Below are 57,671 nucleotides of genomic sequence, written 5' to 3'. Positions count from 1 at the left end.
GTTATACGGACGGCGAAGCCGCCGAGCTGGTCGGCCGCGATCGCGAAAGCGCGCAGCGCGACCTGTTCCAGAACATCGAGCAGGGCCAGTTCCCGCGCTGGACGCTCAAGGTGCAGGTAATGCCCGAAGCCGAGGCCGCCACCTATCACATCAACCCGTTCGACCTGACCAAGGTGTGGCCGCATGCCGACTACCCCTTGATCGAAGTGGGCGTGCTGGAACTGAACAAGAACCCCGAGAACTATTTCGCCGAAGTCGAACAGGCCGCGTTCACGCCGGCCAATGTGGTGCCGGGCATCGGCTTTTCGCCCGACAAGATGCTGCAGGGTCGCCTGTTCTCGTACGGCGACACCCATCGCTACCGCCTGGGCATCAACCACCATCAGATTCCCGTCAATGCGCCGCGCTGCCCGTTCCACAGCTTCCATCGCGACGGGATGGGCCGGGTCGACGGCAATGGCGGCGCCACGCTGAACTACGAACCCAACAGTTTCGGCGAATGGCGCGAAGCCAAGCACGCAGCCGAACCGCCGCTGGCGCTGGACGGACAGGCCGCCGACCGCTGGAACCATCGGGTCGACGAGGACTACTACTCGCAGCCGGGCGCGCTGTTCCGTCTCATGAACGACGACCAGAAACAGCAGCTGTTCGGCAACATCGGCCGCCACATGGCCGGCGTGCCCGAGGAAATCCAGCGCCGCCAGCTCGAGCACTTCCGCCGTGCCGACCCGGCCTATGCCGCGGGCGTGGCCAAGGCCCTGGGCCTGAAGTAAACGCGTAGACGCCGCGACACAAGGCGGCCGCGCCCGCAACGGGCCGGCCGCCGGCGGCACTCAGCGCTGCATGCCCCAGCGGCGCACCGTCACGCGCTCCAGCGTGTCGAACACCAGGTTTTCCACAGCCAGGCCGATCAGCACCACGGCGGCCAGGCCGGCGAAAACGCGATCTGTGTATAACTCGTTGCGATTCTGGAAGATGTACCAGCCCAGCCCGCCTTTGCCGCTGGACGCGCCGAACACCAGCTCGGCGGCGATCAACGTGCGCCAGGCAAAGGCCCAGGCAATGCGCAGGCCCGACAGGATCGAAGGCAGCGCGGCCGGCACCAGGATCCCCAGCACATAGCGCAAACCCGTCAGTCCGTAGTTGCGCCCCGCCATGCGCAGGGTTTCCGACACCGTCAGGAAGCCCGAGTACATATTCACAGCCATTGCCCACAGCACGGAATGAATCAATACGAAAACCAGGCTGCCCTGGCCCAGGCCGAACCACAGCATGGCCAGCGGCAGCAAGGCAATGGCCGGCAGCGGATTGAACATCGCCGTCAGCGTGGAGAGCAGATCGCGGCCAAAGCGCGTCGATACCGCCAGCGTGGTCAATACGAAGGCCAGCGCCACGCCGGCCGCATAGCCCTTGAACAGCACGGAAAACGAGAGCGCGGCGCGCGCCGGCAATTGTCCGGAGCCCAGCTCCTGGAAGAATGCCCGGGCAGTCTGCCATGCGCCTGGCAACAGCAGATCGTTGTCGGTATAGCGCGCCATGGCTTCCCATGCCAGGGCCAGCAAGAGCAGGATCAGCACTTTGCGCAGCCACGCATGGCCCAGCAGGCGTTCGTGCCATGGCAACGGCGCCTGTATCGCGATATCGGCCGGCAAGGGCGCCAACGATTGTTCGTATTCGGGCCGCGCAATGGCCAAGGGCAGGGTAGCGTTCGTCATGCGGCGGCCCGTTGCGGCACGGCTTGCGGCTCGACGTCGAACAGCAGGCCGTGGATGCGGGCGGCAGCCGCCTGGAAGGCGGCCGAACCCATGCTGTGCAGTCCGAACTGCTGCGCGTTCAATTCCGCCCGCACGCGCCCTGGATGCGGCGACAGCAACAGGATGCGGTTGCCCAGCACCAGCGCTTCTTCGATCGAATGGGTGACGAACAGCAGCGTGAACGATGCGTCCTCCCACAAGCCCAGCAGCTCTTCCTGCATGCGCCGGCGCGTCAAGGCGTCGAGCGCGGCGAATGGCTCGTCCATCAGCAGAATGCGCGGCTGCATCGCCAGGGCCCGCGCGATCGCCACCCGCTGCTTCATGCCGCCCGACAAGGTATGCGGATAGGCATCGGCGAACGCGCCCAGGCCGACCTTCTCCAGATAGTGCGTGGCGCGCTCCAGCGCCTGCGCACGCGGCAGGCGGCGCGCCGCCACCAGGCCGAACGCCACGTTTTCCCGCACCGTCTTCCAGGGCGGCAGCTGGTCGAACTCCTGGAACACCACCACCCGGTCCGGTCCCGGCGCGTCTATCGGCCGTCCGTCGAGCAGGAACTGTCCCTCGCTTGGCGCCAGAAAACCGGCCGCGGCCTTGAGCAGGGTGGATTTTCCGCAGCCCGACGGCCCCAACAGGATGAAGCGATCGGCCGGCAGCACGTCGAAGCTGACGCGATGCGTGGCGCGCACGCGGCGCCGTGGCGTCTTGTACTCCAGCGTCACGCCGTCGGCGCGCAGCAGCGGTTCGGCCGAGGAATCGAAACGATGCGCGCCCATCTTAGCTTCCCTGCGCGGTGGCCGCGTCGTCGAAGAAGTAATCGCGCCAGCTTTGCGGCTTGTTCTTGATCGCGCCCACCTTGTGCATGAATGCCGCCAGCGCATACGTGTTCTGTGGCGCCACCTTGAACTGCACCTCGGGATTGCTGATGATGCGGATCAGGAAGTCGCGGTCGATCTTGGCGCCGGCCAGCCTGATGTAGATGTCGGCCGCCTGTTCGGGGTGTGCGCTTGCGAACTGCGCGGCCTCCTGCAATGCGGCCTGGAACGCCGCATAGGTCTTGGGATTTTCGCGGCGGAATTTCTCGGTGGCGAACAACACCGTCGATGAGCCCGGCCCGCCCAGCACGTCATAGGATTTCAGCACGATGCGCGCATTGGCATTGCCGGCCAGCTCTTGCTCCTGGAACGGCGGATTGCCGAAATGGCCGGTGATCTCGGTGCCGCCGGAGATGATCGCCGCGGCGGCATCCGGATGCGGCAAGGCCACCGAAATGGCATCCAGCCTGTTGTAGTGTTCGTCGCCCCACAGCTTGGCCGACGCAAGCTGCAACACGCGCGCCTGCACCGAAACGCCAACGGCGGGCAGCGCAATGCGGTCCTTGTCGGTGAAGTCGGCAATCGTCTTCACACGCGGGTTGTTGCTGACCAGGTAATAGGGAAAGTTGCCCAGCGACGCCACGCCTCGCACGTTCTGGCGTCCCAGGGTACGGTCCCAGATCGTCAACAGCGGCCCCACGCCGGCGCCGGCGATATCGATGGCGCCCGAAAGCAGGGCGTCGTTGACGGCAGCGCCGCCCGACAGGCGCGTCCATTGCACATCGATGTCCACGCCGGCCTGCCTGCCGTGCTTTTCTATCAGTTGCTGGTCGCGCGCCACATTGAGCAGCAGATAAACGATGCCGTATTGTTCGGCGATGCGGATGCGGCCCTCGGCCAGCGCAGGCGTGGGCGAGGCCAGCGCCAGGACGGCGATGAAGGCTCCAAGCAAGGACGCGGATACATAGCGGGCAAGGCGTTGGCGAACGGTTTCGTGGGATCGCATGAGGAATTCCTGGCTGATGTCGGGGGGTGCGGCAGACGCGCGTCAGAACGGCGCGTCGCCTTCGATCGTGGTGCGGTACAGCTTGCGACGCAGCTCGGGCGGACAACCGGCGGCCAGGTGGATCAGCGAACGGTTATCCCAGAACACCAGATCGTGGTCGCGCCACTGATGGCGATAGATGTGCTCGGAGCGGGTGCTGTGCGCGAACAGCTCGTCCAGGATCTGCCGGCTCTCGTCCGCAGCCACGCCTTCGATGCGCGTCGTGAAGCCCTCGCTGACGAACAGCGCGCGCCGGCCGGTTTCCGGATGCGTGCGCACGACCGGGTGCGCCACCTCCTGCACCTGCGCCAGCTGGGCCGCGCTCAACGTCGGGCGCCAGTTTCCTTCCTTCTGCAGCTGGCCGTACTTGGCCAGATAGGAATGCACCGCGCGCCGGCCATCGACCGCCTCGCGCAATGCGCGCGGCAGCGTTTCGTAGGCGCGATGCATATTGGCAAACAGCGTATCGCCGCCGATGGCGGGCAGTTCCTGCGCATGCAGCAGCGAACCCAGGCTGGGCAGCGGCTTATACGAGATATCCGAATGCCAGTATTTGCCGGCGTCGCCCAGGCCGACCGGCGCGCCGTTCTCGACGATGTTGGACACCACCAGGATTTCCGGGTTATGCGCAAGGTGGAACTGATGCAGCACATGGATCATCAGGCGGCCGAAGCGGCGGCTGAAATCGATGTGCTGCCGGGGCGTGATGCGCTGGTCGCGAAACACCACCAGGTGATGATCCAGGTGCGCACGGCGCACGCGGGCAAAATCGGCGGCACTCAGCGCACGCGCCAGGTCGATGCCGACGATCTCCGCGCCCAGCGCGTCGTTCAACGGCCGGACCGTGAAGTCCTGGGACGGGCCGTGCGCGAGCACGTCGGGAGGGAAAGCGATGGAAGGCTGGCGCAGTGCGTTGGCATGGGACATGGAACCGCTCCTTGTTCAGGAGCGATCCATTATGAAAACGCGCAAGCCCTATACCAACGATTTAATCGGCCTTTGCACAAAGCCTGGTGTCATATGCCATTGCCGGCCATATGCATATAACCCGCCGCATCAGGCGCTCGGCAGATAGGCCTGCACCAGCTTGACCCAGTAGCTGGCGCCCACCGGCAACAGTGCATCGTTGAAGTCGTAGTTGGAGTTATGCAGCTGGCACGGCCCCATGCCGTGGTAGGTTTCCAGCCGATGATCGCCATCGCCGTTGCCCAGGAACAGATAGCAGCCCGGCACCTTTTCCAGGAAGAAGGAAAAATCCTCGGCGCCCATGAACGGCGGAATATCGCGGTCCACCTGGCCGCTGCCGAAGGACTGCTCGGCCACCTGCGCGGCGAAAGCGGTCTCCGCCTCCCAGTTCACCAGCGGCGGATAGGCGCGCACGAAATCCAGGTCGCCGGTTGCGCCATACACCTGCGGCAGCGTCGTGGCGATGCGCCGCATGTCTTCCTCGATGCGGTCGAGCGCCGCCACCGTATAGGTACGCACCGTACCGCGCAACACCGCGCTGCCGGGAATCACGTTGTAGGCGTCGCCGGCATGGATCTGCGTGATCGACAGTACCGCGGAATCCAGCGGATCCTTGCTGCGCGAAATGACGGTCTGCAGGGACTGCACCATTTCGGCCGCGATCACGATAGGATCGATGGAGCGATGCGGCTGCGCGGCATGGCCTCCCACGCCGTTGATGACGATGTCCCAGCGATTGCTCGACGCCATGGCCGGCCCGGCGCGGAAGCCGAATGTGTTGGCCGGCATGCCGGGCATGTTGTGCATGCCGAACACGGCGTCGCACGGAAAGCGATCGAACAGGCCGTCCTCCATCATGGCGCGGGCCCCGGCGTTGCCGCCTTCCTCGGCCGGCTGGAAGATGAAATGCACCGTGCCGTCGAAATCGCGATGCGCGGCCAGGTACTGCGCCGCGCCCAGCAGCATGGCCGTGTGGCCGTCATGGCCGCAACCGTGCATGCGGCCCTCGATGGTGGAGCGATGCGCGAAGCGGTTGTGCTCGGGCATCGGCAAGGCGTCCATGTCCGCGCGCAGCCCGATGCGCTTGCCGCCCGAACCCGCGCGCAGCACGCCGACCACGCCGGTCTTGCCCAGCCCCGTATGCACCTCCAGCCCCCATTCGCGCAATTTTTCCGCCACCAGGGCAGACGTGCGCGTCTCGTTGAACGCCAACTCGGGGTGGGCATGGATATCGCGGCGCAACGCGGTGAGGTCGGCGTGCGCGCGTTCGATGGCTTCGATGGTCTTCATGGCAAGGATCCGGACAGTTGGACGTTTCCGTTTCTTTTAGCACAGCGCGCGGCGCGCTCAGGCCTGCTGCGCCGCGGCAATGTCATTGAGGTGGCAGGCGCTGGTATGGCCCGGCGCGATCTCGCGCAGCAAGGGCCGTTCCACGCTGCAGCGCGGCATGGCATGCGGGCAGCGCGGATGGAACGCACAGCCAGGCGGCGGCGCCAGCGGCGACGGCAGTTCACCCTTGATGGGCCGGTACTGGCGCCGTTGCACCCGCAGCGTGGGCAACTCGGCCAGCAAGGCCTGCGTGTACGGATGGTTGGCATGCTCGAACACCTGGATGGTCGGCGCCAGCTCGACGACACGCCCCAGGTACATGATGGCCACCCGGTCCGATATATGGCTGACCACGCTCAGGTTGTGGCTGATGAACAGATACGTCAGCCCCAGATCTTGGCGCAGTTGCGCGAACAGGTTGATCACCTGTGCCTGGATGGAAACATCCAGCGCCGCCACGGCCTCGTCGCAGACGATGACCGCGGGCTTGAGCGCCAATGCGCGGGCGATACCGATGCGCTGGCGCTGTCCGCCCGAGAACTGGTGCGGATAGCGCTGCGCATAGGCCGGGTCCAGGCCCACCTGGCGCATCAGGCCGGCCACGTATTCGGCCTTGTCGCGGGAAAGCACCATGCCATGGGCCACGGGCGCCTCCCCGATGATGTCCCTCACGCGCATGCGCGGATTGAGCGACGCATACGGATCCTGGAAGATCATCTGCACACCCAGCTCGTAGGCGCGGCGCTGCGAGGCCCCCATCTGCGCCACCGGCGCGCCGCGCCATGCGATCGTGCCGCCGGAAGGCCGCAGGATGCCGGCGGCCATGCGGCCCAGCGTGGATTTTCCGCAGCCGGACTCGCCGACAATGCCCAGGACCTCGCCGGGGGCCACATCCAGATCGACGTCCGCCACCGCGTGCACCACCTGCGTGCGCAACCCGGCGCCAAACAGGTTGGCGATGCGTCCGGCAAGATCGACCGATTGCACGAAGCGCATCTCCAGGTTCCGCAAGGCAAGCACCGGCGCGTTCATCATGCCTCTCCCGCGTGCCAGCAACGTACCCAGTGCGCCGGACGCACCTCGACCGGTTCCGGCGCCTGCAGGCAGGCCTGCGAAGCACGCGGACAGCGCGTGCGAAACGCACAGCCGGCGGGCAGGTTCAACAGCGATGGGGTCATTCCCGGTATCTGGTCCAGCGGCTTGCCGCGCGTATCCGGCGTGGGAATCGACGCGATCAGGCCGTGCGTGTACGGATGCATCGCGTGCTCGATCACATCGGCGGCGCTGCCCGTCTCGACAATGCGCCCGGCATACATCACCGCCACGCGATCGGCCAGTCCGGCCACCACGGCCAGGTCATGCGTGATCCATATCAAGGCCGTGCCGGTTTCCTCGCACAGCTTGCGCATCTCGTAGAGGATCTGGCCCTGTATGGTCACATCCAGGGCGGTGGTCGGTTCGTCGGCGATGATCAGGCGCGGCGAATTGAGCAAGGCAATGGCGATCGCCACCCGCTGGCGCATGCCGCCCGACAGCTGGTGCGGATAGGCGCGCAGGCGCTCGCGCGGCGCGGGTATGCCGACCATGGTCAACACTTGCAGGGCGCGCTGGTAGGCTTCGCCACGGCTGACGCGCCGGTGCGCCAGCACCGTCTCGACCATCTGCGTATCCACCCGCAGTACCGGATTGAGCGTCATCATCGGGTCCTGGAAGATCATGGCCATGGCATCGCCACGCAGCGCGCGCCAGCGTGCCGGCGCCGCCTGGCGCAGGTCCTCTCCGTCGAACCTGATCTCACCTTCCACCACCCGTCCTGGCTCGTCCAGCAAGCCGATCAGCGAGAATCCGGTGATGCTCTTGCCCGAACCCGACTCGCCCACCAGGCCCAGTATCTCGCCGTGGCGCAAATACATGTCCACTCCGTCCACAGCCTTGACCACGCCGGCGCGCGTGGCGAACTGCGTTTTCAGGCCCTTGACCTCCAATACCGGCCGGGTGGCCGATTCGGGCGGGCTGGACAGGCTTGCTTGCATGCGTGGGCTCTTGTTCGTGGCGGGCCTCAGCCCGCATTGCGAGGATTCAGGACATCGCGCAGATGGTCGCCCACCAGGTTGATGGCGATGATGGCAATCGCCAGCGCGATACCCGGAAAGAACGAGATCCAGTAATGGCCGGACAGCAGGTATTCGAAACCGTTGGCGATCAGCATGCCCAGCGACGGCTCGGTCACCGGCACGCCGACGCCCAGGAACGACAGCGTGGCCTCCAGCGCGATCGCATGCGCCAGGTCGATCGTGGCGATGACGATGAGAGGCGGCATGCAATTGGGCAGCACATGGCGCAGCAACACGCGCCCCCAGCCCAGCGACAGGCAGCGCGCCGCCTCGACGTATTCCTTGCCGCGTTCGACCAGCGCGGCGCCGCGCGCGGCGCGCGCGAAATAGGCCCATTGCACCACCACCAGCGCAATGATCACCTTGTCCACGCCCTTGCCCAGGATGGCCAGCAGGATCAGCGCCACCAGAATGGCCGGGAACGAAAGCTGGATATCCACGATGCGCATCAGCAGCGCGTCGATGCGGCCGCCGAAGTACGCCGCGATCAGGCCCACGGTGGCGCCGATGGCGAACGCCGCCAGCACCGACACCGTGCCAACGATCAGGCTGGTGCGCATGCCATAGATGATGGCCGACAGCACATCGCGCGCCAGGCCATCGGTACCCAGCCAGTAGCGCATGCTGCCGTCGCCGGCCTCGCTGCCTGGCGGCAGTTTCGAATCGAGGATATCCAGCCCGCCGATATCGTAGGGATTCTGCGGCGCGATCCACGGCGCGAACACCGCCGCCCCCACTACGACCAGCAACAGCGCCAGGCCCAGCAGTGCCAGCTTGCTGGCGCAGAAATCGCTCAGGAAGCGCCGCAGCGGCGCCTCTTCGCCAACTGGCGCCGGGACGGGGGAAAGTTGGACAGGCGCGGTCATTGGCGGCTATCCAGGCGTACGCGCGGATCCAGCACCGTATAGATGATGTCCACGACGAGATTGAGCATGACCAGGAAGAACACGATCAGCAGCAGGTAAGCCACCACCACGGGGCGATCCAGGTTGATGATGGAATCGATCAGCAGCTTGCCCATGCCCGGCCACGAGAAAACGGTTTCCGTCACCACCGCGAACGCCACCACCTGGCCGAACTCCAGGCCGGCGACCGTCACGATGGGAATCAGGATGTTCTTCAGCAAATGCACGCCCAGCACACGCTTTTCCGGCAGGCCCTTGGCGCGCGCGAACTTGATGTAATCCTGCGGCAGGCTCTCGCGCGTGGCCGCGCGCGTCACGCGGATGATCATGGCGCATTTCGCCAGCGCAATGGTGGCCGCCGGCAGGATCAGGCTGGCCCAGCCATCCAGCGTCAGGACGCTGAGCGACAGGCCTGCCACGCTGACGGTCTGGCCTCGTCCGCTGGCCGGCAACCAGCCCAGCGTCACCGCGAATATCATGATCAGCATCAGGCCGACCCAGAAATTCGGCAGCGAAAACCCCAGCACCGAACCCGTCATGATGACGCGCGAGGCCGGCGCCTTGGGCTTGAGGCCCGCGCGTATGCCCAGCGGCACGCCGATCAGCACCGACAGCAGCATGGCCACGCAAGCCAGCTCCAGCGTGGCCGGCATGCGTTCCAGGATGAGCCGCATGGCCGGTTCGCCGGTCAGGAAGCTGTTGCCGAAGTCGCCGCGCACCGCCTGGCCCATGAAGATCAGGTACTGCTTCCACAGGGGCTGGTCCAGCCCCAGCGACACGCGGATGGCCGTGCGCTGCGCTTCGGTGGCTTCCGGGCTGGCCAGCATCGACACGGGGTCGCCCACCATGTAGATGCCGGCAAACACCAGCGCCGACATCACCAGCATGACCACGACTGTCTGCAGCAGCCTGCGTATGATGGTTGCCAGCACGCGCGGCTCCGCGTCTCGCCTATTTCTTCACCGTGGCGTACTGCACCAGCGTGGTCTGGTCGGGACGCCCGGTATAGCGGATGTCGTTCTTCATGGCCCACACCGACAGCTCGAAATGCACCGGCAGCATGGCGTAGTCGTCCATGGCCAGATTGCTGGCCTTTTGCAGCAACTCGGCGCGCTTAGCGTCATCCATGGTCGATGAAGCCTGCTTGACCAGCTCGTCCATCGCCGGGTTCGAATAGCGGCTGCGGTTCGTGGTACCCAGGCCAGCCTCGGGGTTGCGCGTAACCAGCAGCGAGGTCAGGGCGTTGGACATCTCGCCGCTGGTCACCGACCAGCCCGCCAGATAGGCGCTGAACGCATAGCTGTCGCGGTTCTTGAAGAACACCGGCGGCGCCATCGAATCCACGCTGGTCTTCACGCCGATACGCGTCCACATCGACGCGATGGCCTGCGCCACCTTGGCGTCGTTGACATAGCGGCCGGACGGCGAACCCAGCGTGATGGAAAAGCCATTGGGATAGCCTGCTTCCTTCAACAAGGCCTTGGCCTTTTCCACATCGGCCTTGGGCGCCTGCGAATGCTCCTTGGAAGAACCGAACATCGGATAAGGCAGCAGATTGCCGGCCGGTTTGGCCACGCCGCCCATCACGCGATCGACGATCGCGTCGCGGTTCAAGGCCAGCGACAACGCTTCGCGCACCCGCTTGTCCTTCATCGGATTCTTGTCCGTGCCCTGTACGCCCGGACTGGGCTCGGCATACTGGTCCAGCGCCAGATACACCACGCGCACCGACGGCGTTTCCTCGACGTACAGTTTCTTGTCGGCCTTCAACTTGGGCAGGTCATCGGTGGGCGGATCCTCGATCATGTCGACGTCCCCGGCCAGCAAGGCCGCCACGCGCGCCGCCGCATTGGTCATGGGCCGGTAGGTCACCTTGTCCCAGGCGGGCGGCTTGCCCCAATAGTTTTCGTTGCGCGCCAGCACGAATTCGGCGCCGCGCTTCCACGACACGAACTTGTACGGTCCGGTGCCGATCAGTCCATTGCCGCTGTTGAGCTCCGTCGTTGTCTTGCCTTCCGGCGCCGGGCCCGAAGCGGCCTTCTTCGACATGATGGGCAATTGCGCCAGGTTCACCAGCAGCAGGGGCGTCACATCCTTGGTGGTGATACGCACCGTCAGCGGATCGACCGCCTCGGTCTTGGCCACCGCCCCCAGGTACAGCGTGAACGGCGACGGACTGTTGGGAACCTTGGGAATGCGGTCATAGGTGAAGACCACGTCCTCCGCCGTGAACGGCGTGCCATCGGAGAACTTCACATCCGGGCGCAGCTTGAACGTCCACACCTTGCCATCGACGGTCCACGACTCGGCCAGCGCGGGCTGCGGCTTGAGCTGCTCGTCCACGCGCACGATGGGATCGAAGATGGTCTGGGAAATCTGGGTATTGGGAGTCAGCGCGTGGTACTGCGGATCCATCGAACTGGGCTCCGTCTTCAACGCCACCACCAGATCGCGGGCCAGCGCGGCGCTTGCCCCGCCCAACGCCAACGCCACGATTACCGAGCCGCAGGTCACTACACGTGAAAGCCGAGAAATCATCTTGCTCTCCCATGGATGTTCGGGTTCAGGACCAACGGCCCACGTTAACCAGCAAACATCGGGCGGCGCAACAGTTATATTCCCTTATTGTCCTTACCTTTACGCAGATGCTTGCCATGTCCCTGTACGCCCCCATTGCTGCAATCGCTACGGCCCCCGGCCGCGGGGGCATCGGCGTGGTGCGCATATCCGGGCCCGATCTCGCCGAACTTGCACAACGGCTGTTCGGGCGTCCGCTGACGCCGCGCCACGCGCACTACCTGCCGTTTCGCGCCGCCGACGGCGAGGTGATCGACGAAGGGCTCGCCATCTACTTCCGTGCTCCGCACTCCTATACCGGCGAAGACGTACTGGAGCTGCAGGGACATGGCGGCCCCGCCGTGCTGCGCCGCATCCTGGCGCGCTGCCTGCAGGCGGGCCACGACCTCGGACTGCGTCCGGCCGAACCCGGCGAGTTCACCCGCCGCGCCTTTCTCAACGAGCGCCTCGACCTGGCTCAGGCCGAGGCCGTGGCCGACCTCATCGACGCCTCCTCGGAAGCCGCCGCGCGCGGCGCCATGGCGTCGCTGTCGGGCGAGTTCTCGCAGCGCGTCAACGACCTGTCCGACCGCATCATCCACCTGCGCATGCTGGTGGAAGCCACCCTGGACTTTCCCGAAGAAGAAATCGACTTCCTCGAGAAATACCAGGCGCGGCCCACGCTGCAGGCGCTCACGCACGACCTCGACACGCTCATTGCCCAGGCGCGCCAGGGCGTGATCCTGCGCGAAGGCCTGCACGTCGTGCTGGCCGGCAAACCCAATGTGGGCAAGTCCAGCCTGCTCAACGCCCTGGCCGGCGACGACATCGCCATCGTCACGCCCATCGCGGGCACCACGCGCGACAAGGTCGTGCAGGAGATCCACATCGATGGCGTACCGCTGCACATCGTCGACACCGCCGGCTTGCGCGACACCGACGACGCCGTCGAAAGCATAGGCATCGAACGCACCTGGAAAGAGATCGAGCGCGCCGACCTCATCCTGCACCTGCAGGACGTCACCCAGCCGCCCGATCACCTCGACGCGCAAATCGTCAGGCGCCTGCCCGCGCGCACGCCGGTGCTAAACGTCTTCAACAAAGTCGATCTGCTCGACGCGGCGTTCCAGGGCCGGCCCGACAGCCTGGCCATCTCCGCGCGCGGCGGCATCGGCCTGGACGCATTGCGCCAGCGCCTGCTGCAACTGGCCGGCTGGAACCCCGGCGCCGAATCGCCATGGCTGGCGCGCGAACGCCATCTGCATGCGCTGCAACAGGCCGCGCAGCATCTCGAGATCGCCACCGAACACGCCCGCGAGGACGACCGCGTGCTGGACCTGTTCGCCGAAGAGCTGCGCCTGGCGCACGAAGCCCTGACCGGCATCACCGGCAAATTCACCAGCGACGACTTGCTGGGCGAGATCTTTTCGAGTTTCTGCATCGGCAAGTAGCCCGCCCGGCCAACAGGCAGGCGATGGCCGCGGCCTGCAGCGCCGCCGCGGCCACGAACAGCCATGGCGCCGACGCCGCGTCCGAGACGCCGCGCAACATCCCGAAGACCGCCGGTGCGAACGCGTAGGCGGCTTGCGACAAGGCGACGATGAGCGGCACCACGCGCCGCACACTGGCCGGATCGAACTCGTTTTGCGCGATCAGCGGCGGCAGCGAGGTGGCGTTGCCGATACCCGAGCCGAACAGCAGCAGGCCCAGCCAGACCAGGGCCGGCGTGTCGCCGGCCGCCAGCAGAAGCAAGGCCCCTAGCGCCTGGATGGCATAGGCATGCGACGCCAGCAGGCGGCGATCGGACCCCGCGCCGGCGATGCGGCCCACGATCGTGCGGCCTGCTATCGCGCAGCCGGTTGCCGCGCCCATTGCCAGCCCGGCCGTGCCCGGACCCAAGGTAGGAACGAGCAGCGAGTACAGGTGCGCGACCAGGCCCATCTGGGCGAACAGACCCAGCGACATGGCCGCGGCCAGGGTGACGAAGCGCCGATCCTCGCGCAGGCGGCCCGCAGGCCTGGCGGGCGGCGCCGGGTTTGCGGCCGGGCGAGGCGCGACCGCCTCGCCGTCCGGCGCCTGCCCCGTATTGGCCGGCGTGCGCGTAAAGACCAGGCTGGCCAGCACGGCGATCACCAGCACCATGGACGCGCCCACCACGCCCGCGGCCCAGGCGAACCCCCGGGCCTGGATCAGCAGCGCCCACAATGGGGAGAAGACAATGCCGCCTACGCTCGCACCGTTGTACGCCATGCCCAGCGCGGCGGGCCGCCGGACCACGAACCACGGTTCGATCAGGGCGTTGATCGCCGCGGCCCCCAGCGCCGCCCAGCTGGCGCCGCTCACCAACGCGGCAATGGCCAATTGCCACGGCGTGGCCGCCACGGCCCAGCCGAATGTGCCCAGCGCGCTTCCCAGCGCCCCGCAGAACGTGACCATGGGAATGCCGGCAAGGCGGTACAGCCGCCGCAGGTTGGCCACGGCCAGCGCCCCTGCCACGAAGTGCAGCGTGACCATGCCCGCCACCCATTGCAGCGGCCAGCCGGTGCGTTCGACGACGGCATGCAGGAATACTGGCGGCCCATAGAAGCCCATTCCCCAGCCGTAGATGGCCATGACGAAACTTGCCGCCAGCACCTGGCGTCCGGCGAAGGGGGTCGAGTGTCGGGTCATGCTGCCTCGGGTTGATGTCGCGCGAACCGCAGTATGGGTTGGCCAGCTCCCGCTTGCTTCATGCCTGGCCGAAGCATGGAAGGCGCCGTCCGAGACCGGATTTCCTGCTCAATTTTTGATCACGGCGTCCAGGAGACGCCATCATCGGGCGAGGCCCGCGCGCGCTTGCCGCGCCGCTGATTTACGCTGTATGGGCCTGCCAGCAGGCTGGAAAACGGGGTTGGGAAACCGTATTTCGGGCCGGACATCCCCCGGATCCAGGCCATGGCGCCCTGTGGATAACCACTGGGAGGCAAGCTTGTGCACAGTATGTGGACCCGGGTTGAACAAGCTTGCTTTTCGGCCATGGTCCGAAATGTTGTCCAACTTCGGCTCTCCAGCCAAACAGACCTAGTGCACAGCCTAAAAGCTTCGCAAGCGTATGAAATAAAATCCCTTTTCAGGGTTAAGGTAGTTATCCACAGCCCTTATTAATCATTAGTCTTTATATAAAGAACACTATAAGGAAAAACATCAAACATGCCAGCCGCCAGCCGTTCACGCTGCAAAATCCAGCCATGCGCATTCTGTTGATCGAAGACGAAGCCGAACTCGCCCGCTGGCTATCGCGCAGCCTTGCCCGCCATGCCGGGTTCGTGGTCGAATGGGCCGATGACGGCCTGCTGGCCGAACGCCGCCTGGCCGTGGAAGAGTTCGATGCCATCATCCTGGACCTCGGCCTGCCCGGCATGGACGGCCATACCCTGTTGACCCGCATCCGCGCCCGCGACGACCGTACGCCAGTCCTGGTCCTGACCGCGCGCGATTCGCTGGCCGAAAGAGTGGGTACCCTGCACCAGGGCGCCGACGACTTCCTGCCCAAGCCTTTCGTGCTGGAGGAGCTCGAAGCCCGCCTGACCGCACTGATCCGCCGCAGCCGCGGACGGGAACATCCCCGCCTGACGCTGGGCGACCTGGCACTGGATACCGCGTCACAGCGATTCACCGTCAAAGGGCAGCCGCTGGCGCTTTCGCCCCGGGAACATGCGGTGCTGCGCGCCCTGATCCAGCGCAGCGGCGAACCGTTGAACAAGCAACAGATCCTCGATCGCATCCAGTCCAGCGACAGCGATGTCAACCTGGAGGCCATCGAGGTCCTGGTCCATCGGCTGCGCAAGAAGCTGGCCGACACCGGCGTACAGATCGTCACCATGCGCGGCATGGGCTATTGCCTGGAGAACGCTGTTGACAACCCGTAGGCAGGAAAAAACCCGCCATCGCACGCTGAAGACGGTGTTGCTGTGGTGGCTGATTCCCGCGCTGGTTTTCGTCATGACCGGAGCCTTGTGGCTGTCCAACCAGCAACTGCGCAACCAGGTCGACATCGCCTACGACCGCTCGCTTTCCGGAGCGCTGCGATCCATCGACCACAACATATCCACAGCCAGCGGGGGACTGTCGCTCGAACAGCCCTACCTGATGCTGGAGTTCTTCGAACTGACCGCCAACGGCAACGTCTACTACCGGGTGGCGACCGAAGACGGCCTGGCCGAGATCGGCAACCCCCAGTTGCCGCTGCCGCCGCAGCCGCTGGTCTCCGGCCAGCCGCAGTTTTTCTACGCTGAGTACCTGGGCCAGCCGGTACGGGTGGCGGCGCTGGCGCGGCCGATGGATCCGCCGCTTTACAACGATAAAGGGGGACGTATAATCGTCCAGGTCGCCGAAAGCCTGGAGACCCGGCAGGACTTCCTGCATCGGGCGCTGGTGCGCTCGGTGGAACGCGACCTCGCGGTGGTGATGATCAGCGTGTTGGTGGTCATCTGGAGCGTTTTCATGGCGCTGCGGCCGCTCGAACGGTTGCGCGAGGAAGTTGCAAGCCGTTCTGCGGACGATCTAAGCCCCGTGAGCGCGTCGGAGATGCCAGGGGAGGTCCAGCCCCTCATCCACGCCGTAAACCTCCACATGGCCCGATTTACGGCCTTGGCGAGGGTGCAGCGGCAGTTCCTCGACGACGCGTCGCATCAATTGCGCACGCCGCTGTCGGTATTGCGGACCCAGACGGCCTATGCCTTGCGTGAAACAGACCCCCAGGAGGTCCGTACAGCCCTCCTGGCGATGCAGGACGGCCTGGACAGGGCGGTACGCACCACCAACCAGATGCTCGCGCTGGCGCGCGCCAAGGACGCCTCGCTGGCCGAGGGCGGCCTGCCGCTGGAAACGGTCGACCTGGCCGAGCTGGCCGACGGCGTCATCCGGGCCTTGTTGCCGGCTGCCCGGGCCAGGCAACTGGACCTGGGGCTGGATGTGCAGGCCGCGCCGGTCCGGGTACAGGCTGTCGAGTGGCTGTTGCGCGAGGCGCTGAGCAACCTGGTCGACAACGCCATCCGGTATACGGCGCGCGGCAGCGAAGTCACGGTCAAGGTCCATGCCGAGGGTGGCCATGCCTGGCTGGTGGTGGAAGACAACGGGCCCGGCATGTCGGCCGAGGACATTGCGCGCGCCAGCGTACGGTTCCGCCGGGGCGCAGCCGGCAAGAACAAGTCGGGGGCGGGCCTGGGGCTGGCCATTGTGCGGACCATCATCGAAATCCACGGCGGCCAGCTGGTGCTGGAAAACCGCCAGCCGCAGCCGGGTTTGCGCGCGGCACTGGTGTTTTCCCTAGGTTTCAAGGGAAATGCTGCGCTGCCGCACGAAATTGTGGTGATCTGAAAGGTTCCGGAAAGGCAGGGTTGGGTACGGTGCTCATCCGTTGGCCTGCGATCTGCGCGATCGTTCCATGGCCATCCATGTCCGCACGACATGCCAACAACGATCTCGGAGACCGCATCGATGCATACCCTGGCGAAATTCCGCGCGACTGCTGCCGCCCTGGCTGGCCTGTGCGCCCTGTTCATTGGCAACGCCGCCCATGCGGCCAGCGACGAGCCGCGTCGGCCCGAGTGCATTGCCCCGGCCCAGCCCGGCGGCGGCTTCGACCTGACCTGCCGGCTGGCTACCGAAGGCCTGAAGCAATCGGGCGCGCTCAAGGCGCCCATGCGCATCGTCTACATGCCTGGCGGCATTGGCGCCGTGGCCTACAACAACATCGTGGCCCAGCACCCGGGCGAGGCCGGCACCATCGTTGCCTTTTCCGGTGGTTCGCTGCTCAATCTGGCGCAAGGCAAGTTCGGCAAGTATTCGGTCGACGACGTGCGTTGGCTGGCCGGTATCGGCGCCGATTATGGCGTGGCCGTGGTCCGCAACGATTCGCCCTATACCGACCTCAAGGGCCTGATGGAGGCCTTCAAGCAGGATCCCACCAAGATCGTGCTGGGCGCCGGCGGCACCGTGGGCAGCCAGGACTGGATGAAAGCGGCGCTGACGGCCAAGGCGGCCGGCGTTGATTTCAAGAAAATGCGTTTCGTCGCGTTCGAAGGTGGCGGCGAGGCGGTGACCGCGCTGCGCGGCGGCCACATCCAGGCCTACATGGGCGACGCCGCCGAGGCTTTCACCATGCTCGAAGGCGGCGCGCCGATCCGTGTGCTGGCGGTCTTCAACAGCGAGCGCCTGCCGGGCAAGCTGAACAACGTGCCGACGGCCAAGGAGCAGGGCTACGACATCGTATGGCCGATCATCCGCGGTTTCTACGTCGGTCCCAAGGTCTCCGACAAGGACTACCAGTTCTGGGTCGACGCGTTCGACAAGACGATGACTTCGCCCGAATACGCCAAGCTGCGTGAACAGCAGGGGCTGTTCCCGTTCAGCAAGACCGGCAAGGACCTGGACGACTACGTCAAGCAGCAGGTCAAGAACTACGCCGAGCTGGCCGACAGCTTCGGCCTCATCAAGAAGTAAACCGATCGCGCGGCCGGCGGCATGCGCCGCCGCCGCGCATCTTCCCAACGGTGCGCACGCAATCGGGGCGGTCCGCGCCGTGTTCTCGAATTGGATACGGGATCATGAATGATCGAATGTTGGGCGTATTCGCCCTGATCCTGGCCGCCTTCATGACATGGGCGGGCTGGGACATCGAAGCGCCGTTTGCCTACGAACCTGTAGGGCCGCGCGCATTTCCGATGCTTGTCGCACTCATCATCGGCCTGTGCGGCCTGCGCCTGGTCTACAAGGGCGGCCACCAGGTCGAGACCAACTCCGCCGGCGCCAACGCGCGCATCGCCCTGATGGTCGCGTATGCGGCCGCCTATGCGTTCCTGTTCCAGTGGCTGGGGTTTGTCATCGCCACGGCGCTGATGACCGTCGCGGTCGGCCGCCTGTTCGGCGGCAACTGGATCAAGTGCGCCATCGGCGGCCTGATCATGGGCGTGCTGTTCTTCCTGTTGTTCGACAAAGTCCTGGACGTGGTGTTGCCGGCCGGGTTGCTGGAGGGTCTGCTATGAGCGGCATTCTCGATCATCTTGCCATCGGTTTCGGCGTTGCCTTCTCGCTGACCAACGTACTGGTCGCGGCCATCGGTTCGTTCTTCGGAACCATGGTGGGCGTGTTGCCCGGGCTTGGCCCGATCAACGGCGTGGCCATGCTGATCCCGATCGCATTCGCGATGAACCTGCCGCCCGAAACGGCGCTCATCCTGCTTGCGGCGGTGTACGTGGGCGCCGAATATGGCGGCCGCATCACCTCGATCCTGCTCAACGTGCCGGGCGAGGCCAGCGCCATCATGACCACGCTGGATGGTTATCCGCTGGCGCGCCAGGGCCTGGCCAACGTGGCGTTGTCGCTGTCGGCGTGGTCCGCCTTTTTCGGCGCCATCGTGTCGGTGACCGGCATCATCCTGCTGGCGCCGCTGCTGGCCAAATGGGCGCTTGCCTTCGGGCCGGCCGAATACTTCGTGCTGATGGTGTTCGCCTTTTGCTGCCTGACCAGCCTGCTCGGCAAGCAACCCGTCAAGGGCGTGCTGGCGGCGATGATAGGGTTGGGCATTTCGGTGGTCGGGGTCGATTCGAACTCGGGCGTATACCGCTATACCTTTGATTCGGTGCACCTGTCCGACGGCATCGATTTCGTTGTCGTGGTGATCGCGCTGTTCGCCGTCAGCGAGATGCTGGAGATGCTGGAGAAGGTCGTGGCCGGACACAGTATCGAGGTCAAGCCGAGCGGCCGGAAACTGTTCAACCTTAAAGAATTGTCGTTCACGTGGTGGAGCGTGGTGCGCAGTTCGCTGGTGGGCTTCGGCGTGGGCGTGCTGCCCGGAGCCGGCGCCAGCGTGGCGGCGGCCGTTGCCTATTCGCAGGAAAAGCGCATCATCGAGAGCAAGGATCCCGACGCCAAGTTCGGCAAGGGCGATATGCGCGGCCTGGTGGCGCCCGAATCGGCCGCCACCGCGTCGGCAATCGGGTCTTTCGTGCCCATGCTGACGCTGGGCGTGCCAGGCTCGGGCACCACCGCCGTGATGATGGGCGCGTTGACGCTCTACAACATCACGCCCGGTCCGGTGCTGTTCGACAGCAAGCCCGAACTGGTGTGGGGCCTGATTGCCTCGCTGTTCATCGCCAACGTCCTGCTGTTCATCATGAACGTGCCGATGGTGCGAGTGTTCTCGAAGGTGCTGGCCGTGCCGGCGTGGATGATGGTGCCCGGCATCCTGTGCATCAGCTACATCGGCGTCTATGCGATCAATGCCGGCACGTTCGACCTGCTGATGGTGGTGGCCATTGGCGCGCTGGGCTACTTCCTGCGCAAGTTCGGCGTACCGATGGCGCCGCTGGTGCTGGGCGTGGTGCTGGGCGACATGATGGAGCAGAACCTGCGCCGGGCGCTGTCCATCACCAATGGCGATCCCGTGGTGCTGTATTCCAGCCCGGTATCGATAGGCCTGTGGATCGCGGCTGCCGCGGTGGTGATCGTTCCGCAATTGATGCGCCGCCTGAGCGCGCGCCGCAGGCAAGCCGCTCAGTCGTAGTCGATCGGCCGATTGAAAAATGCCGCGGTTCGCACCGCGGCATTTTTCTTGGGCGCACGCGGCGTCCTGGCGCGTTCAGACGTGGGCCAGACGCTCGATGGCGGCGTCCAGCGTAGCGTCCTGCTTGGCGAAACAAAAGCGCACCAGATGGTGGTTGGATTCGGGCGCGGCGGGATTCTGGTAGAACGCCGATACCGGGATCACGGTTACGCCATGGTCGATGGTGAGATGGCGCGCGAAATCGGCTTCGGCGTGCTTGGTGATCTCGCTGTAGTCGGCCAGCATGAAGAATGTGCCGGGGCTGGGCAGGGGGCGAAAACGCGTGTTGGCCAGGCCGGCCGCGAGGCGATCCCGCTTGGCCTGGTAGAACGCAGGCAGGTCCAGGTAGGGCTTGGGGTTGGCCATGTACTCGGCCAACGCGAATTGCATCGGCGAGGACACGGTGAACACCATGAACTGGTGGACCTTGCGCAGCTCGGCGCTGAGCTGGCGCGGCGCGCAGCAATAGCCGACTTTCCAGCCAGTGGTGTGATACGTCTTGCCAAATGACGAGATGACAAACGCATGTTCGGCCAGCAAAGGGCGGCGCGACAGGCTGGCGTGCGGCTTGCCGTCGAACACGATGTGTTCGTACACCTCATCGGACAACAACAGCACGCCCGTTTCGCGCACGATGGATTCCAGGGCGTCCAGGTCGCTTTCGTCGAGCACTGCGCCGGTCGGGTTGTGCGGGAAATTCAGCATGAGCAGCCGCGTGCGCGCGCCGATGGCGTCGCGTACGCGCTGCCAGTCGATGCGGTAGTACGGATCGTCGCGGGTGGGGGCGCGCAAGGGCACGGGCACGGCGGTGCCGCCGGCCAGGCGTATCGCCGGCAGGTACGAGTCGTAGCAGGGTTCGATCACCACGACTTCGTCGCCAGGGCCTACGGCCGCCAATACGGTGGCCATCAACGCTTCCGTGGCGCCGCTGGTTACGGTGATTTCGGTTTCCGGGTCGTAGGCATGGCCGTAGAGGGTCTTGACCTTGGCGGCGATAGCCTCGCGCAATGGCGCCACGCCAGGCATGTAGGGATACTGGTTGTGCCCGGCAGCCATGGCCTTGCCGACCAGGGCGCACAGTTCGGGGTCGGGATCGAAATCCGGGAAGCCCTGGCCCAGGTTGATGGCCTTGTGCTCGATGGCGAGCCGGCTCATGACAGTGAAAATCGTGGTGCCGACATCGGGCAGCTTGGATCGGATCATGGCAATGGTAGGAATGTGGACAAGCAATGGGAATGCGTTTCTCGTAAGTATCCCACTAACTCATCGCGTTCTTCGGCGCCCCGCCGGCGCCCGCGTGCGGGGCTTGCCGATGGACCGGTGGCCGCGGTCTTTTACGCGGTCGCCATGGCGGCCTCGGTTACTTGTGAGACAAGTGAAAAAAAAGCCACATAGGGGTAAACAACTATTTGTTCGCCTCGGAGGCGATGAGTATGCTGATCCTGCAGTTGATTCAAGCAGTGCGCAAACCCGGTTACTGTTGTAGATGGCAAGCCACAAACGCAACGTTGAAGCGGGTGCGTGTGCCCGCCGGTTGGTCAGTTGGTCAGCGTCCTTGATTCACTTGCATTTCTTTTTTTCGATATCAGGACGCTATAAAAAATGGCTCAAAAGGGCAAGGTCAAGTGGTTCAACGCCGACAAGGGTTATGGATTCATCACTCCGGACAGCGGCGGTACTGACGTATTCGCACATTTCTCTGCGATTCAAGGCCGCGGTTATCGCAGCCTGAACGAAGGTCAGGAAGTCGAGTTCGAAGTGAAGGATGGTCCGAAAGGACCTCAAGCGGCCGAAATTCGCCCGCTCTGAATCGGGAAATCCCGTTTTTCCCGCATACCAGGCCCAAGTGCCTGGTTACAACGCCCCAGGAACATAGCTTCTGGGGCGTTGTTGCTTTTGCCATCGCCGCACGGCATACAGTTAGTGCTTACTAACATCACTACGGGCTTGGATAACTTTGTGGATAAGCCTCCACCCGGCACCTGGGTCGGACAGGTTTGCGCGCGCCGACGCCGGACATGGTGCTGGAGTTTTACACAGCGGATGACATCGTTATTTCGCGCCACGGGTGGGACGATGGTGCGAGTCGCCCCGGGCAGCTTCTTTCGTTGATCTATGCTTGCCAGGGAAAATCTCCTGTAAATCCACGGTGTTACGCGATCAGATATGCATGCTGGGGTTTCCGGCGCAGATCCGGACGTCACGGTTTGGCGACCTCGGGCCCACCTCCATTACGGGTCGGGCCCGATTTGTTCACAAAGATATCCCCAATTTTCTTGCCCGTATCGAGACATATTCCAGGAGGATTCCTGATCGAAAAATCTGTGGATACTTCTGGGGATTGATCCCCAATTCAGCACGGTTGTGTACAGGCGCCATGGTTGTTCTTCGCCAGTGCCGGCATCGACGCCAGTCTCGAGTCGGTCATCAACCAACACGGGCGGATTCGACGGAGGGCATTGATGCGGCAACGGCACGCGTATCCCGATGCCCCGCCGGGCGATCGGGTTGTCCACAGGGGGCGGTGGATAAGATGGTGATGCTGGCCGCACAAATTTCCGCGTCCACGTATGAATGTTGCCTTGGTGTTGCCAGTCTCAGGCGGGTCCTAGCCGAAAGTATTAAGCCGTTGGATGGTAGCGTTTTCCCTGCGTGATCGATGCGGCTCGACGGACCTGAACGAGACACCGGTCTTATATTTCTGCTCCTCGGTGTTGGCAGTATTGAGTCGCGATGTTTCACGTGAAACGAAAATTGCCATTCGATGCCATGGCCCGTGGCCACCTGCTTTGATTACATGCTTCGTGGTGGGCATGCCGCTTGCGCGTATATCGGATTTGCCCGGCCCCCCGCTCAACGAGTCCAGGACATTCCGCAAGTCGGAGAAATCCTTGAGCCCAGCAACGGGCATGCGGCGTGTTGACGACGCCCGCGAGATTTCCTGGACGAGCCATCCCATTGGCCCTGCGTTTCGAGATCTTGTCCCGTGCGCGGGGGCCCGCGCAGCCCGGACATTCTGCCGGCACACGAAACGGGATGCGGATCGAGCCTGGAGATCGAATGTTGGGCGTAGCCGGCCGTGCGCGTGTAGCGGAGAAGGTACAGGCGTGGCGAGCGCAGTGTACGGAGGAGTGCGGTACTTGCCTGATCGGGATCATCCAAATCGCGGCAGCCGGGAAAGCCGGCTTGCTTCTGGTCATTCCGTCATGGTCGTTTGACGACAAAACTGCGCTTGTTTTGGCCTAGGGGTAGGGTAGGGGTAAAAACATCGTTGTTTTTGGCTGCCCGGAACCGCGTGGAAGACAGCTCATGCTGCCGTTGTTTCACGTGGAACATCATGCTGACGGCTTGAGTGAGTCTGCCTCAATGCCGAATCAAGGAGTGTTGTTTCACGTGGAACATGTAATCGCATTATTGAGGGTCGGAACAGGCGCCGCATGTTTCACGTGAAACATTGCTAGGCCAGGCGTTTTGGGCAGAGGCCGTGGCGCATAAGCCGCATAGATCGTACGGATTACAGGGCTTACGATGTTTCACGTGAAACGCCGAACGAGGTGCCACTATAATGGCCTCGGAACGCTCTTTCATCTCTCCCCATCATGGATTTTCCCCGCGAATTTGATGTGATCGTCGTTGGTGGCGGTCACGCCGGTACGGAGGCAGCCCTGGCTGCAGCCCGCGCCGGCGCACAGACATTGCTGCTTACCCACAATATCGAGACCCTGGGCCAAATGTCCTGCAATCCCTCCATCGGGGGGATAGGCAAGGGTCATTTGGTCAAGGAAGTCGATGCGTTGGGCGGCGCGATGGCTATCGCCACCGACGAGGCAGGTATCCAATTCCGTATTCTCAACAGCTCCAAGGGGCCAGCGGTACGTGCCACGCGTGCCCAAGCCGACCGGGTGCTGTACCGAAACGCCATACGTGCACGGCTCGAGAACCAGCCCAACCTCTGGCTGTTCCAGCAGGCGGTGGACGATCTGATGGTGCAGGGCGACCAGGTGGTGGGCGCCGTTACGCAGATCGGGTTGCGCTTTCGTGCCCGTACCGTGGTGCTGACGGCTGGGACCTTCCTCAACGGTTTGATTCACGTGGGGCTGCAGAACTATTCCGGAGGGCGGGCAGGGGATCCCCCCGCGAATTCCCTGGGACAGCGGCTCAAGGAGCTGCAACTTCCGCAAGGCCGCCTGAAAACTGGCACGCCGCCGCGCATCGACGGACGCAGCATCAACTACAGTGTGTTGGAAGAGCAGCCCGGCGATCTTGATCCCGTGCCGGTGTTCTCGTTCCTCGGCAAGGCCTCCATGCACCCGCGCCAGCTGCCTTGCTGGATCACGCATACCAATGCCCGCACGCACGAAATCATCCGTGGCGGTCTGGACCGTTCGCCCATGTACAGTGGGGTCATCGAAGGAGTGGGGCCTCGTTACTGCCCATCCATCGAGGACAAGATCCATCGTTTTGCGGACAAGGCATCGCACCAGGTATTCCTGGAACCGGAAGGCCTGAATACCCATGAGATCTATCCGAACGGTGTTTCCACCAGCCTGCCTTTCGATGTGCAGTACGAGTTGATCCACTCCCTGCCCGGACTGGAGAACGCGCACATCCTGCGCCCGGGCTATGCCATCGAGTACGATTACTTCGACCCGCGTGCCCTGAAGTCCACGCTGGAGACCAAGGCGATTTCCGGGCTGTTCTTCGCCGGCCAGATCAACGGTACGACCGGCTATGAAGAGGCGGCGGCCCAAGGCCTGCTGGCCGGCGCCAATGCCGCCTTGCAGGCCCAGGGGAAAGAACCTTGGGTGCCGCGTCGCGATGAAGCCTATCTCGGCGTCCTGGTCGATGACCTGGTTACGCGCGGCGTGACCGAGCCTTATCGGATGTTCACGTCCCGTGCCGAATATCGGCTCAGCCTGCGCGAAGACAACGCCGATCTGCGTCTGACCGAAATCGGCCGCCGGCTCGGGCTGGTGGACGACGTGCGCTGGGATGCTTTCAGCCGCAAACGCGATGCCGTGGCCCAGGAAGTCGAACGGCTCAAATCCACGTGGGTGAACCCGCGCGTCCTGCCGGCGCATGCCGCCGAAGCCCTGCTGGGCAAGGCAATTGAGCGTGAGTACTCACTATCAGATCTGTTGAAACGTCCCAATGTTTCCTACGAGGCGTTGATGCAGGCCCGTACCGACGAGGGCGAGTTGCTGGCTGGTCCTGGCGTGCTCGAGGATGACGTGCTGGCCGAGCAGGTCGAAACCCAGGTCAAGTACGCCGGCTATATCGCGCGCCAGCAAGACGAAGTGCAGAAACACCTCTCGCACGAGCAGCAGCCCATCCCTGCGGATATCGATTACGACGCCGTTACCAGCCTGTCGTTCGAGGTACGCCAGAAGCTGAAGACGCATCGGCCCGAGACCATAGGGCAGGCCGCGCGCGTCTCCGGGGTGACGCCGGCTGCCATTTCCCTGTTGCTGATCCATCTCAAGCGCCTGCATTACGGCTCGCGCAAGCAAGCGGCATGAGCGCCGTTCCCGATATCCCCGGCGGCCCCGCGCAGCGGCTGGCCCAGGCCTGCGATGCGCTGCGATTGCCGGCCGACGCCGGCCAGCAGCAGAAGCTGCTGCGCTATATCGAGCAAATGCAGCGCTGGAACCGCACGTACAACCTGACTGCCATCCGGGACCCGGGGCAGATGCTCGTGCAGCACCTGTTCGACAGTCTGTCGGTCGTGGCGCCGCTGGAGCGCGGCCTGCCCGCCGCCGGGTCCGGCGCGCGCGTCAAGCTGTTCGACGTCGGCTCCGGCGGCGGCCTGCCCGGCGTGGTGCTGGCCATCATGCGCGCCCATTGGGACGTCACATGCGTGGACGCAGTCGAGAAGAAAACCGCATTCGTGCGGCAGATGGCCGGCGCGCTCGGACTGCCCAATCTGCAGGCCGCGCATACCCGTATCGAACAGCTCGAACCGGCGCAATGCGACGTGGTGATATCGCGTGCGTTCGCTTCGTTACAGGACTTCGCGAAGCTGGCCGGCCGCCACGTGCGCGAGGGTGGTACCCTCGTCGCCATGAAGGGCAAGGTGCCCGATGACGAAATCCAGGCGTTACAGCAACACGGCCACTGGACGGTCGAACGGATCGAACCGTTGGTGGTGCCGGCACTCGACGCGCAACGCTGCCTGATATGGATGCGACGCAGTCAAGGAAACATATGAAAAACATACCGCCCAGCAAGTCCGCCCGCGTGTTCTGCATTGCCAACCAGAAGGGCGGCGTCGGCAAGACCACCACCGCCATCAACCTTGCGGCTGGCCTGGCTACGCACAAGCAGCGGGTGCTGCTGGTCGATCTCGATCCGCAGGGCAACGCCACCATGGGCAGCGGCATCGACAAGAGTACGCTCGAATCCAACCTGTACCAGGTGCTCATCGGCGAGGCCGGTATCGAACAGACGCGCGTGCGTTCGGAGTCCGGCGGCTACGACGTATTGCCGGCCAACCGCGAACTGTCCGGCGCCGAGATCGACCTGGTGCAGATGGACGAGCGCGAGCGCCAGCTCAAGGCCGCCATCGACAAGATCGCCGGCGAATACGATTTCGTGCTGATCGATTGCCCGCCCACGCTGTCGCTGCTTACCCTTAACGGGCTGGCTGCCGCGCACGGCGTCATCATTCCGATGCAGTGCGAGTACTTTGCGCTCGAAGGCCTGTCCGACCTGGTAAACACCATCAAGCGCGTGCATCGCAATATCAACAACGAACTCCGTGTCATCGGTTTGTTGCGCGTGATGTTCGACCCGCGCATGACCTTGCAGCAGCAGGTGTCGGCCCAGCTCGAATCCCACTTCGGCGACAAGGTCTTCACCACGGTGGTGCCACGCAATGTGCGGTTGGCCGAGGCGCCCAGCTATGGCATGCCGGGCGTGGTGTATGACCGCGCGTCGCGCGGCGCGCAGGCCTATATTGCATTTGGCGCGGAAATGATAGAACGCGTCAAAGAGCTGGATTGAACCTCGATGCCAGCTGTGCTTGCTGTTCCGGCCGCCCACCCCGCTCCCGCAGCGGGAGGGGAGCTGGCGCGCCTGGAAGAGGCGGCGCTCAATGCCACCACGGTTCGCGAGCAGATGCTCTACGAAGGATGGCTGGTGCGTTGGGCGCCTTCGCGGGCCAAGCGCGCGCGCTGCGTCAATGTACTCGGGTTATCCACACGTCCGCTCGATGAGCGGCTGGCGTACTGTACCCGATGGTATGCGGGCCACGGGGTGCCGCTGATCGTGCGGTTGACCTCCATCGGCCCCGATTTTTCCCTGGATGCACAGCTGCATGAGCGCGGGTTCGTCGCGTTCGACCGTACCTGCGTCATGGCGGCGCCCGTCGTGCCGTTCACGGCGCAAGCGCCGTCCGGGCTGGTGTTCGAACGGACAACCCCCGGGCGGTTCGCACAGGAAGCAGGGCGCCTGCGTGGCCACGACGATGCGGCCACGGCCGAACACGCGGCGCGCCTGCAGGCGGCGCCGCTGGAAAACTTGCCGCTGCTGGTGCGCGACGCCAGCGGCGAATGTATCGCGGCAGGGCTGGCGGCATTCGATGCCGAGCTGGTCGGGCTGTTCGATATCGTTACCGCGCCGCAGCGGCGCCGCCAGGGTTGCGGCGCGGCGGTGCTGAAGTATTTGCTGGAGCAGGCCAGCCACGCCGGCGCGCGCCAGGCGTACCTGCAGGTCGAGCCGCAGAACACGGCCGCCCGAGCCTTGTATGCGCGTTTCGGCTTCGTGGATCGCTACACGTATTGGTATCGTTCAATGTCCGAAGCAACGCCCGTTTGAGCGGTCAACGGTCAACTGCTGAAGGGAAGAGGATTTATTCGCTATGGCTACCAAGAAACCCAAGGGCTTGGGTCGAGGACTGGATGCCTTGCTGGGCGCGGACGTGCCCGCCATCGACAACATCGGCAAGGCCCCCGCGGCCGCGCCGGAGGGACCGCCGGCGACCCTGCCTGTGTCCAAGATGCGCGCCGGCAAATATCAGCCGCGCACGCGCATGGACGAAGGCGCGCTCAACGAACTGGCCGAGTCCATCCGCACCCAGGGCATCATGCAGCCCATCCTGGTGCGTGCGCTGGGCGCCGACGCGCCCGGCCAGTACGAAATCATCGCCGGCGAACGGCGCTTTCGCGCGGCGCAACTGGCCGGCCTGAAAGAAGTGCCGGTGCTGGTGCGCGAAGTCGCCGACGAGAACGCCGCGGTCATGGCGCTGATCGAGAACATCCAGCGCGAAGACCTCAATCCGCTCGAAGAGGCGCACGGTGTTCGCCGCCTGCTCGACGAGTTCGGCCTGACGCACGAACAGGCCGCCCAGGCCATCGGCCGCTCGCGTTCGGCCACCAGCAACCTGCTGCGCCTGCTCAACCTGGCCGCGCCGGTGCAGACCATGCTGCTGGCGGGCGATGTCGACATGGGCCATGCCCGCGCCTTGCTGGCGGTCGATGCCGCCACGCAGATCCAGTTGGCCAACCAGGTCATCGCCAAGCGCCTGTCGGTACGCGAGGCCGAGAAGCTGGTCGCGCGGGCGCAAAAGGATGTCGACGCCGCGCCGCGCAAGAAGGGCAATGGCGCTTCGCGCGATGTCACGCGGCTCGAGGAAGCGCTGTCGGATCATCTCGGCACGCGCGTTGCGCTGAAGGTCGGGGCGCGTGAAAAAGGCCAGATCGTGATCGATTTCCATGGCTGGGAACATCTGAACTCGCTGCTGGAGCGCCAGGGCCTGTCCGGGGTAGTGGATGCCTGAGGCCCGGCTGCCGCGGATTGCCGTCCTGGCGACCGGCGGCACCATTGCCGGCGCGCAAACCGACGCGGCCAGCGGCGCTTACCGCGCCGGCTCGTACGGCGTCGGGCAGTTGCTGGCGGCCGTGCCTCAACTGGCCGGCCTGGCGCGCATCGGCGCCGAGCAGATCGCCAACGTCGGCAGCCAGAACATGAGCCATGCCGTCTGGCGGCAGCTCGCGCTGCGCGCCGCCGCGCTGTGCGACGATCCGGCGACCGACGGCATCGTCATTACCCATGGCACCGATACGCTGGAAGAGACCGCTTATTTCCTCAGCCTGGTATTGCCTGTGGATAAACCGGTGGTGCTGCTGGGCGCCATGCGCCCGGCCACCGCGTTGAGCGCCGACGGGCCGGTCAATCTATACAACGCGGTGGCGTTGGCCTGCCATCCGGCCGCACGCGGCCGCGGGCCGCTGGTCGTGATGAACGAGGATATCCATCTGGCCCGTCATGTGCAGAAAACGGCCGCCTCTGGCATCGCCGCGTTCGCTTCGCCCAATGCAGGCCGGGCCGGCGTCATGCAGGGCGGCCGGCCGGTGTTTCACGCCCGCGCCGAGCGCCAGGCCGCCGACGCGCTGCTCAGGCCGGACGAACTGCCGCAGCAGGCCTGGCCGCGGGTCGACATCGTGCATGCCTGTGTCGATCTCGACGGCGAGCTCATCGATTTCATGGCCGGGCGAGCCCAGGGCATCGTGCTGGCCGGCGTGGGCGACGGCAACGCCACCGACGCGGCCCTGCAGGCCCTGCAGCGGGCCAGCGCGCGGGGCGTTGCGGTGGTGCGGGCGTCGCGCACCGGCTCGGGCAGGGTGGGGCGCAATATCGAGATCGACGACGACGCCTGCGGCTTCATTGCCGCCGGCGACCTCAGCCCCCAGAAGGCCCGCGTGCTGCTTACCCTGGGCCTGTGCCAGACCCGCGATACCGCGCGCCTGCAGGCGTTGTTCGACAGCCGCTGAAACCGGGCGGCGCGTTGGCGCCCCTGTCGGCGGCTGGGCCGCCGATCCCGTTTCAACACCTTAATTTGACATTCAATTTGAATGTGTTCATAATCTCAAATTCTCCGCTGGAGGAGTGCCCGAGTGGTTAAAGGGGGCAGACTGTAAATCTGTTGGCCTTGCGCCTACGTTGGTTCGAATCCAACCTCCTCCACCAGAGACCCATGTTCCGGTCCAGTATGACGCCAGGATCGGCGCTTTGCGAGAGCAGCGCGCCCGTACCAGTTCCAGGCTCAGCAAGACGAAATCCAGGTGCGGTTCGGCCTGGATTTTGCAACGTAAGGCCAGGTGTCCTGGCTTGCCGCTGCGGGAATATGGAGGAGATGCAAGGTGAAAGGGTGGCCTGCGGGTGTAGCTCAATGGTAGAGCAGAAGCCTTCCAAGCTTACGACGAGGGTTCGATTCCCTTCACCCGCTCCAAGATTTGCCCATGTGGCTCAGTGGTAGAGCACTCCCTTGGTAAGGGAGAGGTCACGCGTTCGATCCGCGTCATGGGCACCATCGAATTCTAAGTTCTTCTTCAAGTCAGAAGCTTCAATCCAGGTCAGGAGTCAGCCATGGCAAAAGGCAAGTTTGAACGTACCAAGCCGCACGTGAACGTGGGTACGATTGGTCACGTTGACCACGGCAAAACGACGTTGACGGCGGCGATCACGACGGTGCTGTCGAACAAGTTCGGCGGCGAGGCTCGCGGCTACGACCAGATTGACGCGGCGCCGGAAGAGAAGGCGCGTGGGATCACGATCAACACCTCGCACGTTGAGTACGAGACGGAGACGCGTCACTACGCGCACGTTGATTGCCCGGGTCACGCTGACTACGTGAAGAACATGATCACGGGTGCTGCGCAGATGGACGGCGCGATCCTGGTGGTGTCGGCCGCAGACGGCCCGATGCCGCAGACGCGCGAGCACATTTTGCTGTCGCGCCAGGTTGGCGTGCCGTACATCATCGTGTTCCTGAACAAGGCGGACATGGTTGATGACGCGGAGCTGCTCGAGCTGGTGGAGATGGAAGTCCGCGAACTGCTGAGCAAGTACGATTTCCCGGGCGATGACACGCCGATCGTGAAGGGTTCGGCCAAGCTGGCGCTGGAAGGCGACAAGGGCGAACTGGGCGAGCAGGCGATTCTGTCGCTGGCGCAAGCGCTGGACACGTACATTCCGACGCCGGAGCGCGCGGTCGACGGTGCGTTCCTGATGCCGGTGGAAGACGTGTTCTCGATCTCGGGCCGTGGCACGGTGGTGACTGGCCGTATCGAGCGCGGCGTGGTGAAGGTTGGCGAGGAAATCGAAATCGTGGGCATCAAGCCGACGGTGAAGACGACCTGCACGGGCGTGGAGATGTTCCGCAAGCTGCTGGACCAGGGCCAGGCGGGCGACAACGTGGGTATCTTGCTGCGCGGCACCAAGCGTGAAGACGTCGAGCGTGGCCAGGTGCTGGCCAAGCCGGGTTCGATCAACCCGCACACGGACTTCACGGCCGAGGTGTACATTCTGTCCAAGGAAGAGGGTGGCCGTCACACGCCGTTCTTCAACGGCTATCGTCCGCAGTTCTACTTCCGCACGACGGACGTGACCGGCACGATCGACCTGCCGGCGGACAAGGAAATGGTGCTGCCGGGCGACAACGTGTCGATGACCGTCAAGCTGCTGGCCCCGATCGCCATGGAAGAAGGTCTGCGTTTCGCCATCCGTGAAGGCGGTCGTACCGTCGGCGCCGGCGTCGTCGCCAAGATCATCAAGTAAGGCGCGGTTTTCCCATGGATAGAGGGGCCGGATGGCCCTCTATCCATGTTTGCTGGAAAAGTAGTACTATGTATGGTTCCGCAAGGTGCCACGCGTAGCTTGAAAGTTTTAGGGGTATAGCTCAATTGGCAGAGCGTCGGTCTCCAAAACCGAAGGTTGTAGGTTCGATTCCTACTGCCCCTGCCACCCGCCGGAGAGTATCGCGAGTTGCGCATTCACGGCGGGCTCGTGTCGCAAAATGTCTAATACCAGCATAGAAACCGTTACCAGTACCGCTGACCGGATCAAGCTCGGGTTGGCGGTTCTCGTCGTTATTGCTGGCATCGTTGGGTTTTCCATGCTCGACGCGCAGCCCATGGTGGCGCGTATCGGCGTGTTTGTCGGCGGCCTGGTCGTCGCGGCGTTGCTTGCGTGGTTCAGCGAACCCGGCCGCCGTACCCTCAGCTTTGCCGGCGAGTCGTACAACGAAGTCAAGCGAGTCTCGTGGCCCACGCGCAAAGAGACGATCCAGATGACCGGTATCGTCTTCGCCTTCGTCGCGGTGATGGGTCTTCTGATGTGGGTGCTCGATAAAGGCATCGAGTGGGTTCTCTACGGCCTGTTGCTGGGCTGGAAATAAGGACGGCGCATGAGTAAACGTTGGTATGTCGTCCATGTGTATTCCGGCATGGAGAAAAGCGTACAAAAGGCTCTGAACGAGCGCATCGAGCGCGCGGAGCTGCAGACGTCTTTTGGCCGCATTCTTGTTCCCTCCGAAGAAGTCGTCGAGGTCAAGGGCGGACAGAAGTCGATCACCGAACGCCGCATTTTCCCCGGTTATGTCCTGGTCGAAATGGATCTGACCGACGAAACGTGGCATTTGGTCAAGAACACCAATCGTGTCACTGGTTTCCTGGGTGGTTCGGGCAACCGTCCGACGCCGATTTCCGAACGGGAAGTCGAGAAAATCCTCAACCAGATGGAAGAGGGTGTCGAAAAGCCCCGGCCCAAGATTCTGTTCGAAGTGGGCGAGATGGTGCGCGTCAAGGAAGGTCCGTTTGCTGACTTCAACGGCAACGTCGAAGAAGTCAACTACGAAAAGAGCAAGGTGCGTGTGTCGGTCACCATTTTTGGTCGCGCGACGCCCGTCGAACTCGATTTCAGCCAGGTCGAAAAGACCTGATTTTCAAACCCCGGGGAGCTCTGCGCATAGCCGCAGGGCGCTATAACCCGCAAGGAGCAAAGCATGGCGAAGAAGATCGTCGGCTTTATCAAGCTGCAAGTGCCGGCTGGTAAGGCAAACCCCTCCCCCCCGATTGGCCCGGCGCTGGGTCAGCGCGGCCTGAACATCATGGAATTCTGCAAGGCGTTCAACGCCAAGACCCAAGGCATGGAGCCCGGTCTGCCGATTCCGGTGGTGATCACCGCCTTCGCGGACAAGAGCTTCACCTTCATCATGAAGACCCCGCCCGCGACGGTCCTCATCAAGAAGGCGTCCGGCGTGCAAAAGGGTTCGGCCAAGCCGCATACCGACAAGGTCGGCACGCTGACGCGCGCCCAGGCTGAAGAAATCGCCAAGACCAAGCAGCCCGACCTGACCGCGGCCGATCTGGACGCCGCCGTCCGTACGATCGCTGGCAGCGCCCGCAGCATGGGCATCACGGTTGAGGGGGTTTAATCATGGCTAAATTGTCCAAGCGCGCCGCCGCCATTGCGCAGAAAATCGACCGTACCAAGCTGTACCCGGTCGGCGAAGCCCTGAATCTGGTCAAGGAAACCGCCACCGCCAAGTTCGATGAATCCATCGATGTGGCCGTCCAGCTGGGCATCGACCCCAAGAAGTCGGACCAACTGGTCCGTGGTTCGGTCGTGCTGCCCGCCGGTACCGGCAAGACGGTTCGCGTTGCCGTGTTCGCCCAAGGCGAAAAGGCTGACGCCGCCCGTGCCGCCGGCGCCGACATCGTCGGCCTGGACGACCTGGCCGAGCAGATCAAGGCTGGCCAGATGGACTTCGACGTGGTCATCGCCTCGCCCGACACGATGCGTGTCGTGGGTGCCCTGGGCCAGGTGCTGGGTCCCCGTGGCCTGATGCCGAACCCCAAGGTCGGTACCGTGACGCCCGACGTGGCCACCGCCGTGAAGAACGCCAAGGCCGGTCAGATCCAATACCGTACCGACAAGGCTGGCATCATTCACGCCACCATCGGCCGCGCCTCGTTCGGCGTGGAACAACTGCAAAACAACCTGGCCGCCCTGGTCGACGCCCTGCAAAAGGCTCGTCCCGCCGCCGCCAAGGGTATTTACCTGCGCAAGCTGGCCGTTTCGTCCACGATGGGCGGCGGTGCTCGCGTGGAAATTGCTTCGCTGTCGGCCAACTAACAGGCCGCTGGCACATAGAACTTTGGGCCGCATCCGGACTTGTCCGGATGCTGCTGTCAAAGACCGCTGGAGCGCTAGCCGGTTGTTTGGCGAATGCTTAATCCCGAAGCTGGTTCAGTTCGGATCCAGCGTAGACGGCGTCCCCAGGAAGATTTCTTTACCCGAAGAACTCAACCAGGCGCCGCATTCGGTTGACGCGCAAGGCTAGCGCCCCAAGCGTCTTTTGATGGAGTGTTCAAACCGTGAGTCTCAATCGCCAAGAGAAAGCGGTGGTAATCGAGGAAGTCTCGGCACAAGTGGCCAAGGCGCAATCGATTGTTATCGCCGAGTACCGTGGTCTGGACGTCGCCTCTGTCACCGTACTGCGCAAAACTGCGCGTGAATCGGGCGTTTACCTGCGTGTTCTGAAGAACACGCTGGTCCGTCGTGCGGTTGCTGGCACGGCTTTCGAGCCGCTGTCCGAGCAACTCACCGGTCCGCTGATCTATGGTATCAGCGCTGATCCGGTCGCCGCGGCCAAGGTTCTCGCTGGTTTCGCAAAAAGCAACGACAAGCTGGTCATCAAGGCGGGCTCGCTGCCCAACAGCCTGCTGACCCAGGATGGCGTCAAGGCCCTGGCCACGATGCCCTCCCGCGAGGAGTTGCTCTCGAAACTGCTGGGCACCATGCAAGCCCCGATCGCGCAATTCGTGCGTACGCTCAACGAAGTTCCGACCAAGTTCGCCCGCGGCCTCGCTGCCGTGCGCGATCAGAAAGCGGCGGCCTGATCAGGCTCCGCGTCCGGAATTCGCTGAACGACAAAGCGACACCCAACCCTGGCATTACCCAATTTTGGAGTTCTAAACAAAATGGCACTTAGCAAAGCTGAAATCCTTGACGCCATCGCTGGCATGTCCGTGCTCGAGCTGTCCGAGCTGATCAAGGAAATGGAAGAAAAGTTTGGCGTGTCGGCTGCTGCCGCCGCCGTGGCCGTGGCCGCCCCGGCCGCTGGTGGCGCTGGCGCCGCTGCTGCTGAAGAGCAGACCGAGTTCACCGTTGTGCTGCTGGAAGCCGGCGCGAACAAGGTCAGCGTCATCAAGGCCGTGCGCGAGCTGACCGGTCTGGGTCTGAAGGAAGCCAAGGACCTGGTTGACGGCGCTCCGAAGCCCGTCAAGGAAGCGCTGCCCAAGGCTGACGCCGAAGCCGCCAAGAAGAAGCTGGAAGAAGCTGGCGCCAAGGTCGAAGTCAAGTAAGACCTCGCGTCGACGCCCGGGGACAGCGCTCTTAGCCGTCCCCGGGCTTTTGCGTTTCCAGGAAACCCCTACTGATGGGTCGAGTTCAGCAGGGTTTCCTGGAGTCGTATCACCTGGGGCCGTGGTTTACGGTCCATGCAACCTCGAGTCGGAGTGCTCATGCCTTACTCGTACACCGAAAAAAAGCGCATCCGCAAAAGCTTTGCCAAACGTGAGGACGTTCAAAACGTTCCCTTCCTGTTGGCGACACAGCTTCAATCCTACCTAACTTTCCTGCAAGCCGACACCGCGACCTCGGATCGCGTCAATGAAGGTCTGCAGGCGGCGTTCTCGTCGATTTTTCCGATTGTCAGCCATAACGGAATGGCGCGCTTGGAGTTCGTCAGCTATGCGCTGGGCGAGCCGGTGTTTGATGTCAAGGAATGTCAGCAGCGCGGCCTGACCTATGCGTCGCCGCTGCGCGCCAAGGTGCGCCTGGTGCTGCTGGACCGCGAAGTCAGCAAGCCGACCATCAAGGAAGTCAAGGAGCAGGAAGTCTACATGGGCGAAATTCCGCTCATGACCGGCACCGGCTCGTTCGTCATCAACGGCACCGAGCGCGTCATCGTCTCGCAGCTGCATCGTTCGCCGGGCGTGTTCTTCGAGCACGACCGCGGCAAGACGCACAGCTCGGGCAAGCTGCTGTTCTCGGCCCGCGTGATTCCCTACCGCGGCTCGTGGCTGGACTTCGAATTCGATCCCAAGGACGTGCTGTTCTTCCGCGTGGACCGTCGCCGCAAGATGCCGGTGACGATCCTGCTGAAGGCCATCGGCATGACGCCCGAATCGATCCTCGCGCACTTCTTCGATTTCGACAACTTCGAACTCAAGAGCGAAGGCGGCATGATGGAATTCGTCGCCGAACGCTGGAAGGGCGAGATGGCGCGCTTTGACATCGCCGACCGCGACGGCAAGGTGATCGTCGAGAAGGACAAGCGTATCAACGCCAAGCACCTGCGCGACCTGGCTGCCGGCGGCATCCAGCGCGTGTCGGTGCCCGAGGATTTCCTGTACGGCCGCGTGCTGGCCAAGAACATCGTCGATCCCGACACCGGCGAAGTCGTGGCGCATGCCAACGACGAGATCACCGAAAGCGTGCTCAACGCGATGCGCGCCGCCAACGTGCGCGACATCCAGACGCTGTACACCAACGACCTGGATCGCGGTCCCTACATTTCGCAGACGCTGCGCGCCGACGAAACCGCCGACCAGATGGCCGCGCGCGTGGCGATCTACCGCATGATGCGTCCTGGCGAACCGCCCACCGAAGAAGCGGTGGAAGCGCTGTTCCAGCGTCTGTTCTACAGCGAAGAGACGTACGACCTGTCGCGCGTGGGCCGCATGAAGGTCAACAGCCGCCTGGGTCGCGGCGACGACAGCACCGGTCCGATGACGCTGACCAACGAGGACATCCTCGAAACCATCAAGGTGCTGGTCGAGCTGCGCAACGGCCGTGGCCAGATCGATGACATCGATCACCTGGGCAACCGCCGCGTGCGTTGTGTCGGCGAACTGGCCGAGAACCAGTTCCGCGCTGGCCTGGTGCGTGTCGAGCGCGCCGTCAAGGAGCGTCTGGGCCAGGCCGAGACCGAAAACCTGATGCCGCACGACCTGATCAACTCCAAGCCGATCTCGGCCGCCATCAAGGAGTTCTTCGGTTCGAGCCAGCTGTCGCAGTTCATGGACCAGACCAACCCGCTGTCGGAAATCACGCACAAGCGTCGCGTTTCCGCACTGGGCCCGGGCGGCCTGACGCGCGAACGCGCCGGCTTTGAAGTGCGCGACGTGCACCCGACCCACTACGGCCGCGTCTGCCCGATCGAAACGCCGGAAGGCCCGAACATCGGCCTGATCAACTCGATGGCGCTGTACGCGCGCCTGAACGAGTACGGCTTCCTGGAAACCCCGTATCGCAAGATCATCGACGGCAAGGTCAGCGACCAGATCGACTACCTGTCGGCCATCGAGGAAAGCCACTACGTGATCGCGCAGGCCAACGCCGCGCTCGATGACGAAGGCCGTTTCGTCGACGACCTGGTGGCTTGCCGCGAAGCGGGCGAAACCATGCTGACCGCGCCGGGCAACGTGCACTACATGGACGTGGCGCCGTCGCAGATCGTGTCGGTCGCGGCGTCGCTGATCCCGTTCCTCGAGCACGACGACGCCAACCGTGCACTGATGGGCGCCAACATGCAGCGCCAGGCCGTGCCTTGCCTGCGTCCGGAAAAGCCGCTGGTCGGCACCGGCGTCGAGCGCACCGTTGCGGTCGACTCGGGCACGACCGTGCAGGCGCTGCGTGGCGGCGTGGTTGACCACGTCGACGCCGACCGCGTCGTGATCCGCGTCAACGACGAAGAGAACGTCGCTGGCGAAGTGGGCGTGGACATCTACAACCTGATCAAGTACACGCGTTCCAACCAGAACACGAACATCAACCAGCGTCCCATCGTGGCCCGCGGCGACAAGGTCGCCAAGGGTGACGTGCTGGCCGACGGCGCGTCCACCGACCTCGGTGAACTCGCGCTGGGCCAGAACATGCTGATCGCGTTCATGCCCTGGAACGGCTACAACTTCGAAGACTCGATCCTGATCTCCGAACGCGTCGTGGCCGACGATCGCTACACCTCGATCCACATCGAAGAGCTGACCGTGGTCGCTCGCGATACGAAGCTGGGACCCGAGGAAATCACGCGCGACATCAGCAACCTGGCTGAAACGCAGCTCAACCGCCTGGATGACTCCGGCATCGTCTACATTGGCGCGGAAGTCAGCGCCGACGACGTGCTGGTGGGCAAGGTAACGCCGAAGGGCGAAACCCAGCTCACGCCGGAAGAAAAGCTGCTGCGCGCCATCTTCGGCGAAAAGGCGTCCGACGTTAAGGACACCTCGCTGCGCGTGCCCTCGGGCATGACCGGCACGGTGATCGACGTCCAGGTGTTCACGCGCGAAGGCATCGTGCGCGACAAGCGCGCCCAGTCCATCATCGACGATGAACTGCGCCGTTATCGCCAGGACCTCAACGACCAGCTGCGCATCGTCGAAAACGACCAGTTCGACCGTATCGAGAAGATGCTGGTCGGCAAGGCCGTCAATGGCGGCCCGCGCAAGCTGGCCAAGGGCGCCACCTTGACCAAGGCCTACCTGGCCGACCTGGATCGCTGGCAGTGGTTCGACATCCGCCTGGCCGACGAACAGCACGCTGTCGTGCTGGAGCAGGCCAAGGAATCGCTCGAGCAGAAGCGCCACCAGTTCGACCTGGCCTTCGAAGAGAAGCGCAAGAAGCTGACGCAGGGCGACGAACTGCCGCCGGGCGTGCTGAAGATGATCAAGGTCTACCTGGCCGTCAAGCGCCGCCTGCAGCCGGGCGACAAGATGGCCGGCCGTCACGGCAACAAGGGCGTGGTTTCACGCATTACGCCGGTCGAGGACATGCCCCACATGGCCGACGGCACTCCCGCCGACATCGTTCTGAACCCGCTGGGCGTGCCCTCGCGGATGAACGTCGGCCAGGTGCTGGAAGTCCATCTGGGCTGGGCCGCCAAGGGCGTGGGCTACCGCATCGCCGACATGCTGCGCGACGAGCGCACGGCGCAGGCCAAGAGCGTACGCGGCTACCTGGAGAAGGTGTACAACACCACGGGCAGCAGCGCGCATATCGACAGCCTGACCGACGAGGAAGTGCTGGAACTGGCCAACAACCTGAAGAAGGGTGTGCCGTTTGCCACGCCGGTGTTCGACGGTGCGACCGAAGAAGAAATCGGCAAGATGCTGGAACTGGCCTATCCCGACGACGTCGCCGCGCGCATGCGCCTGACGGCGTCGCGTTCGCAGGCATGGCTGTATGACGGCCGTACCGGCGAGCAGTTCGAGCGTCCGGTCACGATCGGCTACATGCACTACCTGAAACTGCACCACTTGGTGGACGACAAGATGCACGCGCGTTCCACCGGCCCGTACTCGCTGGTTACCCAGCAGCCGTTGGGCGGCAAGGCGCAGTTCGGCGGCCAGCGTTTCGGGGAAATGGAAGTGTGGGCGCTGGAAGCCTACGGTGCCTCCTACACCCTGCAGGAAATGCTGACGGTGAAGTCCGACGACATCACCGGCCGCACGAAGGTTTACGAAAACATCGTCAAGGGCGACCACGTCATCGATGCCGGCATGCCGGAATCGTTCAACGTGCTGGTCAAGGAAATTCGCTCGCTGGCCCTGGACATGGATTTGGAGCGTAACTGATGAAAGCGCTACTCGACCTCTTCAAGCAAGTCTCGCAAGACGAGCAGTTCGATGCCATCAAGATCGGCATCGCCTCGCCCGAGAAGATCCGTTCGTGGTCTTTCGGCGAAGTTCGCAAGCCCGAGACGATCAACTACCGTACGTTCAAGCCCGAGCGTGACGGCCTGTTCTGCGCCAAGATCTTCGGTCCCATCAAGGACTACGAATGCTTGTGCGGCAAGTACAAGCGCCTGAAGCATCGTGGCGTGATCTGCGAAAAGTGCGGCGTGGAAGTCACCGTCGCCAAGGTGCGCCGCGAGCGCATGGGCCATATCGAACTGGCCAGCCCGGTTGCGCACATCTGGTTCCTCAAGAGCCTGCCGTCGCGCCTGGGCATGGTGCTCGACATGACGCTGCGCGACATCGAGCGCGTGCTGTACTTCGAAGCCTGGTGCGTGATCGAGCCCGGCATGACGCCGCTCAAGCGCGGCCAGATCATGTCCGATGACGACTTCCTGGCCAAGACCGAAGAGTACGGCGACGACTTCCGTGCCCTGATGGGCGCCGAGGCCGTGCGCGAACTGCTGCGCACCATCGACATCGATCGCGAAGTCGAGACGCTGCGCGGCGAGCTCAAGGCCACCAGCTCGGAAGCCAAGATCAAGAAGATCTCCAAGCGCCTGAAGGTGCTGGAAGGCTTCCAGAAGTCCGGCATCAAGGCCGAATGGATGGTCATGGAAGTGCTGCCCGTGCTGCCGCCGGACCTGCGTCCGCTGGTGCCGCTGGACGGCGGCCGCTTCGCGACCTCCGACCTGAACGACCTGTACCGCCGCGTCATCAACCGCAACAACCGCCTCAAGCGCCTGCTCGAACTGAAGGCGCCCGAGATCATTCTGCGCAACGAAAAGCGCATGCTGCAGGAAGCCGTCGACTCGCTGCTCGACAACGGCCGCCGCGGCAAGGCCATGACCGGCGCCAACAAGCGCCAGCTCAAGTCGCTGGCCGACATGATCAAGGGCAAGAGCGGTCGTTTCCGCCAGAACCTGCTGGGCAAGCGCGTCGACTACTCGGGCCGTTCGGTCATCGTGGTGGGCCCGCAGCTCAAGCTGCACCAGTGCGGCCTGCCCAAGCTGATGGCGCTCGAGCTGTTCAAGCCGTTCATCTTCAATCGCCTGGAGATGATGGGCCTGGCCACGACCATCAAGGCTGCCAAGAAGCTGGTCGAGAGCCAGGAACCGGTGGTGTGGGACATCCTCGAAGAGGTGATCCGCGAGCACCCGGTCATGCTCAACCGTGCGCCGACGCTGCACCGCCTGGGCATCCAGGCGTTCGAGCCGGTGCTGATCGAAGGCAAGGCCATCCAGCTGCACCCGCTGGTCTGCGCCGCCTTCAACGCCGACTTCGACGGCGACCAGATGGCCGTGCACGTGCCGCTGTCGCTCGAAGCGCAGCTCGAAGCGCGTACGCTGATGCTGGCCTCGAACAACGTATTGTTCCCGGCCAACGGCGAGCCGTCCATCGTGCCGTCGCAGGATATCGTGCTGGGCCTGTACTACACGACCCGCGAACGCATTAACGGCAAGGGCGAAGGCATTTTCTTTGCCGACGTGTCGGAAGTGCAGCGCGCCTATGACAACGGCGAAGTCGAACTGCAGACCCGCATCACCGTACGCCTGACCGAGTACGAGCGCGACGAGCAGGGCGAGTGGCAGCCGGTCAAGCACCGCCATGAAACGACGGTCGGCCGTGCGCTGCTGTCCGAGATCCTGCCCAAGGGCCTGCCCTTCACGGTGCTGAACAAGGCCCTGAAGAAGAAAGAGATCTCGCGCCTGATCAACCAGTCGTTCCGCCGTTGCGGCCTGCGCGACACGGTGATTTTTGCCGACAAGCTGATGCAGTCGGGCTTCCGCCTGGCCACGCGCGGCGGCATCTCGATCGCCATGGAAGACATGCTGATCCCGAAGGCCAAGGAAGGCATCCTGGCCGAGGCCAGCCGCGAGGTCAAGGAAATCGACAAGCAGTACTCGTCGGGTCTGGTGACCTCGCAAGAGCGCTACAACAACGTGGTCGATATCTGGGGCAAGGCCGGCGACAAGGTCGGCAAGGCGATGATGGAGCAACTGGCCACCGAGCCGGTCGTCAACCGTCATGGCGAGGAAGTGCGCCAGGAATCGTTCAACTCGATCTACATGATGGCCGACTCGGGCGCCCGTGGTTCGGCCGCCCAGATTCGCCAGCTGGCCGGCATGCGCGGCCTGATGGCCAAGCCGGACGGCTCGATCATCGAGACCCCGATTACCGCCAACTTCCGCGAAGGCCTGAACGTACTGCAGTACTTCATCTCGACGCACGGCGCGCGCAAGGGCTTGGCCGATACCGCGCTGAAGACCGCGAACTCGGGCTACCTGACGCGCCGCCTGGTCGACGTGACCCAGGATCTGGTGATCACCGAAGACGATTGCGGCACCAGCCATGGCTACGCGATGAAGGCCCTGGTCGAGGGCGGTGAAGTCATCGAACCGCTGCGCGACCGTATCCTCGGCCGCGTGGCCGCGATCGACGTCGTCAACCCCGACACGCAGGAAACGGCCATCGCGGCTGGCACCCTGCTCGACGAAGACCTGGTCGACCTGATCGACCGCCTGGGCGTGGACGAAGTCAAGGTCCGCACGCCGCTGACGTGCGAAACGCGTCACGGCCTGTGCGCGCATTGCTATGGCCGCGATCTGGGCCGCGGTTCGCACGTCAACGTGGGCGAGGCCGTCGGCGTCATCGCCGCGCAATCGATCGGCGAACCGGGCACGCAGCTCACCATGCGGACGTTCCACATCGGTGGCGCCGCCTCGCGTTCGGCCCTGGCCAGCGCCGTGGAAACCAAGTCCAACGGCACGGTCGGCTTCGCCAGCACGATGCGCTATGTCACCAACGCCAAGGGCGAGCGTGTGGCGATTTCGCGTTCCGGCGAACTGGCCATCTTCGACGACAACGGCCGCGAGCGCGAGCGCCACAAGATCCCTTATGGCGCCACCGTCCTGGTTGGCGACGGCGAAGCGGTCAAGGCCGGCACCCGTCTGGCCAGCTGGGATCCGCTGACCCGTCCGATCGTGTCCGAGTACAGCGGCGCGGTGCGCTTCGAGAACATCGAAGAAGGCGTTACCGTTGCCAAGCAGGTCGACGAAGTCACCGGCCTGTCGACGCTGGTCGTGATCACGCCCAAGACGCGCGGCGGCAAGATCGTCATGCGTCCGCAGATCAAGCTGGTCAACGAGAACGGTGAAGACGTCAAGATCGCCGGCACCGATCACTCGGTGAACATCTCGTTCCCGGTGGGTGCGCTGATCACCGTGCGCGACGGCCAGCAGGTTGCCGTGGGCGAGGTCCTGGCGCGTATTCCGCAGGAATCGCAGAAGACCCGCGACATCACCGGCGGTCTGCCGCGCGTGGCCGAGCTGTTCGAAGCCCGTTCGCCCAAGGATGCCGGCATGCTGGCCGAAGTCACGGGTACGGTATCGTTCGGCAAGGACACCAAGGGCAAGCAGCGCCTGGTCATCACCGACCTGGAAGGCGTCAGCCACGAGTTCCTGATCCTGAAGGAAAAGCAGGTTCTGGTGCACGACGGCCAGGTGGTGAACAAGGGCGAAATGATCGTCGACGGCCCGGCCGATCCGCACGACATCCTGCGCCTGCAGGGCATCGAGAAGCTGGCGACCTACATCGTCGACGAAGTGCAGGACGTCTACCGTCTGCAGGGCGTGAAGATCAACGACAAGCACATTGAAGTGATCGTCCGCCAGATGCTGCGCCGCGTGAACATCGTCGATCCGGGTGACACCGAGTTCATCCCGGGCGAGCAGGTCGAGCGTTCGGAACTGCTCAACGAGAACGATCGCGTGGTCGCCGAGGACAAGCGTCCGGCTTCGTACGACAACGTGCTGCTGGGTATTACCAAGGCCTCGCTGTCGACCGATTCGTTCATCTCGGCGGCGTCGTTCCAGGAAACGACCCGCGTGCTGACCGAAGCGGCGATCATGGGCAAGCGCGACGACCTGCGCGGGCTGAAGGAAAACGTGATCGTCGGCCGTCTCATCCCGGCTGGTACTGGCCTGGCGTATCACATTGCCCGCAAGGACAAGGAAGCGCTGGAAGCCGCCGAGCGCGAAGCCGCCCGGCAGCTGGCCAACCCGTTCGAGGATGCGCCGGTTACGGTCGGCGGCGAACCGGAGGCTCCGGCCGCCGATACGCCGTCGGACGACTCGGCCGAGTGATGCCGTACTGACTGGAAGGCGCGCCCCGCGAGGGGCGTGGCCCGACAGCCAAAAAAAGGCCGCTGATGTATATCAGCGGCCTTTTGCTTGACGCTGCTGCGATTGCGGTCAGGTGCCGGCTTTCGATTGCGCGGCCCGAAAGACCGGGCCCCAGGCGGGATGTCCGGCTTCGTTGGGCGCCAGCGTGAAACTGGAGTCCAGGTGCAGTATGCGCACGAATGCGTCTTCGCACAGCTGGGTGTAATTGCTCACGCAGTAGCTGAATGCCTGCAGCTTGAACGCTTCGATACGCACTGCTTTCGGCGCGGCCGCCAGTTCATCGGAGCGCGCGACGCGGCGGATGACCTCGCCATAATGGCCTGCGCCATATTCCGTACGCACTTCGGCCAGGGCCTGCAGCGCGGCGGGGGTGGCGGGGGCCTCGGCAGCGGGCTGGGACAGGTTGGCGCAGCCGCTTAGCGCGAGCACGGCCAGGGAAAGACTGGACAGGAAAGGGCGGAGGATTATGGGCATGATGGACGAGGGCAGGAAACGGGGTTCGAGGTTGGTATATCCTTGCGCCGCGGGCATATTCGTAAAATCCGGCCAAGTAGCCTGGATAATATCCATAAGGCGGCCCGCAAGGATGGGTGTGCCCTACGAAGTGCGTCGAGACGACAACATGTTTGTCGAAACGTAAGGATAGCCGCGCTTTCAGCATCACAAGCACAATATCCGGTTATCGCTGCCGTTTTTTGCTTTTGTTATAGAACTATGCCTCTTTCCGCCGCTTCCCAGCATCCCCGCAGTCCTTTTGCAGGCGCCGCGCCTCTCGCGCATCGCCCGTTGAGCGCTATTGCGGCCACCGCTGCCGGAGGCGTGCCGCAAGCCCGCATCAAGCGCCTGCTGGGCGAGCTGGTGCCGCAGCTGGCCAGCGTGCATGAGCAGGGACATATCTGCGGCGACATCACCGTCGATTCGGTGGGGCTGGATGAAAGCGGGCGCGCGCATCTGCTGGCGCTCAATGGGGCGGCCCAGGGCGAAGCCGCGCTGCCCGCGCCGGGATACGCGCCATTCGAGCTTTATGTGGAGGATCCTGCCTGGCCGCGCGGTCCTTGGACAGACATCTACGCATTGAGCGCCGTGGCGCATTCGCTCATTACCGGCCGCCGCCCGCCTGCGGCGCCGGAGCGCTCGGTCAACGACGGCTATCAGCCGCTCGCGCAGCGCGATCTGCCCAAGTATGACAACGATTTCCTGCGCGCCATCGATGCCGGCCTGGCCGTGCGGCCGCAGGCGCGGCCGCACACGCTCGAGGCCTTTGTCGACTCGCTCAAGTTCCCCGAGCCGGAGCCGCCCGCCGAGGCCATGGCGCCCCTGCCCAGCGAACCGCCGCCACGCGACGAGGTGCGCGACGAAGAGCCGGTACGGCAGCGTCCGGCGGTGCGCAGCATTCTGTTCGCGATCTTGCTGGCGTTGGCGACGCTGGGCGTGGCTGTCTATTGGTGGCAGCGCCTGACCGGCACGCCCAGCGGCGTGATCACGAGTTCCGAACGCGTGACGACGCCCGGCGCCACTGCCACGCCATCAGACTCCCGCGAGGCTGAGCCGCCGGCCGCCGGCGCCGCGCCGCCGCAGGGCGGCGACGCCGGCAGCGCCGATACACCCGGCGCTGCGCCGCCGGCGCAGGCGCAGGCTGGTCCGGACGCCGCTCCCGCGCCCGATGTTGCGCCGGAGGGCGCTGCAACAGACGCGCAGGCCGAGTCCGAGGCCGCCGCGACGCCGGCACCGGCCGCTGCCCGCGTGACGGTACGCATCAACGTGCAGCCGTGGGGCGAGATCTGGATCAATGGCGTGCGGCGTGGTGTCAGCCCGCCCATGAAGGAATTGCGCCTGGCGCCGGGACGCTACTCGGTCGTCGTGCGCAATGCCGACCTGCCGCCGTATCGGGCCACGCTCGAGGTCAAGGCGGGCCAGCCGGCTCGCATCACGCACGTGTTCCAGTGAGCGTCCGGATGGCTCTCAGCCAGGGGGTGGGCTGGCCGGCAGGCGCAGCACGAAGGTAGAGCCGGCGGGCCCTGTGCCCGATGGCGGGCTGATGACCTCGGCCCGGCCGCCCAGCCGTTCGGCGACGGTGCGCACGAATGCAAGCCCCAGGCCAGCGCCGCCCACTTCGTTCGAGCCGGCGGTGTTGACGCGCGTAAAGGGCTGGAAAATCTGCAGCTGGTCCTGGGGAGCGATGCCAGGTCCGTCGTCCTGGATCGATGCGACCCAGTCATCGGCGTCACGCACGACCGTGCAGCGGATACGGCCATCGGACGGACTGAATTTGATGGCGTTGTCCAGCAGGTTGCTCAGGGCCCGCTGCAGCAAGGTGTCGTCGCCGCGCACCAGGGCGATGGGCAGGGGTTCGGCGATCTCGATGCGGATGCCGCGCGCGCGCGCCGGCGCCCAGAAATCGTCGGTCGCCTCGCGCAGCAACTCGCTCAGATCCAGCTCCGTCGGTGCGATCTTCATCGATTCCGCGCGTGTCAGGTGGACGAAATCGTCGACCAGCCGCAATGTGCGGTTGGCCAGCATGGCGATGCGGGCGAGCGCGTCGCTCTGCTGCACGCCATTGAGCGAGTCCTGGTTCATGGCCACCAGGGCAAGTATCGAATTCTGCGGCGCGCGCATGTCGTGCGAAATGAAGCGCAGCGTCTCTTCACGCTTGCGCTCGGCCTGTCGTATGACGGTGATATCCGTCAGGGTGGCCACGGTGCCGGCGAAAGCGCCTTCGTCGGTGCGAATGGGCGCGCACTTCAGGATCAGGTCGCGTCCGGCCTGGTCACGGACCTCCATGTCCACGTTCCATGGCGAATCCTGCGCATCGGGCGGCGTATGCCGCAGGGCCTCGGTCAAGGTCTGGCGGTTGCGTTCGTCGGTGATGGCGCGCTGGAACAGATCGGCGGCCAGCTGGCCATGGCGCGGTGCGCGCAACCCCAGGCTGCGAAAATACTGGATCGCCGCGCGGTTGCGAAACTGCAGCCGGCCGCGCGGGTCGAACACCAGCGTCGCGTCGGGCATGCCGTCCAGGCCATCGGTCAGGAAGCGCCGCAGGTTGCGCACGCGCGCCAGCGCTTCGCGCAATTTGCCCAGGCGGTCTTCCAGCGAACGGTTGACCAGCAGCGTGTGGGTACGGCCTTCGTTGAGCACCGGCGGATACTCGCGCTGCAGCCGCTTGAGTTCATTGTCCATGTAGCGCAGCACGGCTTCCTGGCTGCGCCAGCTCCAGATCGGATAGCACAGCGCCAGCACCAGCATCGTGGCCGTCGGCGGAAACCACACCTGGCCAAAGCGCAGGGCCAGATAGGTGGCCGGCAATACGGCCAGCAATATGGCGCCGTTGAGCACCAGCGCCGCCTTGGGCGAGAGCACCCGCAGGCCCAGGCACAGCAGCAGGACGGGCAGTGCAGCGGCCAAGGCGTTATGCCAGGGGCTGGCGACGGTATAGGAAATATTCTGGCGCGCCGCCTGCAGCATGTTGCCGATGATCTCCACGCCCGCCATGCCATTGGCCTGGTGCGAGACGGGCGTGGGGAATGCATCGGTCAGGCCCGTTGCCCATGATCCCACCAGCACATACTTGCCGCGGATCCATTCGGGCGGTACGTTGCCCTGCAGCACGCTGATATACGACACTGTGCGCAAATGGCCGGGGGGGCCGGCGTATGGGATGCGGGTCTGGCCGGCCGCCAGTTGCGCGGTGGCAAACTGCAGGGCCTGTTGCGCCTCGCCGCCCACGCTCATCAGCGACAGCGAGAAATGCGGCCATAGCGCGGTGCCGACCTGGGCTGTCCAGATCGAGCGCCGCAGCACGCCGTCGGTATCGAGCTCGACATTGATGAAGCCCAGTGCGGCGGCGGCCTGCGCCAGCGACTCGAGCGGCGGCTCGTGGCCCGTCGCGCGCGGCAGGCGGTTGAGCACCACCGGCAGCACCACCTTGCCGTTGCGGCGGATGGCCTCGGCCAGTTGCGCGTCGACCGCGGGTTCGGCGCGGTCGGGTTCGGCAAAGATGATATCCAGGCCCACCGCGCGGGCCTCGCCCAGCTTGTCCAGCAGGGCCGCGTGCACCGTCCTGCTCCAGGGCCAGCGCCCCAGCGTGGCGATACTGTCGTCGTCGATCATGACGATCAGGATTTCCGGGCTGGCTGGCCGGCCGGACAGCGATACGGCTCGGTCGTACAGCGTCAGGTCGATGCGGCCCATGCCGCCCAGGGCGCCCAGCAGTCCCGCAACCGTCACCAGCACCATCGTCAGCATGATGCCGGTGCGCGCCGCCAGCCAGCGCCGGGCGGGGGAGTCGGGCAGGGGGCGGCGGCGGCGCACCTTAGAATTCGCTGAGCAGCACCAGATCGCCGGTGCCGGTGGCTACGGACAGGCCATAGGGCGTGGACAGCACGTTGGCGCCTTCGAAAGGCTGCACGGCTTCGCGCCCGTTCAAACCGGAGGCATCCACGGCGCGAACCGCCACGTAGTAGGTTCCGGCGCCGGGCGCGCGGAACCGTACATCGTTGGTATCGAACCGGTCGGACGTCACCACGTGCATGCCCTCCGCGTCGCGCGAAACCCTCACTATATAGGCGGAAGCGCCGGATACGGGCGCAAACGGCACCGTCCAGCCGCCCGAGGCGGCGCGCGCCGGGGCTTGCAGTTGGGGGGCGGGCAGCAGGGCCTGCACGCCCGAGAACGCGCCGTCGCTGCCGACATTGGCGCCGTAGCCCGAGGACACCGCTACCGGCGTGGCCGGCGCGGCGTCAGGGGCGTGCGGCTGCAGGCGTACGCTGCCTTCCAGGACTTCGCTGCTGGCACCCTGCGGGCTGCTCTTGACGCGAAAGCGGGTGCCGCGCACGCCAGTGACCGCCACCGGCGTACGGATCTCGAAGCGGCCAACGCCCTGGCCGCCCGGGGCCACGCGCGATTCGAGCTCGCCTTGCTGTACCTGGAAGATCGAATCGGTAAGCGGCACGCGCTGGAATTGGCGCAGGCGGTTGGCGGCCACCGTGCCGTTCTCGGGAATCGTCACCTGGCTGCCGTCGGACAGTTTCAGGGTAACGAAGCTGCCGGACGCGGTCCTGATGGTGCTGCCCTCGACGATCTGCATGCCGACCCGCAGGGCCTGGCCGTCGGCGGTGGCGCTGCCGCTGACGTGGACCACCTCGGCGCCTGCCGCCTGCACCGGGATCATGGCCAGCGGAATGCGCAGCTCGAGGGCGATCGGCAGGCGCTGGGGGTCGTCCACCCGGTTCAGCGTCTGCAGGACCGACCAGTTGGATTCATTGCCGGTGTAAGTGCTTGCTAACGCTATAAGCGTGTCGCCAGAACGCACTCGGTAAAGAAAATTCTCTCCCAGGCTACCCGCGGGCTGGGCTTGTACCGCGGCGCTGGCCACAAGGGCGCACACCAGCATGAACGCTGGCGCGAACGGCCGAATCATGAACTTCTCTCCTTGGATTAGTCGTCTTTGGCGTCGTCGGCCTGCGGCTGCGGGTCGCTGACCAATTCCAGCCGATAGCCCAGGGCATAGGACGAAGACAAGCGCACCCCATTCTGGGGGCGCAACTGCAACTTCTGGCGAATATTCGACAAATGCGTATCAAGGGTGCGCGAGGTCGCCGGGATCTCCCGGTTCCACACGCTTTCCGCAAGCACATCGCGCGAGAGCAGGCGCCCGATGTTGCGAAAAAACAACTGCGCGAGTTCGAATTCCTTGGGCGGCAACGGTACGACCTGCCCGTCGAGGGCGATGGAGCGCTCGTTGGGATCGATGCGATAGCCGGCGACCGAGAACGGCAGATAGTCGGGCAGGGCGCCCTGGCTGCGGCGCAACAGGGCCGCCACGCGCGCCAGCAATTCGGCGGGTCGCATGGGCTTTACGATGTAGTCGTCGGCGCCTGCCTGCAGGCCTTGCACCAGGTCGCTTTCCTGGTCCCGGCTGGTCAGGAAAATGATAGGCACGGCAAAACCGTAGCTCGTGCGCAGCCGGCGCACGACTTCGTCGCCATTCATGTCGGGCAACTGCCAGTCGAGCAGGATGAGGTCGAACGCCTGGACGCGCAGCGCCGCCAGCAGGTCGAGGCTGCGCGGATAGCTGGTACATGTGTATCCGGCCGCGGAGAGCACCTGCTGGATATGCTGCGCCTGGTCCAGATCGTCTTCGAGCGACGCAATTTTCATTCGTTGTGACACGGAGCGATGCTCGCACGGCAGTCTGCGAGCAGGTTACGGACAAGGTCGGGATCCGGTGCGGCGAACCGCGCGTTCGCCAATTCGTCGCGAGCGCATCTGGCGTCCCAGAAACTTACTGTTCGCACATTGGCGTAGGCGTCATCCAAAAGTGTATGGAACCCTAACCAAACGCATGATAACCCGGGGCTCTTGTTACATCGTCCCCAATGAGCATAAGTGTCAAACATTGCAAAGTTGACAAATGTTGACTGGCTCTGTTGCGCAACACCGCGCCACACTGTCTCAAATGCGTACAGGCGCGCGCTTTCCCTTTTGAGCGCCTGAAAGCCGGCCGCGAACCCGCGGACTGGCAGGGATTCGTTATGAAGCAATTGAGCACGTTGATCATGACGCCCGACGACGCCGATCGCGACCGCATCATTGCCGCAATGCTGCTGGCCGGGATCTCGGCCAAGGGCTGTTCCACGCCCCTGGAGCTGTTCGGGCTGTTGAGTGAGGATACCTACGACGCGGTCGTGATGGACCTCTCCGAACTGGGCGAGCTGGGCTACGCCCTGGTGGCGCGCCTGCGTGGCTCGCCGGAGCTGGGCATCATCGTCATTGGCGGCAATCTGACCCTGGACGCCCGTCTGCGCTGCCTGCAAAGCGGTGCGGATGCCTGCGTGCCCCTGCCGGCCGACGAGCGCGAGCTGGCATGCGTGCTGCTTGCCCTGGCGCGGCGCCTGCCCGCTTGGCAGGAAGACGAAGAGGCCGTCGCGCAACGCGGTACCGACGAGGGCTGGGAGCTGCGCGACCAGGACTGGACGCTCGTGGCCCCCGGCGGGGAAGAGCTGTCGCTGTCGGCCAACGAGCGGCAGATCGTCCGCCTGCTGCTGGGCGCGGCCGGCCGCGCCATCGGCCGCGCCGAACTGGCCAGCGAGCTGGCTGTCGACGGTCCGGCGGTGCGTTCCACCGGCGAGCGCAGCATCGACGTCATCGTCAGCCGGCTGCGCCGCAAGGCCGAGCTGGCGGGCCTGGTGCTTCCCATCCGAACGGTCTACGGCAGCGGCTACCTGTTCGCCAACTCCTAGCGCTGAAGGGCCTCGTGCCAGGCCGGCCGCTATGCCGGCACCAGCTCCACCGTCAGGTGCCTGACTTCGTGGATCGACGACACGCGTTCCCGTATCTGGCTGGCCGTGACTCCCCGGGCAGCCACGACGCTCACGATTGCGGCATGGGCTTGCGGGCCGATCTGCCAGACATGAAGGTCGGCGATCGTGGCGTCGCCCGCGGTTTCGATCGCGCCACGGACCTCCGCTTCCAGGTGCCGGTCCGCCTTGTCCAGCAGGATGGCGCCCGTGTCGCGCATCAAGGTCCAGGCCCAGCGCGCAATAACGACGGCTCCGACCATTCCGATCACGGGGTCGAGCCAGATCCAGCCGAGATAGCGGCCTGCCAGCAGCGCGACGATGGCCAGGACGGAAGTCAGCGCATCCGCGAGAACATGGACATACGCGGACCTCAGGTTGTTGTCATGCCCATGCGGGTGGCGGGCATGCCCGGGATGATGGTGCTCGGCGTGGACATGGCCGGCATGACCGCCGCCCAGAAGCAGCGCGCTCACGAGATTGACGCCCAGGCCGACCACGGCGATGAGCGTGGCTTCGCCGAACGCCACGTCGGTCGGCTGCACCAGCCTGATGGCCGATTCGACCCCGATGGCCAGCGACACCATGGCCAGCATGAGCGCGGATGCAAAACCGGCAAGTTCTCCCACTTTGCCGGTGCCGAAGCTGAAAGCCCGGTTGTCGGCGTTGCGCTTCGCGTAGGCATAGGCAATGGCGGCAATTCCCAGGGCGCCCGCGTGCGTTGCCATGTGAAAGCCGTCCGCCAACAATGCCATCGAGCCCGTGAGGTAGCCGGCGACGATTTCGCCGACCATCATGGCCAGCGTCAACAGGACGACCCAGCGTGTCCTCTTGGCATTTTCGTCGTGCGCGGGGCCCAGGAACGAATGGCCGTGCCGGCCGGGCGGGGAAGGGGGCAGGCTGTCCATGATCTTTACTTTGAATAGCGGCGGATGGCGCTGACCAGCGCCTCCAGGCCTTTGCTGCGTGCATCCGGCGTCAGGTCAGGGTGCGCCACGTGTTCACGGGCATGGGCCTCGAGGATTTCGTCGAGCAGGCCGTTGAGCGCGCCGCGGGTGGCGGCCACCAGGTGCAGGATGCTTTCGCAATCGGCCTCGGTTTCCAGCGAGCGCTGGATGGCCTGCACCTGGCCAGCGATCCGCTGGGTACGTTTGAGAAGTTCGTCTTTGTGGTCTGACAGGTGTGACATAGCATACCCCCCTAGGGTATGGAAAATCATAACATCCTGGAGCGCGGCGCAGCGTCCGACCGGCAGCAGGGGTTTCCCACGATGCCGCGCGTCGCGCCAGAGCCACATACGTTGCCGCCACCTTGCGGCAATGCAAAATTCGACTGCTTGCCTTTGACAGGCATGGATAACTAAGTTAAGCTGAAGGGCTTACTGCTTTATCTGCGTGCAATTTCGGCATGGCAGGTTCAAGCCGGTAATGCCCATACACCGATTGGTCTGAAGCCAGCCAACCCATGAGGGTCGGCAAAGGCTTGCGCCAGCTCCCGGAAGCATGTTGCAGGTATTTCGGGCCGGGGTGCGTCACGAGCCCTCTATCCTGGATGCATCGATCGTTGTAAGGCACCGCCGGCCTGGCCATGCAGTGTTGTACGCATTATTTGTCTGCAAGACCCGCTCTTTTACGTAAACGAACGTTTGAGGCGGTTTTGCGTGAACTGCCTCCCCCTCGCTTGGGGCCAGACTGGCCGCCGAATGCTGGGAGGGTGCGAGTACGTAAGTACTTACCAGTGGTACGTAAAAGGGATTTCAAAGGTCATGCCTACCATTAGCCAGCTCGTGCGCAAGCCGCGCGAAGTCAGCATCATCAAGAGCAAGAGCCCCGCGCTCGAGAACTGCCCGCAGCGTCGCGGCGTTTGCACTCGCGTCTACACCACCACCCCCAAGAAGCCGAACTCCGCGCTGCGTAAGGTTGCCAAGGTGCGTCTGACCAACGGTTACGAAGTCATTTCGTACATCGGCGGTGAAGGCCACAACCTGCAGGAGCACTCGGTGGTTCTGGTGCGTGGCGGTCGTGTCAAGGACTTGCCCGGTGTGCGTTATCACATCGTGCGCGGCTCCCTCGACCTGCAAGGCGTCAAGGATCGCAAACAGGCTCGTTCGAAGTACGGCGCCAAGCGTCCGAAGAAGGCCTAAGCTCTATATGCAGTACCCCAGGTTGCGGATGTCCGCGGCCCGGAAAGTGCAGCTGCGTCCTTCACATTGCGAAGCCAGCGCAGCATGTAAGGGGTCGTCCTTCTAGGCGGCCATGGCCGTGTCACGAGACGCGGTTCAACTGAACAGACACAAGGAAGCAAAAATGCCCCGTCGTCGCGAAGTACCCAAGCGCGAGATTCTGCCCGATCCCAAGTTCGGCAGCGTCGAACTCGCCAAATTCATGAACGTTGTGATGCTGGACGGCAAGAAGGCCGTCGCCGAGCGCATCATCTACGGTGCCCTCGAGCAAGTTCAGGTCAAGACCGGCAAGGATGCCATCGAAGTCTTCAACCTGGCCATCAACAACATCAAGCCGATCGTCGAAGTGAAGAGCCGCCGCGTGGGCGGTGCCAACTATCAGGTGCCGGTTGAAGTGCGCCCCGTGCGCCGCCTGGCCCTGGCTATGCGTTGGCTCCGTGAAGCCGCCAAGAAGCGTGGCGAGAAATCGATGGATCTGCGTTTGGCTGGAGAACTCATCGACGCCTCCGAAGGTCGTGGCGCCGCGATGAAGAAACGCGAAGACACACACAAGATGGCCGAGGCCAACAAGGCCTTCAGCCATTTCCGCTGGTAAATTAAGGACTACCTACCATGGCCCGCAAAACCCCGATCGAGCGCTATCGCAACATTGGTATCTCTGCGCACATCGATGCAGGGAAAACCACCACCACCGAACGCATCCTGTTCTACACCGGCGTCAACCACAAACTTGGCGAAACCCATGACGGCTCGGCCACCATGGACTGGATGGAGCAAGAGCAAGAGCGTGGCATCACCATTACGTCGGCTGCTACGACGGCGTTTTGGCGTGGCATGGCCGGCAACTATCCCGAACACCGCATCAACATCATCGACACCCCGGGACACGTGGACTTCACCATCGAGGTGGAGCGTTCCATGCGCGTCCTGGACGGTGCCTGCATGGTGTACTGCGCGGTGGGCGGCGTGCAGCCGCAGTCCGAAACCGTGTGGCGCCAGGCTAACAAGTATGGCGTGCCCCGCCTGGCCTTCGTCAACAAGATGGACCGCACCGGCGCCAACTTCTTCAAGGTCTATGACCAGCTGAAGACGCGCCTGCGCGCCAACCCCGTGCCCATCGTGATCCCGATCGGCGCCGAAGACTCGTTCACCGGCGTGGTCGACCTGGTCAAGATGAAAGCGATCATCTGGGACGAGGCCAGCCAGGGCACCAAGTTCGAATACGGCGACATTCCGGCCGAGCTGGAAGGCACGGCCAACGAGTGGCGCGAGAAGCTGGTGGAAGCCGCCGCCGAGTCGTCCGAGGAACTGATGAACAAGTACCTCGAGACCGGCTCGCTGGACGAAGACGACATCAACGTCGCGCTGCGCCAGCGCACCATCGCTGGTGAAATCCAGCCGATGCTGTGCGGCACCGCGTTCAAGAACAAGGGCGTGCAGCGCATGCTCGACGCCGTGATCGACTATCTGCCTTCGCCGGCGGACATTCCCCCGGTCGACGGCCAGGACGACGATGGCAATCCCATCAAGCGCAGCGCCGACGATGCCGAGAAGTTCTCCGCGCTGGCGTTCAAGCTGATGAGCGATCCGTTCGTGGGTCAGCTGACCTTCGTGCGCGTGTATTCGGGCGTGCTGAAGTCGGGCGATACCGTCTACAACCCCATCAAGGGCAAGAAAGAGCGTATCGGTCGTCTGCTGCAGATGCATGCGAACAACCGCGAAGAGATCAAGGAAGTGCTGGCCGGCGACATCGCCGCCGTGGTGGGCCTGAAGGACGTCACCACCGGCGAGACGCTGTGCGATATCGATTCGCACATCCTGCTCGAGCGCATGGAGTTCCCCGAGCCCGTGATTTCGCAGGCCGTCGAACCCAAGTCGAAGGCCGACCAGGAAAAGATGGGCCTGGCGCTGTCGCGCCTGGCGCAGGAAGATCCGTCGTTCCGCGTGCGCAGCGACGAAGAATCCGGCCAGACCATCATTTCCGGCATGGGCGAACTGCACCTGGAAATCCTGGTCGATCGCATGCGTCGTGAATTCGGCGTGGAAGCCAACGTCGGCAAGCCGCAGGTGGCCTACCGCGAAACCATCCGCAAGAACTGCGACGAAGTGGAAGGCAAGTTCGTCAAGCAGTCGGGCGGCCGCGGCCAGTACGGCCACGTGGTGCTCAAGCTGGAACCCCTGCCCCCGGGCGGCGGCTACGAATTCGTGGACGCCATCAAGGGCGGCGTGGTGCCGCGCGAGTACATCCCGGCGGTCGACAAGGGCATCCAGGAAACGCTGCCCGCAGGCATCCTGGCCGGCTACCCGGTCGTGGACGTGAAGGCGACGCTGTTCTTCGGTTCGTACCACGATGTGGACTCGAACGAAAACGCGTTCAAGATGGCTGCTTCGATGGCCTTCAAGGAAGGCATGCGTCGCGCCAGCCCGGTCCTGCTGGAGCCGATGATGGCTGTGGAAGTGGAAACGCCGGAAGACTACGCCGGTACCGTGATGGGCGACCTGTCGTCCCGCCGCGGTATGGTGCAGGGCATGGACGACATTGTCGGCGGCGGCAAGACCATCAAGGCCGAGGTTCCCCTGGCCGAGATGTTCGGGTACGCCACCAACCTGCGTTCGCTCACGCAAGGTCGCGCCACCTACACGATGGAATTCAAGCATTACGCCGAAGCGCCCAAGAACGTCGCTGACGAAGTCATCGCCGCTCGGGGCAAGTAAGTAACCGTCGCCGCGCTTTCAGGTTGGAAGCGCGGCACAACAACCAAGTTTCCTTGAAAGTCAAAGGATAGAAATCATGGCAAAAGGCAAGTTTGAACGTACCAAGCCGCACGTGAACGTGGGTACGATTGGTCACGTTGACCACGGCAAAACGACGTTGACGGCGGCGATCACGACGGTGCTGTCGAACAAGTTCGGCGGCGAGGCTCGCGGCTACGACCAGATTGACGCGGCGCCGGAAGAGAAGGCGCGTGGGATCACGATCAACACCTCGCACGTTGAGTACGAGACGGAGACGCGTCACTACGCGCACGTTGATTGCCCGGGTCACGCTGACTACGTGAAGAACATGATCACGGGTGCTGCGCAGATGGACGGCGCGATCCTGGTGGTGTCGGCCGCAGACGGTCCGATGCCGCAGACGCGCGAGCACATTTTGCTGTCGCGCCAGGTTGGCGTGCCGTACATCATCGTGTTCCTGAACAAGGCGGACATGGTTGATGACGCGGAGCTGCTCGAGCTGGTGGAGATGGAAGTCCGCGAACTGCTGAGCAAGTACGATTTCCCGGGCGATGACACGCCGATCGTGAAGGGTTCGGCCAAGCTGGCGCTGGAAGGCGACAAGGGCGAACTGGGCGAGCAGGCGATTCTGTCGCTGGCGCAAGCGCTGGACACGTACATTCCGACGCCGGAGCGCGCGGTCGACGGTGCGTTCCTGATGCCGGTGGAAGACGTGTTCTCGATCTCGGGCCGTGGCACGGTGGTGACTGGCCGTATCGAGCGCGGCGTGGTGAAGGTTGGCGAGGAAATCGAAATCGTGGGCATCAAGCCGACGGTGAAGACGACCTGCACGGGCGTGGAGATGTTCCGCAAGCTGCTGGACCAGGGCCAGGCGGGCGACAACGTGGGTATCTTGCTGCGCGGCACCAAGCGTGAAGACGTCGAGCGTGGCCAGGTGCTGGCCAAGCCGGGTTCGATCAACCCGCACACGGACTTCACGGCCGAGGTGTACATTCTGTCCAAGGAAGAGGGTGGCCGTCACACGCCGTTCTTCAACGGCTATCGTCCGCAGTTCTACTTCCGCACGACGGACGTGACCGGCACGATCGACCTGCCGGCGGACAAGGAAATGGTGCTGCCGGGCGACAACGTGTCGATGACCGTCAAGCTGCTGGCCCCGATCGCCATGGAAGAAGGTCTGCGTTTCGCCATCCGTGAAGGCGGTCGTACCGTCGGCGCCGGCGTCGTCGCCAAGATCATCAAGTAAAGCAGTACCCAACCAGCGAGGGCGGTAGTCGCCGCCTTCGCTTTTCGTTCTTTAGGAAACGCCATGAAAAACCAAAAGATCCGCATCCGTCTGAAGGCTTTCGATTACAAGCTGATCGATCAGTCCGCAGCGGAGATTGTCGACACCGCCAAGCGTACCGGCGCTGTCGTGCGCGGTCCGGTTCCGCTGCCCACGCGTATCCGTCGTTACGACGTGCTGCGTTCGCCCCACGTCAACAAGACGTCGCGCGACCAGTTCGAGATCCGTACCCATCAGCGCCTGATGGACATCGTGGATCCCACCGACAAGACCGTTGACGCGTTGATGCGTCTGGACCTGCCGGCTGGCGTCGACGTCGAGATCGCGTTGCAGTAAGACGTGTGCGGGTTGGCGCCCCTGTGGCGCAGCTCGTGAAAAATGGCCGCATTCCCCCGGGAGTGCGGCCA

48 protein-coding genes and 4 tRNA genes (1 of these 52 cut by a window edge) are annotated in these 57,671 nt (G+C 64.2%); 34 read left to right on the top strand and 18 right to left on the bottom strand.

Annotation, left to right across the window (positions count from 1 at the left end; translation table 11 throughout):
- Window positions 1-773 carry the 3' portion of a catalase gene (locus tag EL288_RS24300; protein WP_003816030.1) on the top strand. The gene continues 667 nt to the left of window position 1, outside the view, so only the last 773 of its 1,440 coding nucleotides appear in the window; the start codon falls outside the window, past its left edge; the stop codon is at window positions 771-773.
- Window positions 774-833: 60 nt separating this feature from the next.
- On the opposite strand, the gene EL288_RS24295 is transcribed toward EL288_RS24300, so the two are convergent.
- The 10 genes from EL288_RS24295 to EL288_RS24250 all read right to left on the bottom strand — a co-directional run bounded on the left by EL288_RS24295 (window position 834) and on the right by EL288_RS24250 (window position 11,463).
- A complete protein-coding gene (locus EL288_RS24295; protein ID WP_010927255.1) occupies window positions 834-1,715 on the bottom strand; it encodes an ABC transporter permease in 882 nt (293 codons plus the stop codon).
- The gene (locus EL288_RS24290) at window positions 1,712-2,527 is read right to left on the bottom strand and encodes an ABC transporter ATP-binding protein (RefSeq protein ID WP_003816032.1); all 816 of its coding nucleotides are present in this window, start codon (window positions 2,525-2,527) and stop codon (window positions 1,712-1,714) included. The genes EL288_RS24295 and EL288_RS24290 overlap by 4 nt, the downstream gene beginning before the upstream one ends.
- A gap of 1 nt (window position 2,528) precedes the next feature.
- On the bottom strand, window positions 2,529-3,572 hold the full coding sequence (locus tag EL288_RS24285) for an ABC transporter substrate-binding protein (RefSeq protein ID WP_003816034.1): 1,044 nt from the start codon (window positions 3,570-3,572) through the stop codon (window positions 2,529-2,531).
- A 42-nt stretch (window positions 3,573-3,614) separates the two neighbouring features.
- Window positions 3,615-4,538, bottom strand: a complete 924-nt coding sequence (locus tag EL288_RS24280) for a TauD/TfdA dioxygenase family protein (protein WP_003816037.1) — start codon at window positions 4,536-4,538, stop codon at window positions 3,615-3,617.
- Between the two features lie 129 nt (window positions 4,539-4,667).
- The gene (locus EL288_RS24275; RefSeq protein WP_003816039.1) at window positions 4,668-5,867 is read right to left on the bottom strand and encodes a M20 aminoacylase family protein; all 1,200 of its coding nucleotides are present in this window, start codon (window positions 5,865-5,867) and stop codon (window positions 4,668-4,670) included.
- A gap of 57 nt (window positions 5,868-5,924) precedes the next feature.
- Window positions 5,925-6,941, bottom strand: coding sequence for an ABC transporter ATP-binding protein (locus EL288_RS24270; RefSeq protein ID WP_033448995.1), 1,017 nt, complete (start codon window positions 6,939-6,941; stop codon window positions 5,925-5,927).
- Window positions 6,938-7,939, bottom strand: coding sequence for an ABC transporter ATP-binding protein (locus tag EL288_RS24265; protein ID WP_003816044.1), 1,002 nt, complete (start codon window positions 7,937-7,939; stop codon window positions 6,938-6,940). The genes EL288_RS24270 and EL288_RS24265 overlap by 4 nt, the downstream gene beginning before the upstream one ends.
- 26 nt (window positions 7,940-7,965) lie before the next feature.
- The gene (locus EL288_RS24260; RefSeq protein WP_003816047.1) at window positions 7,966-8,886 is read right to left on the bottom strand and encodes an ABC transporter permease; all 921 of its coding nucleotides are present in this window, start codon (window positions 8,884-8,886) and stop codon (window positions 7,966-7,968) included.
- Window positions 8,883-9,857: an ABC transporter permease gene (locus EL288_RS24255; protein ID WP_003818272.1), complete on the bottom strand. Its 975-nt coding sequence runs from the start codon at window positions 9,855-9,857 to the stop codon at window positions 8,883-8,885. The genes EL288_RS24260 and EL288_RS24255 overlap by 4 nt, the downstream gene beginning before the upstream one ends.
- Before the next feature lie 19 nt (window positions 9,858-9,876).
- Entirely contained in the window at window positions 9,877-11,463 is a 1,587-nt protein-coding gene (locus EL288_RS24250; protein ID WP_003816050.1) for an ABC transporter substrate-binding protein, read from the bottom strand.
- Between the two features lie 116 nt (window positions 11,464-11,579).
- Here EL288_RS24250 and mnmE point away from each other — a divergent pair, with 116 nt between their 5' ends.
- Window positions 11,580-12,932, top strand: coding sequence for a tRNA uridine-5-carboxymethylaminomethyl(34) synthesis GTPase MnmE (mnmE, locus tag EL288_RS24245; protein ID WP_003816053.1), 1,353 nt, complete (start codon window positions 11,580-11,582; stop codon window positions 12,930-12,932).
- On the opposite strand, the gene EL288_RS24240 is transcribed toward mnmE, so the two are convergent.
- Window positions 12,877-14,151 carry an MFS transporter gene (locus EL288_RS24240; RefSeq protein WP_033458584.1) on the bottom strand — a complete coding sequence of 425 codons (1,275 nt, stop codon included), beginning with the start codon at window positions 14,149-14,151 and terminating at the stop codon, window positions 12,877-12,879. The genes mnmE and EL288_RS24240 overlap by 56 nt on opposite strands.
- Window positions 14,152-14,708: 557 nt before the next feature.
- On the opposite strand from EL288_RS24240, the gene EL288_RS24235 reads away from it, so the two are divergent.
- The 5 genes from EL288_RS24235 (at window position 14,709) to EL288_RS24215 (ending at window position 20,026) form a co-directional block, all read left to right on the top strand.
- Complete coding sequence (locus EL288_RS24235; RefSeq protein ID WP_003816057.1) at window positions 14,709-15,389, top strand: response regulator; 681 nt, start codon at window positions 14,709-14,711, stop codon at window positions 15,387-15,389.
- Window positions 15,376-16,839: a sensor histidine kinase gene (locus EL288_RS24230; protein WP_010929564.1), complete on the top strand. Its 1,464-nt coding sequence runs from the start codon at window positions 15,376-15,378 to the stop codon at window positions 16,837-16,839. The genes EL288_RS24235 and EL288_RS24230 overlap by 14 nt, the downstream gene beginning before the upstream one ends.
- Before the next feature lie 120 nt (window positions 16,840-16,959).
- Complete coding sequence (locus tag EL288_RS24225) at window positions 16,960-17,964, top strand: Bug family tripartite tricarboxylate transporter substrate binding protein (protein WP_010929565.1); 1,005 nt, start codon at window positions 16,960-16,962, stop codon at window positions 17,962-17,964.
- A 104-nt stretch (window positions 17,965-18,068) separates the two neighbouring features.
- Window positions 18,069-18,506, top strand: a complete 438-nt coding sequence (locus EL288_RS24220) for a tripartite tricarboxylate transporter TctB family protein (RefSeq protein ID WP_003816064.1) — start codon at window positions 18,069-18,071, stop codon at window positions 18,504-18,506.
- Complete coding sequence (locus EL288_RS24215) at window positions 18,503-20,026, top strand: tripartite tricarboxylate transporter permease (protein ID WP_003816065.1); 1,524 nt, start codon at window positions 18,503-18,505, stop codon at window positions 20,024-20,026. The genes EL288_RS24220 and EL288_RS24215 overlap by 4 nt, the downstream gene beginning before the upstream one ends.
- A 75-nt stretch (window positions 20,027-20,101) precedes the next feature.
- On the opposite strand, the gene EL288_RS24210 is transcribed toward EL288_RS24215, so the two are convergent.
- Window positions 20,102-21,268, bottom strand: coding sequence for a pyridoxal phosphate-dependent aminotransferase (locus tag EL288_RS24210; RefSeq protein WP_014906142.1), 1,167 nt, complete (start codon window positions 21,266-21,268; stop codon window positions 20,102-20,104).
- Window positions 21,269-21,667: 399 nt separating this feature from the next.
- Between EL288_RS24210 and EL288_RS24205 the strand changes: the two genes are divergently transcribed.
- From EL288_RS24205 to rpoC, 20 genes are all read left to right on the top strand, one after another.
- Window positions 21,668-21,874, top strand: a complete 207-nt coding sequence (locus EL288_RS24205) for a cold-shock protein (protein ID WP_003816068.1) — start codon at window positions 21,668-21,670, stop codon at window positions 21,872-21,874.
- Window positions 21,875-23,664: 1,790 nt separating this feature from the next.
- Complete coding sequence (gene mnmG / locus EL288_RS24200; protein WP_003806877.1) at window positions 23,665-25,584, top strand: tRNA uridine-5-carboxymethylaminomethyl(34) synthesis enzyme MnmG; 1,920 nt, start codon at window positions 23,665-23,667, stop codon at window positions 25,582-25,584.
- Window positions 25,581-26,273, top strand: coding sequence for a 16S rRNA (guanine(527)-N(7))-methyltransferase RsmG (rsmG, locus tag EL288_RS24195; RefSeq protein ID WP_003806878.1), 693 nt, complete (start codon window positions 25,581-25,583; stop codon window positions 26,271-26,273). Before mnmG ends, rsmG begins: the two co-directional genes overlap by 4 nt.
- Window positions 26,270-27,067, top strand: coding sequence for a ParA family protein (locus EL288_RS24190; protein WP_003806879.1), 798 nt, complete (start codon window positions 26,270-26,272; stop codon window positions 27,065-27,067). Before rsmG ends, EL288_RS24190 begins: the two co-directional genes overlap by 4 nt.
- A 6-nt stretch (window positions 27,068-27,073) precedes the next feature.
- Window positions 27,074-27,880 (top strand): GNAT family N-acetyltransferase, encoded by an 807-nt coding sequence (locus tag EL288_RS24185; protein WP_010925683.1) that lies wholly within the window; start codon window positions 27,074-27,076, stop codon window positions 27,878-27,880.
- Window positions 27,881-27,923: 43 nt separating this feature from the next.
- The gene (locus EL288_RS24180; protein WP_003806881.1) at window positions 27,924-28,841 is read left to right on the top strand and encodes a ParB/RepB/Spo0J family partition protein; all 918 of its coding nucleotides are present in this window, start codon (window positions 27,924-27,926) and stop codon (window positions 28,839-28,841) included.
- Window positions 28,834-29,835 (top strand): asparaginase, encoded by a 1,002-nt coding sequence (locus EL288_RS24175; RefSeq protein ID WP_010925684.1) that lies wholly within the window; start codon window positions 28,834-28,836, stop codon window positions 29,833-29,835. The genes EL288_RS24180 and EL288_RS24175 overlap by 8 nt, the downstream gene beginning before the upstream one ends.
- A gap of 109 nt (window positions 29,836-29,944) precedes the next feature.
- A tRNA-Tyr gene (locus tag EL288_RS24170) sits at window positions 29,945-30,031 on the top strand.
- Window positions 30,032-30,219: 188 nt separating this feature from the next.
- Window positions 30,220-30,293: transfer RNA gene (locus EL288_RS24165), tRNA-Gly, on the top strand.
- Between the two features lie 6 nt (window positions 30,294-30,299).
- Window positions 30,300-30,374: transfer RNA gene (locus tag EL288_RS24160), tRNA-Thr, on the top strand.
- A gap of 56 nt (window positions 30,375-30,430) precedes the next feature.
- Window positions 30,431-31,621, top strand: coding sequence for an elongation factor Tu (gene tuf, locus EL288_RS24155; RefSeq protein ID WP_003806883.1), 1,191 nt, complete (start codon window positions 30,431-30,433; stop codon window positions 31,619-31,621).
- 110 nt (window positions 31,622-31,731) lie between these two features.
- Window positions 31,732-31,807 (top strand) — tRNA-Trp (locus tag EL288_RS24150).
- Window positions 31,808-31,859: 52 nt separating this feature from the next.
- Window positions 31,860-32,240 carry a preprotein translocase subunit SecE gene (gene secE, locus EL288_RS24145; protein WP_003806884.1) on the top strand — a complete coding sequence of 127 codons (381 nt, stop codon included), beginning with the start codon at window positions 31,860-31,862 and terminating at the stop codon, window positions 32,238-32,240.
- A gap of 9 nt (window positions 32,241-32,249) precedes the next feature.
- Window positions 32,250-32,783: a transcription termination/antitermination protein NusG gene (gene nusG, locus EL288_RS24140; RefSeq protein ID WP_003806885.1), complete on the top strand. Its 534-nt coding sequence runs from the start codon at window positions 32,250-32,252 to the stop codon at window positions 32,781-32,783.
- 63 nt (window positions 32,784-32,846) lie between these two features.
- A complete protein-coding gene (rplK, locus tag EL288_RS24135) occupies window positions 32,847-33,278 on the top strand; it encodes a 50S ribosomal protein L11 (protein WP_003806886.1) in 432 nt (143 codons plus the stop codon).
- Window positions 33,279-33,280: 2 nt separating this feature from the next.
- Window positions 33,281-33,979, top strand: coding sequence for a 50S ribosomal protein L1 (gene rplA, locus EL288_RS24130; RefSeq protein WP_003806887.1), 699 nt, complete (start codon window positions 33,281-33,283; stop codon window positions 33,977-33,979).
- A 242-nt stretch (window positions 33,980-34,221) separates the two neighbouring features.
- The gene (gene rplJ, locus EL288_RS24125; RefSeq protein WP_003806888.1) at window positions 34,222-34,746 is read left to right on the top strand and encodes a 50S ribosomal protein L10; all 525 of its coding nucleotides are present in this window, start codon (window positions 34,222-34,224) and stop codon (window positions 34,744-34,746) included.
- Between the two features lie 81 nt (window positions 34,747-34,827).
- A complete protein-coding gene (rplL, locus tag EL288_RS24120) occupies window positions 34,828-35,211 on the top strand; it encodes a 50S ribosomal protein L7/L12 (protein WP_003806889.1) in 384 nt (127 codons plus the stop codon).
- A gap of 159 nt (window positions 35,212-35,370) precedes the next feature.
- The gene (gene rpoB / locus EL288_RS24115; protein ID WP_033447220.1) at window positions 35,371-39,483 is read left to right on the top strand and encodes a DNA-directed RNA polymerase subunit beta; all 4,113 of its coding nucleotides are present in this window, start codon (window positions 35,371-35,373) and stop codon (window positions 39,481-39,483) included.
- Window positions 39,483-43,727, top strand: coding sequence for a DNA-directed RNA polymerase subunit beta' (gene rpoC / locus EL288_RS24110; RefSeq protein ID WP_003818292.1), 4,245 nt, complete (start codon window positions 39,483-39,485; stop codon window positions 43,725-43,727). Before rpoB ends, rpoC begins: the two co-directional genes overlap by 1 nt.
- Before the next feature lie 108 nt (window positions 43,728-43,835).
- On the opposite strand, the gene EL288_RS24105 is transcribed toward rpoC, so the two are convergent.
- A complete protein-coding gene (locus tag EL288_RS24105; RefSeq protein WP_003806892.1) occupies window positions 43,836-44,240 on the bottom strand; it encodes a TssQ family T6SS-associated lipoprotein in 405 nt (134 codons plus the stop codon).
- Window positions 44,241-44,480: 240 nt separating this feature from the next.
- On the opposite strand from EL288_RS24105, the gene EL288_RS24100 reads away from it, so the two are divergent.
- Window positions 44,481-45,713 carry a serine/threonine-protein kinase gene (locus EL288_RS24100; RefSeq protein WP_033458709.1) on the top strand — a complete coding sequence of 411 codons (1,233 nt, stop codon included), beginning with the start codon at window positions 44,481-44,483 and terminating at the stop codon, window positions 45,711-45,713.
- 15 nt (window positions 45,714-45,728) lie between these two features.
- Here the strand turns inward: EL288_RS24100 and EL288_RS24095 are convergent, their stop codons facing one another.
- The 3 genes from EL288_RS24095 to EL288_RS24085 are packed head-to-tail and all read right to left on the bottom strand — an operon-like array spanning window position 45,729 to window position 49,934.
- Complete coding sequence (locus tag EL288_RS24095; protein WP_010925685.1) at window positions 45,729-48,074, bottom strand: CHASE2 domain-containing protein; 2,346 nt, start codon at window positions 48,072-48,074, stop codon at window positions 45,729-45,731.
- A gap of 1 nt (window position 48,075) precedes the next feature.
- Entirely contained in the window at window positions 48,076-49,182 is a 1,107-nt protein-coding gene (locus tag EL288_RS24090) for a FecR domain-containing protein (protein ID WP_003806895.1), read from the bottom strand.
- A 17-nt stretch (window positions 49,183-49,199) separates the two neighbouring features.
- Window positions 49,200-49,934, bottom strand: coding sequence for a response regulator transcription factor (locus EL288_RS24085; protein WP_003806896.1), 735 nt, complete (start codon window positions 49,932-49,934; stop codon window positions 49,200-49,202).
- A gap of 257 nt (window positions 49,935-50,191) precedes the next feature.
- Here EL288_RS24085 and EL288_RS24080 point away from each other — a divergent pair, with 257 nt between their 5' ends.
- Window positions 50,192-51,004 (top strand): response regulator transcription factor, encoded by an 813-nt coding sequence (locus EL288_RS24080; RefSeq protein WP_003806897.1) that lies wholly within the window; start codon window positions 50,192-50,194, stop codon window positions 51,002-51,004.
- Between the two features lie 29 nt (window positions 51,005-51,033).
- On the opposite strand, the gene dmeF is transcribed toward EL288_RS24080, so the two are convergent.
- Window positions 51,034-51,969 carry a CDF family Co(II)/Ni(II) efflux transporter DmeF gene (dmeF, locus tag EL288_RS24075; protein ID WP_010925686.1) on the bottom strand — a complete coding sequence of 312 codons (936 nt, stop codon included), beginning with the start codon at window positions 51,967-51,969 and terminating at the stop codon, window positions 51,034-51,036.
- Between the two features lie 5 nt (window positions 51,970-51,974).
- Window positions 51,975-52,250: a metal/formaldehyde-sensitive transcriptional repressor gene (locus tag EL288_RS24070; RefSeq protein ID WP_003806899.1), complete on the bottom strand. Its 276-nt coding sequence runs from the start codon at window positions 52,248-52,250 to the stop codon at window positions 51,975-51,977.
- A gap of 576 nt (window positions 52,251-52,826) precedes the next feature.
- On the opposite strand from EL288_RS24070, the gene rpsL reads away from it, so the two are divergent.
- The 5 genes from rpsL (at window position 52,827) to rpsJ (ending at window position 57,600) form a co-directional block, all read left to right on the top strand.
- Window positions 52,827-53,204, top strand: a complete 378-nt coding sequence (gene rpsL, locus EL288_RS24065) for a 30S ribosomal protein S12 (protein ID WP_005017264.1) — start codon at window positions 52,827-52,829, stop codon at window positions 53,202-53,204.
- Between the two features lie 163 nt (window positions 53,205-53,367).
- Entirely contained in the window at window positions 53,368-53,838 is a 471-nt protein-coding gene (rpsG, locus tag EL288_RS24060; RefSeq protein WP_003806901.1) for a 30S ribosomal protein S7, read from the top strand.
- A gap of 17 nt (window positions 53,839-53,855) precedes the next feature.
- Window positions 53,856-55,958, top strand: coding sequence for an elongation factor G (fusA, locus tag EL288_RS24055; protein ID WP_003806902.1), 2,103 nt, complete (start codon window positions 53,856-53,858; stop codon window positions 55,956-55,958).
- A 76-nt stretch (window positions 55,959-56,034) separates the two neighbouring features.
- The gene (gene tuf, locus EL288_RS24050) at window positions 56,035-57,225 is read left to right on the top strand and encodes an elongation factor Tu (RefSeq protein ID WP_003806883.1); all 1,191 of its coding nucleotides are present in this window, start codon (window positions 56,035-56,037) and stop codon (window positions 57,223-57,225) included.
- Between the two features lie 63 nt (window positions 57,226-57,288).
- On the top strand, window positions 57,289-57,600 hold the full coding sequence (gene rpsJ, locus EL288_RS24045) for a 30S ribosomal protein S10 (RefSeq protein ID WP_003806903.1): 312 nt from the start codon (window positions 57,289-57,291) through the stop codon (window positions 57,598-57,600).
- Window positions 57,601-57,671: the final 71 nt, after the last annotated feature.

The organism is Bordetella bronchiseptica, assembly GCF_900636925.1.
GTDB lineage: Bacteria > Pseudomonadota > Gammaproteobacteria > Burkholderiales > Burkholderiaceae_B > Bordetella > Bordetella pertussis.
The sequence above is the reverse complement of the archived record's forward strand: the minus strand, read 5'-3'. Positions and strand labels throughout refer to the sequence as shown.

Coding starts and splice junctions, on each gene's coding strand:
- EL288_RS24100 (WP_033458709.1), top strand. CDS start 44,481: ATGCCTCTTTCCGCCGCTTCCCAGCATCCCCGCAGTCCTTTTGCAGGC.
- EL288_RS24070 (WP_003806899.1), bottom strand. CDS start 52,250: ATGTCACACCTGTCAGACCACAAAGACGAACTTCTCAAACGTACCCAG.
- EL288_RS24290 (WP_003816032.1), bottom strand. CDS start 2,527: ATGGGCGCGCATCGTTTCGATTCCTCGGCCGAACCGCTGCTGCGCGCC.
- rpsG (WP_003806901.1), top strand. CDS start 53,368: ATGCCCCGTCGTCGCGAAGTACCCAAGCGCGAGATTCTGCCCGATCCC.
- EL288_RS24235 (WP_003816057.1), top strand. CDS start 14,709: ATGCGCATTCTGTTGATCGAAGACGAAGCCGAACTCGCCCGCTGGCTA.
- EL288_RS24270 (WP_033448995.1), bottom strand. CDS start 6,941: ATGATGAACGCGCCGGTGCTTGCCTTGCGGAACCTGGAGATGCGCTTC.
- rsmG (WP_003806878.1), top strand. CDS start 25,581: ATGAGCGCCGTTCCCGATATCCCCGGCGGCCCCGCGCAGCGGCTGGCC.
- EL288_RS24250 (WP_003816050.1), bottom strand. CDS start 11,463: ATGATTTCTCGGCTTTCACGTGTAGTGACCTGCGGCTCGGTAATCGTG.
- mnmE (WP_003816053.1), top strand. CDS start 11,580: ATGTCCCTGTACGCCCCCATTGCTGCAATCGCTACGGCCCCCGGCCGC.
- EL288_RS24185 (WP_010925683.1), top strand. CDS start 27,074: ATGCCAGCTGTGCTTGCTGTTCCGGCCGCCCACCCCGCTCCCGCAGCG.
- rplK (WP_003806886.1), top strand. CDS start 32,847: ATGGCGAAGAAGATCGTCGGCTTTATCAAGCTGCAAGTGCCGGCTGGT.
- tuf (WP_003806883.1), top strand. CDS start 30,431: ATGGCAAAAGGCAAGTTTGAACGTACCAAGCCGCACGTGAACGTGGGT.
- EL288_RS24275 (WP_003816039.1), bottom strand. CDS start 5,867: ATGAAGACCATCGAAGCCATCGAACGCGCGCACGCCGACCTCACCGCG.
- rplL (WP_003806889.1), top strand. CDS start 34,828: ATGGCACTTAGCAAAGCTGAAATCCTTGACGCCATCGCTGGCATGTCC.
- EL288_RS24225 (WP_010929565.1), top strand. CDS start 16,960: ATGCATACCCTGGCGAAATTCCGCGCGACTGCTGCCGCCCTGGCTGGC.
- EL288_RS24265 (WP_003816044.1), bottom strand. CDS start 7,939: ATGCAAGCAAGCCTGTCCAGCCCGCCCGAATCGGCCACCCGGCCGGTA.
- EL288_RS24090 (WP_003806895.1), bottom strand. CDS start 49,182: ATGATTCGGCCGTTCGCGCCAGCGTTCATGCTGGTGTGCGCCCTTGTG.
- EL288_RS24180 (WP_003806881.1), top strand. CDS start 27,924: ATGGCTACCAAGAAACCCAAGGGCTTGGGTCGAGGACTGGATGCCTTG.
- rpoB (WP_033447220.1), top strand. CDS start 35,371: ATGCCTTACTCGTACACCGAAAAAAAGCGCATCCGCAAAAGCTTTGCC.
- EL288_RS24210 (WP_014906142.1), bottom strand. CDS start 21,268: ATGATCCGATCCAAGCTGCCCGATGTCGGCACCACGATTTTCACTGTC.
- nusG (WP_003806885.1), top strand. CDS start 32,250: ATGAGTAAACGTTGGTATGTCGTCCATGTGTATTCCGGCATGGAGAAA.
- EL288_RS24175 (WP_010925684.1), top strand. CDS start 28,834: ATGCCTGAGGCCCGGCTGCCGCGGATTGCCGTCCTGGCGACCGGCGGC.
- mnmG (WP_003806877.1), top strand. CDS start 23,665: ATGGATTTTCCCCGCGAATTTGATGTGATCGTCGTTGGTGGCGGTCAC.
- EL288_RS24295 (WP_010927255.1), bottom strand. CDS start 1,715: ATGACGAACGCTACCCTGCCCTTGGCCATTGCGCGGCCCGAATACGAA.
- EL288_RS24215 (WP_003816065.1), top strand. CDS start 18,503: ATGAGCGGCATTCTCGATCATCTTGCCATCGGTTTCGGCGTTGCCTTC.
- EL288_RS24190 (WP_003806879.1), top strand. CDS start 26,270: ATGAAAAACATACCGCCCAGCAAGTCCGCCCGCGTGTTCTGCATTGCC.
- rpsJ (WP_003806903.1), top strand. CDS start 57,289: ATGAAAAACCAAAAGATCCGCATCCGTCTGAAGGCTTTCGATTACAAG.
- tuf (WP_003806883.1), top strand. CDS start 56,035: ATGGCAAAAGGCAAGTTTGAACGTACCAAGCCGCACGTGAACGTGGGT.
- EL288_RS24280 (WP_003816037.1), bottom strand. CDS start 4,538: ATGTCCCATGCCAACGCACTGCGCCAGCCTTCCATCGCTTTCCCTCCC.
- EL288_RS24260 (WP_003816047.1), bottom strand. CDS start 8,886: ATGACCGCGCCTGTCCAACTTTCCCCCGTCCCGGCGCCAGTTGGCGAA.
- rpoC (WP_003818292.1), top strand. CDS start 39,483: ATGAAAGCGCTACTCGACCTCTTCAAGCAAGTCTCGCAAGACGAGCAG.
- rplA (WP_003806887.1), top strand. CDS start 33,281: ATGGCTAAATTGTCCAAGCGCGCCGCCGCCATTGCGCAGAAAATCGAC.
- rpsL (WP_005017264.1), top strand. CDS start 52,827: ATGCCTACCATTAGCCAGCTCGTGCGCAAGCCGCGCGAAGTCAGCATC.
- EL288_RS24285 (WP_003816034.1), bottom strand. CDS start 3,572: ATGCGATCCCACGAAACCGTTCGCCAACGCCTTGCCCGCTATGTATCC.
- fusA (WP_003806902.1), top strand. CDS start 53,856: ATGGCCCGCAAAACCCCGATCGAGCGCTATCGCAACATTGGTATCTCT.
- EL288_RS24220 (WP_003816064.1), top strand. CDS start 18,069: ATGAATGATCGAATGTTGGGCGTATTCGCCCTGATCCTGGCCGCCTTC.
- EL288_RS24105 (WP_003806892.1), bottom strand. CDS start 44,240: ATGCCCATAATCCTCCGCCCTTTCCTGTCCAGTCTTTCCCTGGCCGTG.
- EL288_RS24240 (WP_033458584.1), bottom strand. CDS start 14,151: ATGACCCGACACTCGACCCCCTTCGCCGGACGCCAGGTGCTGGCGGCA.
- dmeF (WP_010925686.1), bottom strand. CDS start 51,969: ATGGACAGCCTGCCCCCTTCCCCGCCCGGCCGGCACGGCCATTCGTTC.
- secE (WP_003806884.1), top strand. CDS start 31,860: ATGTCTAATACCAGCATAGAAACCGTTACCAGTACCGCTGACCGGATC.
- EL288_RS24205 (WP_003816068.1), top strand. CDS start 21,668: ATGGCTCAAAAGGGCAAGGTCAAGTGGTTCAACGCCGACAAGGGTTAT.